The 57671-nt window shown below is 57.1% G+C and carries 49 protein-coding genes, 1 tRNA gene and 2 pseudogenes (2 of these 52 cut by a window edge); 25 read left to right on the forward strand and 27 right to left on the reverse strand.

What is annotated here, in order from left to right; translation table 11 throughout:
- The 4 genes from ABLU50_RS02935 to pncB form a co-directional block, all read right to left on the reverse strand.
- On the reverse strand, positions 1-665 hold the 5' portion of the coding sequence (locus tag ABLU50_RS02935) for an amino acid aminotransferase (protein WP_023320074.1). It extends 526 nt beyond the left edge of the window; the window shows 665 of its 1191 coding nt (coding positions 1-665); its start codon is at positions 663-665; its stop codon lies off the left edge, out of view.
- A 187-nt stretch (positions 666-852) separates the two neighbouring features.
- Positions 853-1935 carry a porin OmpK35 gene (gene ompK35, locus ABLU50_RS02940; protein ID WP_060656395.1) on the reverse strand — a complete coding sequence of 361 codons (1083 nt, stop codon included), beginning with the start codon at positions 1933-1935 and terminating at the stop codon, positions 853-855.
- A gap of 591 nt (positions 1936-2526) precedes the next feature.
- Positions 2527-3927: an asparagine--tRNA ligase gene (gene asnS / locus ABLU50_RS02945; protein ID WP_017899452.1), complete on the reverse strand. Its 1401-nt coding sequence runs from the start codon at positions 3925-3927 to the stop codon at positions 2527-2529.
- Between the two features lie 165 nt (positions 3928-4092).
- Positions 4093-5295: a nicotinate phosphoribosyltransferase gene (pncB, locus tag ABLU50_RS02950; RefSeq protein ID WP_057214191.1), complete on the reverse strand. Its 1203-nt coding sequence runs from the start codon at positions 5293-5295 to the stop codon at positions 4093-4095.
- A 326-nt stretch (positions 5296-5621) separates the two neighbouring features.
- Between pncB and pepN the strand changes: the two genes are divergently transcribed.
- Positions 5622-8237, forward strand: coding sequence for an aminopeptidase N (gene pepN / locus ABLU50_RS02955; RefSeq protein ID WP_087832933.1), 2616 nt, complete (start codon positions 5622-5624; stop codon positions 8235-8237).
- Positions 8238-8607: 370 nt separating this feature from the next.
- Here pepN and ssuB read toward each other — a convergent pair whose 3' ends face one another.
- From ssuB to ssuE, 5 genes and pseudogenes are all read right to left on the reverse strand, one after another.
- Positions 8608-9381: an aliphatic sulfonates ABC transporter ATP-binding protein gene (gene ssuB, locus ABLU50_RS02960; protein WP_004201411.1), complete on the reverse strand. Its 774-nt coding sequence runs from the start codon at positions 9379-9381 to the stop codon at positions 8608-8610.
- Complete coding sequence (gene ssuC, locus ABLU50_RS02965) at positions 9378-10169, reverse strand: aliphatic sulfonate ABC transporter permease SsuC (RefSeq protein ID WP_004201413.1); 792 nt, start codon at positions 10167-10169, stop codon at positions 9378-9380. The genes ssuB and ssuC overlap by 4 nt, the downstream gene beginning before the upstream one ends.
- A gap of 10 nt (positions 10170-10179) precedes the next feature.
- On the reverse strand, positions 10180-11325 hold the full coding sequence (gene ssuD / locus ABLU50_RS02970; protein WP_004201414.1) for an FMNH2-dependent alkanesulfonate monooxygenase: 1146 nt from the start codon (positions 11323-11325) through the stop codon (positions 10180-10182).
- A pseudogene (locus ABLU50_RS02975) lies at positions 11285-12284 on the reverse strand (sulfonate ABC transporter substrate-binding protein). Before ABLU50_RS02975 ends, ssuD begins: the two are co-directional and overlap by 41 nt.
- Positions 12277-12852, reverse strand: a complete 576-nt coding sequence (gene ssuE / locus ABLU50_RS02980; RefSeq protein WP_087832934.1) for an NADPH-dependent FMN reductase — start codon at positions 12850-12852, stop codon at positions 12277-12279. The pseudogene ABLU50_RS02975 and the gene ssuE overlap by 8 nt, the downstream one beginning before the upstream one ends.
- 248 nt (positions 12853-13100) lie before the next feature.
- Between ssuE and pyrD the strand changes: the two genes are divergently transcribed.
- Together pyrD and zapC are read left to right on the forward strand one after the other, a co-directional pair.
- Positions 13101-14111 carry a quinone-dependent dihydroorotate dehydrogenase gene (pyrD, locus tag ABLU50_RS02985; protein WP_004201417.1) on the forward strand — a complete coding sequence of 337 codons (1011 nt, stop codon included), beginning with the start codon at positions 13101-13103 and terminating at the stop codon, positions 14109-14111.
- 168 nt (positions 14112-14279) lie between these two features.
- On the forward strand, positions 14280-14822 hold the full coding sequence (gene zapC, locus ABLU50_RS02990; RefSeq protein WP_002898308.1) for a cell division protein ZapC: 543 nt from the start codon (positions 14280-14282) through the stop codon (positions 14820-14822).
- Here zapC and ABLU50_RS02995 read toward each other — a convergent pair.
- Entirely contained in the window at positions 14819-15928 is a 1110-nt protein-coding gene (locus ABLU50_RS02995; protein ID WP_087832935.1) for a YcbX family protein, read from the reverse strand. The two genes, zapC and ABLU50_RS02995, sit on opposite strands and share 4 nt — an antisense overlap.
- 99 nt (positions 15929-16027) lie before the next feature.
- Between ABLU50_RS02995 and rlmKL the strand changes: the two genes are divergently transcribed.
- The 6 genes from rlmKL (at position 16028) to rmf (ending at position 23946) form a co-directional block, all read left to right on the forward strand.
- The gene (gene rlmKL, locus ABLU50_RS03000) at positions 16028-18133 is read left to right on the forward strand and encodes a bifunctional 23S rRNA (guanine(2069)-N(7))-methyltransferase RlmK/23S rRNA (guanine(2445)-N(2))-methyltransferase RlmL (protein ID WP_057214199.1); all 2106 of its coding nucleotides are present in this window, start codon (positions 16028-16030) and stop codon (positions 18131-18133) included.
- 12 nt (positions 18134-18145) lie between these two features.
- The gene (locus ABLU50_RS03005) at positions 18146-20053 is read left to right on the forward strand and encodes an ABC transporter ATP-binding protein (RefSeq protein ID WP_004201421.1); all 1908 of its coding nucleotides are present in this window, start codon (positions 18146-18148) and stop codon (positions 20051-20053) included.
- A gap of 14 nt (positions 20054-20067) precedes the next feature.
- Positions 20068-21336, forward strand: a complete 1269-nt coding sequence (pqiA, locus tag ABLU50_RS03010) for a membrane integrity-associated transporter subunit PqiA (RefSeq protein WP_004201422.1) — start codon at positions 20068-20070, stop codon at positions 21334-21336.
- The gene (pqiB, locus tag ABLU50_RS03015; RefSeq protein WP_004201423.1) at positions 21326-22963 is read left to right on the forward strand and encodes an intermembrane transport protein PqiB; all 1638 of its coding nucleotides are present in this window, start codon (positions 21326-21328) and stop codon (positions 22961-22963) included. Before pqiA ends, pqiB begins: the two co-directional genes overlap by 11 nt.
- A complete protein-coding gene (gene pqiC, locus ABLU50_RS03020) occupies positions 22963-23526 on the forward strand; it encodes a membrane integrity-associated transporter subunit PqiC (protein ID WP_060656398.1) in 564 nt (187 codons plus the stop codon). The genes pqiB and pqiC overlap by 1 nt, the downstream gene beginning before the upstream one ends.
- A gap of 252 nt (positions 23527-23778) precedes the next feature.
- Positions 23779-23946, forward strand: a complete 168-nt coding sequence (rmf, locus tag ABLU50_RS03025; RefSeq protein ID WP_002898396.1) for a ribosome modulation factor — start codon at positions 23779-23781, stop codon at positions 23944-23946.
- A 68-nt stretch (positions 23947-24014) separates the two neighbouring features.
- Here the strand turns inward: rmf and fabA are convergent, their stop codons facing one another.
- Positions 24015-24533 carry a bifunctional 3-hydroxydecanoyl-ACP dehydratase/trans-2-decenoyl-ACP isomerase gene (gene fabA / locus ABLU50_RS03030; protein ID WP_004201428.1) on the reverse strand — a complete coding sequence of 173 codons (519 nt, stop codon included), beginning with the start codon at positions 24531-24533 and terminating at the stop codon, positions 24015-24017.
- Between the two features lie 69 nt (positions 24534-24602).
- Positions 24603-26360, reverse strand: coding sequence for a Lon protease family protein (locus ABLU50_RS03035; protein WP_048323579.1), 1758 nt, complete (start codon positions 26358-26360; stop codon positions 24603-24605).
- A 185-nt stretch (positions 26361-26545) separates the two neighbouring features.
- Between ABLU50_RS03035 and matP the strand changes: the two genes are divergently transcribed.
- Complete coding sequence (matP, locus tag ABLU50_RS03040; RefSeq protein ID WP_002898404.1) at positions 26546-26998, forward strand: macrodomain Ter protein MatP; 453 nt, start codon at positions 26546-26548, stop codon at positions 26996-26998.
- A 196-nt stretch (positions 26999-27194) separates the two neighbouring features.
- Here matP and ompA read toward each other — a convergent pair whose 3' ends face one another.
- Together ompA and sulA are read right to left on the reverse strand one after the other, a co-directional pair.
- Positions 27195-28265 (reverse strand): porin OmpA, encoded by a 1071-nt coding sequence (gene ompA, locus ABLU50_RS03045; protein ID WP_004201430.1) that lies wholly within the window; start codon positions 28263-28265, stop codon positions 27195-27197.
- 352 nt (positions 28266-28617) lie between these two features.
- Positions 28618-29127: an SOS-induced cell division inhibitor SulA gene (sulA, locus tag ABLU50_RS03050; RefSeq protein WP_017899460.1), complete on the reverse strand. Its 510-nt coding sequence runs from the start codon at positions 29125-29127 to the stop codon at positions 28618-28620.
- 348 nt (positions 29128-29475) lie between these two features.
- Here sulA and ABLU50_RS03055 point away from each other — a divergent pair, with 348 nt between their 5' ends.
- Positions 29476-30072 (forward strand): TfoX/Sxy family DNA transformation protein, encoded by a 597-nt coding sequence (locus tag ABLU50_RS03055; RefSeq protein WP_004201433.1) that lies wholly within the window; start codon positions 29476-29478, stop codon positions 30070-30072.
- Positions 30073-30082: 10 nt separating this feature from the next.
- Here ABLU50_RS03055 and yccS read toward each other — a convergent pair whose 3' ends face one another.
- Both yccS and ABLU50_RS03065 read right to left on the reverse strand, forming a co-directional pair.
- Positions 30083-32218, reverse strand: coding sequence for a YccS family putative transporter (yccS, locus tag ABLU50_RS03060; protein ID WP_004201435.1), 2136 nt, complete (start codon positions 32216-32218; stop codon positions 30083-30085).
- A 17-nt stretch (positions 32219-32235) separates the two neighbouring features.
- Entirely contained in the window at positions 32236-32682 is a 447-nt protein-coding gene (locus tag ABLU50_RS03065; RefSeq protein WP_087832936.1) for a YccF domain-containing protein, read from the reverse strand.
- Between the two features lie 124 nt (positions 32683-32806).
- On the opposite strand from ABLU50_RS03065, the gene helD reads away from it, so the two are divergent.
- A complete protein-coding gene (gene helD / locus ABLU50_RS03070) occupies positions 32807-34861 on the forward strand; it encodes a DNA helicase IV (protein WP_087832937.1) in 2055 nt (684 codons plus the stop codon).
- Positions 34862-34872: 11 nt separating this feature from the next.
- On the opposite strand, the gene mgsA is transcribed toward helD, so the two are convergent.
- Entirely contained in the window at positions 34873-35331 is a 459-nt protein-coding gene (gene mgsA / locus ABLU50_RS03075; protein ID WP_004201439.1) for a methylglyoxal synthase, read from the reverse strand.
- Positions 35332-35485: 154 nt separating this feature from the next.
- On the opposite strand from mgsA, the gene ABLU50_RS03080 reads away from it, so the two are divergent.
- Positions 35486-35899: a CoA-binding protein gene (locus ABLU50_RS03080; RefSeq protein ID WP_004201441.1), complete on the forward strand. Its 414-nt coding sequence runs from the start codon at positions 35486-35488 to the stop codon at positions 35897-35899.
- 28 nt (positions 35900-35927) lie between these two features.
- Here the strand turns inward: ABLU50_RS03080 and hspQ are convergent, their stop codons facing one another.
- Together hspQ and rlmI are read right to left on the reverse strand one after the other, a co-directional pair.
- Complete coding sequence (hspQ, locus tag ABLU50_RS03085) at positions 35928-36245, reverse strand: heat shock protein HspQ (RefSeq protein WP_017899464.1); 318 nt, start codon at positions 36243-36245, stop codon at positions 35928-35930.
- A gap of 59 nt (positions 36246-36304) precedes the next feature.
- Entirely contained in the window at positions 36305-37507 is a 1203-nt protein-coding gene (gene rlmI, locus ABLU50_RS03090; protein ID WP_017899465.1) for a 23S rRNA (cytosine(1962)-C(5))-methyltransferase RlmI, read from the reverse strand.
- A gap of 190 nt (positions 37508-37697) precedes the next feature.
- Between rlmI and ABLU50_RS03095 the strand changes: the two genes are divergently transcribed.
- The 3 genes from ABLU50_RS03095 to yccX are packed head-to-tail and all read left to right on the forward strand — an operon-like array spanning position 37698 to position 39388.
- The gene (locus ABLU50_RS03095; protein WP_017899466.1) at positions 37698-38252 is read left to right on the forward strand and encodes a YbhB/YbcL family Raf kinase inhibitor-like protein; all 555 of its coding nucleotides are present in this window, start codon (positions 37698-37700) and stop codon (positions 38250-38252) included.
- Positions 38253-38269: 17 nt separating this feature from the next.
- Positions 38270-39058, forward strand: coding sequence for an AraC family transcriptional regulator (locus ABLU50_RS03100; RefSeq protein WP_057214208.1), 789 nt, complete (start codon positions 38270-38272; stop codon positions 39056-39058).
- Between the two features lie 48 nt (positions 39059-39106).
- Positions 39107-39388, forward strand: coding sequence for an acylphosphatase (yccX, locus tag ABLU50_RS03105; protein WP_004201446.1), 282 nt, complete (start codon positions 39107-39109; stop codon positions 39386-39388).
- Here yccX and tusE read toward each other — a convergent pair.
- Together tusE and yccA are read right to left on the reverse strand one after the other, a co-directional pair.
- Positions 39385-39714, reverse strand: coding sequence for a sulfurtransferase TusE (gene tusE / locus ABLU50_RS03110; RefSeq protein ID WP_004201447.1), 330 nt, complete (start codon positions 39712-39714; stop codon positions 39385-39387). The two genes, yccX and tusE, sit on opposite strands and share 4 nt — an antisense overlap.
- Before the next feature lie 87 nt (positions 39715-39801).
- On the reverse strand, positions 39802-40461 hold the full coding sequence (yccA, locus tag ABLU50_RS03115; protein ID WP_002898458.1) for an FtsH protease modulator YccA: 660 nt from the start codon (positions 40459-40461) through the stop codon (positions 39802-39804).
- Between the two features lie 268 nt (positions 40462-40729).
- Here yccA and ABLU50_RS03120 point away from each other — a divergent pair, with 268 nt between their 5' ends.
- The 4 genes from ABLU50_RS03120 to ABLU50_RS03135 all read left to right on the forward strand — a co-directional run bounded on the left by ABLU50_RS03120 (position 40730) and on the right by ABLU50_RS03135 (position 45723).
- Positions 40730-42382: an ABC transporter substrate-binding protein gene (locus tag ABLU50_RS03120; RefSeq protein ID WP_023317871.1), complete on the forward strand. Its 1653-nt coding sequence runs from the start codon at positions 40730-40732 to the stop codon at positions 42380-42382.
- A gap of 119 nt (positions 42383-42501) precedes the next feature.
- Positions 42502-42589, forward strand: a tRNA-Ser gene (locus ABLU50_RS03125).
- 301 nt (positions 42590-42890) lie between these two features.
- The gene (locus ABLU50_RS03130; RefSeq protein WP_087832939.1) at positions 42891-45317 is read left to right on the forward strand and encodes a glycogen/starch/alpha-glucan phosphorylase; all 2427 of its coding nucleotides are present in this window, start codon (positions 42891-42893) and stop codon (positions 45315-45317) included.
- Between the two features lie 64 nt (positions 45318-45381).
- The gene (locus ABLU50_RS03135) at positions 45382-45723 is read left to right on the forward strand and encodes an STAS domain-containing protein (RefSeq protein ID WP_004201450.1); all 342 of its coding nucleotides are present in this window, start codon (positions 45382-45384) and stop codon (positions 45721-45723) included.
- A 43-nt stretch (positions 45724-45766) separates the two neighbouring features.
- Here the strand turns inward: ABLU50_RS03135 and ABLU50_RS03140 are convergent, their stop codons facing one another.
- Together ABLU50_RS03140 and ABLU50_RS03145 are read right to left on the reverse strand one after the other, a co-directional pair.
- On the reverse strand, positions 45767-46594 hold the full coding sequence (locus ABLU50_RS03140) for a cyclic diguanylate phosphodiesterase (RefSeq protein ID WP_227665576.1): 828 nt from the start codon (positions 46592-46594) through the stop codon (positions 45767-45769).
- 93 nt (positions 46595-46687) lie between these two features.
- Positions 46688-47302 (reverse strand): annotated as a pseudogene (locus tag ABLU50_RS03145) (CSS-motif domain-containing protein); the annotation flags it as partial.
- Positions 47303-47702: 400 nt separating this feature from the next.
- On the opposite strand from ABLU50_RS03145, the gene ABLU50_RS03150 reads away from it, so the two are divergent.
- The 4 genes from ABLU50_RS03150 to ABLU50_RS03165 all read left to right on the forward strand — a co-directional run bounded on the left by ABLU50_RS03150 (position 47703) and on the right by ABLU50_RS03165 (position 52489).
- On the forward strand, positions 47703-48719 hold the full coding sequence (locus tag ABLU50_RS03150; RefSeq protein ID WP_023317875.1) for an iron ABC transporter substrate-binding protein: 1017 nt from the start codon (positions 47703-47705) through the stop codon (positions 48717-48719).
- A gap of 21 nt (positions 48720-48740) precedes the next feature.
- Positions 48741-50315: an iron ABC transporter permease gene (locus ABLU50_RS03155; RefSeq protein WP_004201454.1), complete on the forward strand. Its 1575-nt coding sequence runs from the start codon at positions 48741-48743 to the stop codon at positions 50313-50315.
- Between the two features lies 1 nt (position 50316).
- A complete protein-coding gene (locus ABLU50_RS03160; RefSeq protein WP_004201455.1) occupies positions 50317-51345 on the forward strand; it encodes an ABC transporter ATP-binding protein in 1029 nt (342 codons plus the stop codon).
- A gap of 244 nt (positions 51346-51589) precedes the next feature.
- Positions 51590-52489: a GGDEF domain-containing protein gene (locus tag ABLU50_RS03165; RefSeq protein ID WP_017899473.1), complete on the forward strand. Its 900-nt coding sequence runs from the start codon at positions 51590-51592 to the stop codon at positions 52487-52489.
- 17 nt (positions 52490-52506) lie between these two features.
- On the opposite strand, the gene ABLU50_RS03170 is transcribed toward ABLU50_RS03165, so the two are convergent.
- Positions 52507-53340: an AraC family transcriptional regulator gene (locus ABLU50_RS03170; RefSeq protein ID WP_032455802.1), complete on the reverse strand. Its 834-nt coding sequence runs from the start codon at positions 53338-53340 to the stop codon at positions 52507-52509.
- Positions 53341-53601: 261 nt separating this feature from the next.
- On the opposite strand from ABLU50_RS03170, the gene ABLU50_RS03175 reads away from it, so the two are divergent.
- On the forward strand, positions 53602-54369 hold the full coding sequence (locus ABLU50_RS03175) for a phytanoyl-CoA dioxygenase family protein (RefSeq protein WP_087832940.1): 768 nt from the start codon (positions 53602-53604) through the stop codon (positions 54367-54369).
- A 13-nt stretch (positions 54370-54382) separates the two neighbouring features.
- Here the strand turns inward: ABLU50_RS03175 and ABLU50_RS03180 are convergent, their stop codons facing one another.
- The 3 genes in view from ABLU50_RS03180 to ABLU50_RS03190 are tightly spaced (at most 15 nt apart) and all read right to left on the reverse strand, a layout consistent with a single transcriptional unit that may run on beyond the window.
- Positions 54383-54724, reverse strand: a complete 342-nt coding sequence (locus ABLU50_RS03180) for a PTS fructose-like transporter subunit IIB (protein WP_087832941.1) — start codon at positions 54722-54724, stop codon at positions 54383-54385.
- Between the two features lie 15 nt (positions 54725-54739).
- A complete protein-coding gene (locus ABLU50_RS03185; RefSeq protein WP_087832942.1) occupies positions 54740-55615 on the reverse strand; it encodes a [formate-C-acetyltransferase]-activating enzyme in 876 nt (291 codons plus the stop codon).
- Positions 55581-57671 carry the 3' portion of a formate C-acetyltransferase gene (locus ABLU50_RS03190; protein WP_048294455.1) on the reverse strand. Its footprint extends 207 nt past the window's final position, so the window shows 2091 of its 2298 coding nt (coding positions 208-2298); its start codon lies beyond the right edge, outside the window; its stop codon occupies positions 55581-55583. Before ABLU50_RS03190 ends, ABLU50_RS03185 begins: the two co-directional genes overlap by 35 nt.

Genomic DNA, 57671 nt, shown 5'->3' on the forward strand with positions numbered 1-57671 from the left:
TCCAGGCCGCGGGCGAAGCCCTGATAGGCGAAATCGAACAGCGGCAGCCAGCCTTTCTCGGCCGACAGCTGCGCCAGCGTCTGCCACTGATCGAGCGTGGGATCGATACCGGTCGGGTTGTGGCAGCAGCCGTGGAACAGTACCACGTCGCCCGCCTGGGCTTCGTTCAGGCTGGCCAGCAGACCATCAAAGTCCAGCGCGTGGTTAGCCGCGTCGTAGTAGGCATATTCACGCACTTCCAGCCCGGCGGAGGTAAACACACTCTTATGGTTTGGCCAGCTCGGATTGCTTACCCACACGCGTTTCACGTCGGTGTTTTTGGCGAGGAAGTCTGCGGCGACGCGCAGCGCACCGGTACCGCCCGGGGTCTGCGCGGTGCGGGCGCGTTTATCGGCGATAATCGCATTGCCTTTACCGAACAGCAGCTCCTGAGTGCAGCGACCAAATTCAGGAATACCATCGATGCCCAGATAGTTTTTAGTCGTTTCATTTTCCAGCAGGTACTGCTCTGCTTTTTTGACGCTGGTCAGAACGGGGGTTTTACCAGTTTCATCCTTGTAAACACCAATTCCGAGGTTAATCTTTTCAGGGCGGTCATCGGCACGAAACAGATCGGCCAGACCTAAAATCGGGTCGGCTGGGGCGGCGGTAATGTTCTCAAACATGACGAGGTTCCATTGTGATTACTGAAGGGAAATCCGCTATCAGGTTAACGGGAGAACAACGAATTGCCAACCGTTTGCGACAAAAAGCGCGAAGGTTTTCGAAAGATACGATCTTTGCCTCACGAATAGAGAAAAGCAGGACCGAAGTCCTGCTCTGAAGGCATATCACGAAGGGGTGTACTGCAAATTAGAACTGGTAAACGATACCCACGGCCGCCTGGTCGTCGGTCGCTACGCCAGCTTCACGCGTATAAGCGTTGTCGTCCAGTTGGTTGAACTTGTACGCCGCATAGACGTTCATGTTCTTGTTGAAGTAGTACCAGGTACCCACTTCGACGTATTTAACCAGATCCGCATCGCCGCCGGAGAAGCCGCCGCGCGCCTGCAGGTCTTTGCCTTTGGTCTGTACGTAGCCGATGGACGGACGCAGGCCGAAGTCGAACTGATACTGTACAACGGCTTCGAAGTTCTGGGTTTTGCCCGCGAAGTAGTTACCCTGGTTTTCCGGGGTCATGTTGTAAGTCTGGGAGTACATGACGGCCGCGTAAACGTTGTTGGCGTCATATTTTGCAGAGGTTGCCCAGGCTTCGGCTTTGTCGCCATTGCCGTCAGCTTTCTGAGCTACGCTACGGTTGGAACCGGAGTAGCCAGCGGACAGCGCGATACCGTTGTCGAACGCGTAGGTCGCCGCGGTGCTGAAGCCGTCGCCATTCTGCTTGTGGATCGAACGGTCGTGGTCGTTTTTACCCTGGTACTGCAGCGCGAAGCTCAGGCCGTCAACCAGACCGAAGAAGTCAGAGTTACGGTAGGTTGCCACGCCGTTGGTACGGCCGGTCATGTAGTTGTCGGTGTAGTTCCAGCCGTCGCCGCCCCATTCAACCAGCATATCGGTTGCTGCTTCGACGTCGTAGATTGCGCCGTAGTTACGGCCGTAGTCGAATGAACCATACTCGCCCGCTTTCAGACCTGCGAACGCCAGACGGGTTTTGGTCGGCTGGGAACCTTCAACGTTGGAGGCGTCCATGTTGTATTCCCACTGACCGTAGCCGGTCAGCTGATCGTTGATCTGGGTTTCGCCTTTCAGGCCGATACGGGCGTAGGTGGTATCGTCGCTGCTGGTGTCGCCATTGGTGGTCCAGACGTGCTCGCCGACCATTTTTCCATAGAAGTCCAGTTTGTTGCCGTTTTTGTTATAGATTTCTGCAGCGTTAGCTGCACCGGCTACCAGCAGGGCAGGGATCACCACTGCCAGAATATTGCGCTTCATCATTATTTATTACCCTCATTAATATTTTTTATATGAACACGTGCCACTGCCGTCAATAAGTTCTGTCAATAAAAACTTACAGAACCATTGATGAGAGTTTGGTGTCTGAAGGCATCTTTCCATCCGCGACAACGTTTCGCTAGCCGGAAAATGCTACTAATATCTCATATGAGTAACAAAACGAAAAAACATGTAACTGAATATGTATTTTTGGGAACTTTGTGAACTTAGTCAAAATTCCGTTCCACATGGTGAGGTAAATCCCCCTTCCATATCTATCTATATGAAATATTTATGATTAATTTGGATAAAGGTAAATTTGCTCATTTTATGTGTTGAATTAGCCTTCTTTTTATTCAGCCTTTGTCTTGGCAAGACGTGCGGCGCATGGTTAAAAAATGAGCAAATTTATCAGGGGTTTTGCTCTCTTATGAACAAAAAGTGCGATCTGTATCACCAGGATGCACCGAAACAGTGCGTAACATAAATGTGAATTCGAGGCCTTGATGTTTAAGTTTGTTGAATTTTGATAACAGTAATTGACATAAAAAAAGGCCAGCTTGCGCTGGCCTTTCAGGTTTATGTCAGAAAAATTTAGAATGTCGCGTTGCGTGGGGTCCGCGGGAACGGAATGACATCGCGGACGTTCTGCACGCCGGTCACGTAGGCGATCAGACGCTCGAAGCCCAGGCCAAAGCCGGAGTGTGGAACGGTGCCATAGCGGCGCAGATCGCGATACCACCAGTAGTCTTCTTTATTCAGGCCCATCTCGGCCATACGCGCGTCAAGCACGTCGAGGCGCTCTTCACGTTGGGAACCACCGATGATCTCGCCAATACCCGGCGCCAGGACGTCCATTGCCGCGACGGTTTTACCGTCTTCGTTAAGGCGCATGTAGAACGCCTTAATATCTTTCGGGTAGTTTTTCACCACCACCGGCGCTTTGAAGTGTTCTTCAGCCAGGTAACGTTCGTGCTCGGAGGAGAGATCCACGCCCCAGTACACCGGGTTCTCGAATTGCTTGCCGCAGTTTTCCAGAATGGTGACGGCGTCGGTATAATCCACCTGCGCAAAATCAGCGGTGATAAAGCGCTGCAGACGGTCGATAGCGTCTTTATCAACGCGCTCGGCGAAGAACTGCATGTCGTCCGCGCGCTCTTCCAGTACCGCTTTAAAGACGTACTTGAGCATCGCTTCCGCCAGGCCGGCAACATCGTTCAGATTGGCGAAGGCCACTTCCGGCTCCAGCATCCAGAACTCCGCCAGGTGGCGGCTGGTGTTGGAGTTTTCCGCGCGGAAGGTCGGGCCGAAGGTGTAAATCTTCGACAGCGCGCAGGCATAGGTCTCGCCGTTCAGCTGGCCGGAAACGGTCAGGAACGACTCTTTACCGAAGAAGTCTTTGTCGAAATCGACTTTGCCCTGATCGTTACGCGGCAGGTTTTCCAGATCCAGCGTCGACACGCGGAACATTTCGCCGGCGCCTTCGGTATCGGAGGCGGTGATCAGCGGGGTGGAGACCCAGAAGAAGCCCTGCTCATCAAAGAAGCGATGCAACGCCTGCGCCAGGGTGTGACGCACGCGGGCAACCGCGCCGATCAGGTTGGTGCGCGGACGCAGGTGGGCCACTTCACGCAGATACTCGATGCTGTGGCGCTTGGCCGCCATCGGGTAAGTGTCCGGGTCTTCCACCCAGCCGGTCACTTCCACGTTGGTCGCCTGGATCTCAAAGCTCTGACCCTGGCCCTGGGAAGCCACGACTTTACCGGTGACAATCACCGAGCAACCGGTGGTCAGACGCAGCACTTCCTGATTGTAATTGGGCAGAGAATTATTAATAACGGCCTGTACAGGATCAAAGCAGGAACCGTCATAGACGGCGAGGAATGAAAAGCCAGCTTTTGAATCTCGGCGGGTACGCACCCATCCGCGGACCGTGACTTCGCTGTCAACGGCAACGCGGCCCTGGAGTACGTCGGCTACAGGCACAACGCTCATAATAATCTCTCTATATAGTCCAATAAAAAAGTCTCTTCCCCCTACAGCGGGGGGATATCTATGTTACCTGTCATCTTCCATCAGACAAGTAGATTTCGCATCATAAGCGGATAATTCGGCAATAAATAATAAAGAAAAAGGAGCCTGAAAGGCTCCTTAAGAAAATTAGCTCGCTTTTTTAATCGGCGGCAGGTCGAACGCTTCGCGCAGGGCGCGGACGAAGGCCTTATCGTGGCAGATGGTTTTCCCCGGGCTGTCGGAGAGTTTCGCCACCGGCTTGCCGTTACATTCCACCAGCTTAATCACGATATTGAGCGGTTTAACCTGCGGCAGATCGCAGGTTAAACGGGTGCCGATCCCAAAGCTGAGTTTCACCCGCGAGGCGAAGTGGCGATACAGGTCGACGGCTTTCGCCAGATCGAGATTATCGGAGAAGACCAGCACTTTGCTCAGCGGATCGATGCCCAGCTTCTGATAATGGGCGATGGCTTTTTCACCCCATTCCACCGGGTCGCCGGAGTCGTGGCGCAAACCCTGATAGCGGGTGGCGAATTCCGGACCGAAATCGCGCAGGAACGCATCCATGGTGATGCAGTCGGTCAGTGCGATGCCCAGTTGGTCAGGATACTCTTCCAGCCAGGCGGCGAGGGCCGCCCGCTGGCTGCTGGCCAGGTTCGGGCTGATCTGCTGATGAGCCTGGAACCACTCATGGGCCTGGGTGCCCATCGGGGTTAAGTTGAGACGGCGCGCCAGATCGTAGTTGCTGGTGCCGACAAACCATGGCTCCTGCTGCAGGCGTTGCACAATAGCTTCCTGCACCTCGCGTGAAAAACGACGGCGGGTGCCGAAATCCATCAGACGGAAGGCGCTCATGTCGAGGCCAGAGGTCATGGTGGCGAAGTCGCCTAGCTTATGTTCCAGCGCGTTTAGCGCTTGTTCCACGCCCGTCTCGGGGGAACGGTAGCGATGGACCAGCTCGCTTATCACCGCCAGCAGCGGGACTTCCCACATGATGGCTTCCCGCCATGGGCCGGTAAGGCGAATGTTCAGCTTGCCATTGTCATTGGTGACCGTGACCTGGCGTGGGTCATAGCGAAAATCGCGCAGCCAGTCGAGGTAATCCTGGCGAAAAAAAGGAAGGGTGGACAGCCAGCGATATTCATCATCCCGCAGCCTCAGGTCGCGCATGGACTCCACCTGCTCGCGGATCGCGTCGGCATAGATGCCGAGCAGGTCGTCTCCGCGGCAGCGAAACTCCGCCGCCACATGTACATCGCCGTAGCGGTGGAAGACAGCCTGCTGCATGTGCAGCTTGTAGGCATCCGTATCAAGCAGCGAGTGCAGTACAGGAGAAGTGAATTGTGTCATGGTGCGCAGTAGCATCCTCTCACTGGAGCGTTCCATCGAAACCAACGCGGAAAAAGGAGGCGGAGTATACCTTTATTACCCGGCTCTGTCCCGCGATGGCGAGCAATGGCGACGCTGACGGTCATTTGCGAGGCCTAGTTTAATATATTGAACATGGATCACACCACAAGCTTTGCGTCGGGTCGAGGGCATTTCGTGCCGCGAGTGTTAACAAAATGTAGCGATTTCCGTGTTTCACGTTGAAAAGATGAAGATTCTGCATAGCGCGATTGACACAACGGGAATAGACTGGGACGACACTTTACCGAAGATGCGAAAGGTTTTTTATGACACAACAGCCCCAAGCCAAATACCGCCACGACTATCGTGCGCCGGAGTATCTGATTAGCGATATCGATTTGACCTTTGACCTGGATGCCGCAAAAACCGTTGTTACGGCCGAGAGCAAGGTCTCCCGCCACGCGGCAGCGTCTGATGTGCCATTGCGCCTGGACGGCGAAGATCTGACCCTGATTTCGCTGCAGGTGAACGGACAGCCGTGGAGCGACTATAAAGAAGAAAACAATCAGCTGGTGATCGGCGGCCTGCCGGAGCATTTCACCCTGACCATCGTCAATGAGATCAGCCCGGCGGCGAACACCGCGCTGGAAGGCCTGTATCAGTCAGGCGAAGCGCTGTGCACCCAGTGTGAAGCGGAAGGTTTCCGCCACATCACCTGGTATCTGGACCGTCCGGACGTGCTGGCGCGCTTTACCACCAAAATTATCGCCGATAAAGCCAAATATCCGTTCCTGCTCTCCAACGGCAACCGTATGGCGGAAGGGGAACTGGAGAACGGTCGTCACTGGGTACAGTGGCAGGATCCATTCCCGAAACCGTGCTACCTGTTTGCGCTGGTGGCCGGTGATTTCGACGTCCTGCGCGACACTTTTACCACCCGCTCCGGGCGTGAAGTGGCGCTGGAGCTGTACGTCGATCGCGGCAATCTCGACCGCGCGCCGTGGGCGATGACGTCGCTGAAAAACTCCATGAAATGGGATGAGGAGCGCTTTGGCCTCGAGTATGACCTCGACATCTATATGATTGTCGCCGTCGACTTCTTTAATATGGGTGCCATGGAGAACAAAGGGCTGAACGTCTTTAACTCCAAATATGTCCTGGCGCGGACCGATACCGCCACCGATAAAGACTACCTTGATATTGAGCGGGTGATTGGTCATGAGTATTTCCATAACTGGACCGGCAACCGCGTTACCTGCCGCGACTGGTTCCAGCTCAGCCTGAAAGAGGGGCTGACCGTGTTCCGCGATCAGGAGTTCAGCTCCGACCTCGGCTCGCGGGCGGTGAACCGCATCAACAACGTGCGCACTATGCGCGGGCTACAGTTTGCCGAAGACGCCAGCCCGATGGCGCACCCGATCCGCCCGGATATGGTTATCGAGATGAACAACTTCTACACCCTGACGGTCTACGAAAAGGGCGCCGAAGTGATCCGCATGCTGCACACTCTGCTGGGTGAAGAAAACTTCCAGAAAGGGATGCAGCTCTATTTTGAACGTCATGACGGCAGCGCCGCCACCTGCGACGATTTCGTCCAGGCGATGGAAGATGCCTCGAACGTCGATCTGTCGCACTTCCGCCGCTGGTACAGCCAGTCCGGTACGCCGATTGTCACCGTCCATGACGACTATAACCCGGAAACCGAGCAGTATACGCTGACCATCAGCCAGCGCACGCCGCCGACCGCCGAGCAGGCCGAGAAGCAGCCGCTGCATATCCCGTTTGCCATCGAGCTGTACGATAACGAAGGTAAGGTGATCCCCCTGCAGAAGGGCGGCCATCCGCTGCACCCGGTGCTTAATGTGACTCAGGCTGAGCAGACCTTCGTCTTTGATAATGTCTATTTCCAGCCGGTACCGGCCCTGCTGTGCGAGTTTTCAGCACCGGTGAAACTGGAATACAAGTGGAGCGATCAGCAGCTCACCTTCCTGATGCGCCATGCGCGGAATGATTTCTCGCGATGGGATGCGGCGCAGAGTCTGCTGGCGACCTACATCAAGCTGAACGTTAACCGTCATCAGCAGGGACAGCCGCTGTCGCTGCCGGTGCACGTGGCGGACGCCTTCCGCGCGATTCTGCTCGACGAGAAGATTGACCCGGCGCTGGCCGCCGAGATCTTAACCCTGCCGTCGGCCAACGAAATCGCCGAGATGTTCGCCATTATCGATCCTATCGCCATCGCCACCGTGCGCGAGGCGCTCACCCGCACCCTGGCGAACGAGCTGGCGGACGAATTCCTCGCGGTATATAACGCCAATAAGCTCGACAGCTACCGGGTGGAGCATGCCGATATCGGTAAGCGCGCCCTGCGCAATACCTGCCTGCGCTATCTGGCGTTCGCAGAACCGACGCTGGGCGATAAGCTGGTGGCGGCGCAGTATCACCAAGCGGATAACATGACCGACGCGCTGGCCGCGCTGTCGGCGGCGGTTGCCGCTGAGCTGCCGTGCCGCGATGCGCTGATGCAGGGGTATGACGACAAATGGCATCAGGACGGCCTGGTGATGGACAAGTGGTTTATCCTGCAGTCCACCAGCCCGGCGGCCAATGTGGTCGAAACGGTACGCGGTCTGCTGAACCATCGTTCGTTCAGCATGAGCAACCCGAACCGCGTGCGGTCGCTCATCGGCGCTTTCGCCAGCAGCAACCCGGCGGCGTTCCATGCGGAAGACGGCAGCGGCTACCAGTTCCTGGTGGAGATGCTGACCGAGCTTAACCAGCGCAACCCGCAGGTCGCATCGCGACTGATTGAGCCGTTGATTCGCCTCAAGCGTTACGATGAGAAACGCCAGGCGCTGATGCGCGCCGCGCTGGAGCAGCTGAAGGGTCTGAAGGATCTCTCAGGCGATCTGTACGAGAAAATCAGTAAGGCGCTGGCGTAAAAGTGGCGTAAACCCGGATTGCGGCGCACATTGCGCCCTGTCCGGGTTACCTGGTGCCGCGGTGATGTTGTCGGGTGGCGCGATGCTTACCCGGCTTATAAAACCTGCAAAACAGCGCCGATTGTCGGCCCGCGCAAGCGGAGCGCCGCCGGGCAGGAGAGGTTTGGGGGCGTATCCGCCTTTGTGCCGGATGGCGGCTTCGCCTTATCCTGCCTACTTTCTATACCTCTATTTTGTCAGGTGGGGCGATGCTTACCCGGTCTGGAATACGCGGCTGACTTGTCGTTGGTCGCCCAACTAAGCAAAGCGCGAGCCGGGGACATGTCGGATGACGATATGCCCCCGTTCTGACAGCAGACCGTTACTACGGTCAGCCATGACTAAATAAACGCGGCACGCTCTCGCTCTTGCCGCGCTTCATCACCCGATCCAGTACCTCCGCCTCCAGCTCGGCCAGCTTCGCCGAACCGGTGCGCCGCGGTCGCGGAATATCCACGTTCAAATCGAGACCGATCTTCTTCTCTTCAATTAACAGCACCCGGTCGGCCATCGCCACCGCTTCGCTGACGTCGTGGGTCACCAGCAGGACCGTAAAGCCATGCTCCTGCCACAGGGAGACGATCAGCTCCTGCATCTCCAGACGGGTGAGGGCGTCCAGCGCCCCCAGCGGCTCGTCCAGCAATAGCAGGCGCGGGCGATGGATCAGGGCGCGGGCCAGCGCAACGCGCTGCTTTTGCCCGCCCGACAGCGCCGCCGGCCACTCCTGCGCGCGACTCTCGAGTCCGACGCTGGCCAGTGCCTGCAGGGCGGCTTCGCGCCAGGCGCCTTTTAACCCCAGCCCCACGTTATCAATCACCGTTTTCCACGGCAGCAGGCGCGCATCCTGAAACATCATCCGGGTGTCGTCCTGGATCGCCGCCAGCGGCGTTGCGCCCGCCAGCAGCTCGCCAGCGTTCGGGGTTTCCAGGCCCGCCAGCAGGCGCAGCAGGGTACTTTTGCCGCCGCCGCTGCGGCCCACCACCGCCACAAACTGGCCGCTGGGGATATGCAGATCCAGCTCGTTAAGAATGGTGTTGTCGCCATAGCGTTTAGTCACCCCGTTCAGCAGCAGCGGGATACCTGGGTTTAGACGGGCAGTGTTCATGCGTTCGCCTCCTGAAGATGATACGCCGGGTTCCAGCGCAGCCAGAGCCGCTCCAGCAGCTGGGCGCTGACGTCGGCCAGTTTGCCAAGAATGGCGTAAAGAATGATGGCGACCACCACCACGTCGGTTTGCAGAAATTCACGCGCATTCATCGCCAGGTAGCCGATACCGGCGTTCGCCGAGATGGTTTCGGCGACAATAAGCGTCAGCCACATCAGACCGAGGGCGAAACGCACGCCGACCATAATCGAGGGTAGGGCGCCGGGCAAAATCACGTGACGGAAAAGAGCAAAGCCGGATAAACCATAGCTGCGCGCCATCTCCACCAGTCCACGGTCGATATTGCGGATCCCGTGCCAGGTGTTGATATAGATCGGGAACAGGGTGCCCAGCGATACGAGGAAGATCTTGGCGGTCTCATCGATGCCGAACCACAAGATCACCAGCGGGATCAGCGCCAGATGCGGCACATTGCGCAGCATCTGGATCGACGTGTCCAGCAGGCGCTCGCCCCAGCGTGACAGACCGCTGATCAGGCCTAGCACCAGCCCTATGGAGCCGCCGATGGCGAAGCCGACCAGCGCCCGCCACGAGCTAATGGCCAGATGCTGCCACAGCTCACCGCTGGCCGAGAGCGTCCAGAACGCTTTCAATACGCCCTCCGGCGAGGGCAGCACCCGCGTCGACAGCCAGCCGACGGACGAGGCCAGCTGCCAGACAATGACCGTTCCCACCGGCAGCAGCCAGGGGGCGAGGCGTAATAACAGGGGATGGGTTGATTTTGCCATCACGACCTCCTCAGCTCTGCGCCACTTTACGCGGGATAAACTCGTTAGCGACGGCTTCTCCCTGCAGGCGCAGGCTTTGCGGCTGCGGGACAGACGGCACCGCGACGTCGAGCAGCGGGAACAGCAGCTCGCCGACCCGATACGCCTCTTCCAGATGCGGATAACCGGAGAAAATAAAGCTATCGATACCCAGCGCGGCGTACTCATTGATCCGTTCGGCCACGGTGGCGGCATCGCCCACCAGCGCGGTCCCGGCGCCGCCGCGCGCTAAACCGACGCCAGCCCACAGGTTGGGGCTGATTTCCAGCTTATCGCGTCGGCCATTGTGCAGGGCCGCCATCCGCTGCTGGCCGACGGAGTCGGTTCTGGCGAAGGCTGCCTGGGCGCGGGCGATAGTCTCATCATCAAGATGAGAGATAAGGCTGTCCGCTGCCTGCCAGGCTTCCTCATTGGTTTCCCGCACGATCACATGCAGGCGGATGCCGAAACGCACCCGGCGACCGTGCCGGGCGGCTTTCTCCCGCACCTGAGCAATTTTCTCTGCCACCTGGGCCGGTGGTTCCCCCCAGGTAAGATAGAGATCGACCTGCTCAGCGGCCAGATCCTGCGCCACCTCAGACGAGCCGCCGAAATAGAGCGGCGGACGCGGCTGCTGGAGCGGCGGAAACAGCAGTTTAGCGTCGCGAACGCGCTGATGCTTACCGTTAAAGGTGACAGTTTCCCCTTCCATCAGCTTGCGCCAGATGTGGGTAAATTCAGCCGAGGCCTCATAGCGCTCGGTGTGGTCGAGGAAGACACCGTCGCCAGCCAGCTCGGCGGGATCGCTGCCGGTGACCAGATTGAACAGCGCCCGGCCGTTTGACAGTCGGTCCAGGGTCGCCGCCTGGCGCGCGGCCACCGTCGGCGACACCACGCTTGGCCTGAGGGCGACAAGAAATTTCAGCCGCTGCGTTACCGGGATCATCGAGGCCGCAACCAGCCAGGCATCTTCACATGAGCGCCCGGTCGGGATCAGCACGCCGGTGAACCCCAGCCGATCCGCCGTCTGCGCGATTTGCTGCAGATAGCCATAATCGACCGGACGGGCTCCCTCTTCGGTACCCAGATAACGACCATCACCATGGGTCGGTAAAAACCAGAACATATTCAGACTCATGATTTCGCTCCTTGTGCGGCGGCGGGCTGCCAGATGCGGGCCCGGATATCAACTTTTTTCGGCACCAGCTTGTTCTCATAGAACAGGTCGGCCGTCTGCTGCTGGCGAGCGGCGGTTTCGGCGCTCACCGGGGTAACCGAGGTGGGGGGACGATGGTCCAGGTAGCTGGCGATCACCGCCTCCGGTAACCCCATCGTTTTCGCCAGCAGCGTAATGCTTTGCGCGCGCTGGCTATGGGTCAGGGCATCGGCCTGCGTAAAGGTATCGAGTACACCCTCAATAAAGGCGCCATTGCGTTCAGCGTAAGGGCGGGAAGCGAGATAGAAGGATCCTGTCTGTTTCAGGTCGGTTCCGTCGGTTAGCACCCGGGCGCCGCCCTGCAGCAGCGCGGCGGAGTAATACGGATCCCAGATCGCCCAGGCGTCGACATTGCCCTGCTGGAAGGCGGCTCGCGCATCGGCGGGGGCGAGATAGACCGGCTGAATGTCGCTAAACTTCAAACCTGCCAGCTGCAGGGCGCGCAGTAGCAGATTGTGGGAGCTGGAGCCTTTCTGAAAAGCGACCTTTTTTCCTTTCAGCTCAGCAACGTTATGAATCGGGCTGCCCTGCGCCACCAGAATCACTTCCGCTTTGGGCTTGGGCGGTTCCGAACCGATATACACCAGATCGGCGCCCGCCGCCTGCGCAAAGATAGGCGGAATGTCGCCAGTGCTGCCGATATCGATGCTGCCAACGTTCAGCGCCTCCAGCATCTGCGGACCGGCCGGGAATTCTATCCACGAGATATGGGTCTTTGGGTAGCGCTGCTCCAGCAGCTGATGGCTTTTCGCCAGCACCATGCTGACGCTGCCTTTCTGATAACCGATGCGCAGGGCGTCAGGCGCCGCCGGGGCGGCGTGGCCCAGGGTGGAAAAGAGTAGCAGTCCGCCGAGGGTCAGAGCGCGGAGAGGATTAAGCATGTTCCACCCCACGCAGAGACGTTAATGACGGCGCGCGGCTGCTGGGGCGGTGCAGCGCCTGCCAGAAGGTCTCGAGGGCTTCATCGAGGCGCCGCTGCAGGTTCGGGGTAAACTGCGGCTTGTGCTGGTAATCGGTCACCTGGCTGTCGTCGGCGAAGACGCCGTGGAGGATCTCCTGAGCCTTGAGGGCATTCAGCACCGGCTTCAGGGCGTAGTCCACCGCCAGCATGTGGGCGATGGTGCCGCCGGTGGCCAGCGGCAGTACGATTTTGCCCTCCAGCGCCCGCTCAGGAAGCAGGTCGAGCAGCGTTTTCAGGGCGCCGGAAAACGAGGCTTTATACACCGGCGTGGCGATGATCAAGCCGTCAGCCCCGACAAGCTGCTCATTGAGCGTCTGCAGCGCCGGGTTGTCAAAGCGAGCGTAGAGAAGGTCTTCCGGGGCAAAGTTCTGCAGATGCCAGTGGCAGACTTCGATATCGGCGGCGGTGAGCGTCTCTCTGGCATATTCCAGCAGGGCGCTGGAACGGGAAGGGTAACGCGGGCTGCCCGCAAGCGTAATGACGCGCATCTCTCTCTCCTTATAACTAAATGTTTGCATTTATCTATAATTGATAACATTTATAGTGAGTGTGACAGAGGGCCATTATTTCCCTAAATGATTTATCCACCGTTAGATAGCCGAAAAGCGCATAACGGCGCGCGGGGAGGTAATCGTTTGCGCTGATGGGGGATTTTTTGTCGCAGGTCAATTCCCTTTCCGCAACAGATCGCACATAATACGCCCCCGGTTTGCACACCGGGAATCCAGGAGAGTTCATGTACTACCCCTTCGTTCGTAAAGCCCTTTTTCAGCTCGATCCTGAGCGCGCTCATGAAGTTACTTTTCAACAATTACGCCGTGTCACCGGGACGCCGCTGGAAATCCTGGTTCGCCAGAAGGTGCCGGCCAGGCCTGTCACCTGCATGGGGCTGACCTTTAAAAACCCGCTGGGTCTGGCGGCCGGGCTGGATAAAAACGGGGAATGCATTGACGCGCTGGGCGCGATGGGTTTTGGCTCCATTGAGATCGGCACCGTGACGCCGCGTCCGCAGCCGGGCAACGATAAGCCAAGGATCTTCCGTCTGGTGGATGCTGAGGGGTTGATCAACCGCATGGGCTTTAATAACCATGGCGTCGATAACCTGGTCGAGAACGTGAAAAAGGCGCATTTTGACGGCGTGCTGGGCATCAATATCGGTAAAAATAAAGATACGCCGGTTGAGCACGGGAAAGATGATTACCTGATTTGTATGGAAAAAGTCTATCCCTACGCTGGCTATATCGCCATTAATATCTCCTCGCCGAACACCCCGGGGCTGCGCACGCTGCAATACGGCGAAGCGCTCGACGATTTACTCTCCGGTATTAAAAATAAGCAGCTTGAGCTGCAGCAGAAGCATCAAAAATATGTTCCGGTCGCCGTGAAGATCGCGCCGGATCTTTTGCCTGAGGAATTGATCCAGGTTGCCGATAGCCTCGTGCGTCATAATATTGATGGGGTGATTGCCACCAATACTACTCTCGATCGTTCTCTGGTCCAGGGAATGAAACATTGCGATGAGACCGGCGGGCTTAGCGGTCGTCCATTACAATTAAAGAGTACCGAAATTATTCGCATGCTCTCCGCAGAGTTGAATGGCCGTTTGCCTATCATTGGCGTGGGCGGTATTGATTCCGTGATTGCCGCGCGGGAAAAGATGGCCGCTGGGGCATCGCTGGTGCAGATTTATTCCGGATTTATTTTTAAAGGTCCGCCGCTGATTAAAGAAATTGTTACCCACATCTAATCTTTTACCCCTTTGAATCCCCCCAGGGCTTTATTTCCGGCCCTGGTTGTTTTATATTCCCTCACTGTTGCTTATTTAAACATTTTAGACTTTTCTTAATTTTAGAAAATATTCTGCGGTAAGTCGCAACAGCTTTGCAGAGGCGTATGAAAGGGGACAGGGGGAAAAATGCGGATTAAACCTGACGATAACTGGCGTTGGTATTACGATGAAGAGCACGACCGCATGATGCTCGATCTGGCCAATGGCATGTTATTTCGCTCGCGCTTCGCCCGGCGCATGCTGACGCCGGACGCCTTTGCCCCATCGGGATTCTGCGTTGATGACGCCGCGCTCTATTTCTCTTTTGAAGAAAAATGTCGCGATCTCGAGCTATCGAAAGAGCAGCGTGCGGAATTAGTCCTTAACGCGCTCACCGCCATCCGTTTTCTCAAACCGCAGATGCCGAAAAGCTGGCACTTTATCGCCCATACCCATCACTGGCAGCCGAGCGGCGGCGACGCGGCCTGCGTCTGGCTGAGCGATACCGGCGAGCAGGTGAATTTACTGGTGGTGGAGCCGGGCGATAATGCCGCGCTCTGTCTGTTGGCTCAGCCGGGTCTTACGCTTGCCGGCCGGGTTATGCAGCTGGGCGATGTCATTAAAATCATGAACGACAGGCTGCAGCCGGCGCAGAGCGCGGTCAGCTACAGCCTGGGGCAGGCGGTTTAAGGCGCCAGGCGCAGCGCCGTTTTCGGCACGCAGCTGCAGGCGAGAATGGTGCCATCTCCGGCGACCGCGTTTTTCTTTAACGGACTCACTTCCCCCTCTTCAAGACGGATGCGGCAGCTGCCGCAGATCCCCGCCCGACACGAGTAGGGTACGCGAATGCCCTGTTGCTCCAGTTGTTCCAGCAGCACCTGCTGGTTATTGCCGGTAAATTGTTGACCCTGCCATTCAATGGCAACCGTGGCCTGCTGCTGCGCCTCGGGAGCCGGGGTATCGTCGCTTTCGCCGGCGCCGTAGGCTTTCGCCGGGCCGCGGGCGAGGATTTCCACTTCATCCCCCACCCGGATCACGCCGCTGTTACGGGCAATCAGGTTCTGACCAAAGTCGACTTCGCCATTATCCTGCGCGGTGCGGAAGCGCTTTAAAGTTTCCAGCGGCTCTCCGCTGGGATGCTTCTGCCCGCGCTCCGGACTGACGGTGGTAAAAATGCAGCGGCTGCACGGTTTGGCGACGTCAAATACCACCTCGCCGACGCGGATCACTTTCCAGCTGTCTTCATCCCAGGCCGCCGCGCCGGTGACCACGAGATTAGGGCGAAACTGTTCTATGCTTACGCTGGCCGGGCAGCGCTGCTGCAGATCGCGCAGGGAGGCCTCGTTCGCCAGCAGGTAAGGGTAGCCGTCGGCGAAGGAGAGCGGTACCGCATCGTGGCGCTTCACCCGGCGGGTTAACTGTGGCCCCAGCCAGCGCAGCTGGACATCGCGATTGAAAAAGCCGCTGAGCCACTGATTAACCGCTTCAGGCGCTATAAGGGCGGTAAAATGGTTGCCCCAGACTTCTGTCGGTTCGGCCTGAGGGGCGAAATCGTTAAAACGCACCACGGCGCTGCTGCCGTCCGGTGCGGTCAGGTGAAGGCCATCATGCAGCGGCGCCGGAATAAATTTCACCATTTGCGGAAACTGACGGGCGGTAATAAAGGTGCCGTCGGTTTCGGTGACCATAAACAGGCGATCGAAGGCCAGGCCGCTGATATCGGCAAAGGCGTGGGTCAGGCCTATGCCGCGCATGGATTTAACGGGATGAATAAAAAGACGCGAGAGCGTTACCATACGCTGCCTCCGGGTTCCAAAAATAAGCCTATAACTTTATGACATAGGGCACATATTGGCTATAATGCGCACCAATTTTCTTTAAGTAAAAGTGACGATATGAATTCTCTGTTTGCCAGTACGGCTCGTGGGCTGGAAGAGCTGTTAAAAACTGAACTGGAAGGGCTTGGCGCGACGGACTGCCAGGTAGTCCAGGGCGGGGTCCATTTTCAGGGGGATACGCGCCTGCTGTATCAGAGCCTGATGTGGAGCCGGCTGGCTTCGCGCATCATGCTGCCGCTGGGCGAGTGTCGCGTATACAGCGATCTGGATCTGTACCTCGGCGTACAGGCCATTCCGTGGACGGAGATGTTCAACCCTGGCGCCACCTTCGCGGTGCATTTTAGCGGTCTCAATGAGGAGATCCGCAACAGCCAGTACGGCGCGCTGAAGGTCAAAGACGCTATTGTCGACAGCTTCACCCGTAAGAATCTGCCGCGCCCGAACGTCGATCGTGAGTCGCCCGATCTGCGGATCAACGTCTGGCTGAACAAAGAGACGGCGCACATCTCGCTGGATCTGAGCGGCGAAGGCCTGCACCTGCGCGGCTACCGCGATGGCACCGGTATGGCGCCGATCAAAGAAAACCTCGCGGCGGCGATCGTGATGCGCTCCGGCTGGGTGCCGGGCACCCCGCTGCTCGATCCGATGTGCGGCTCCGGTACCCTGCTGATTGAGGCGGCGATGCTGGCGACCGACCGCGCGCCGGGCCTGCACCGCGGCCACTGGGGCTTCGGCGGCTGGGCACAGCACGACGACGTCATCTGGAAAGAAGTGAAAGCGGAAGCGCAAACCCGCGCCCGTCAGGGACTGGCTTCATATGGTTCACGCTTCTATGGATCCGATGTCGACGCACGCGTCATTGACCGCGCCCGCCGCAACGCCCGTCGGGCCGGCATCGGCGAGCTGATCGATTTTGAAGTCAAAGACGTCGCCCAGCTGAATAATCCGCTGCCGAAAGGCCCGTACGGCACCGTGATCAGCAACCCGCCGTACGGCGAGCGTCTGGAAAGCGAGCCGGCGCTGATCGCCCTGCACAGCTTGCTGGGCCGGATCATGAAAAGTCAGTTTGGCGGCTGGAACCTGTCGGTGTTCAGCGCCTCGCCGGAGCTGTTAAGCTGCCTGCAGCTGCGCGCCGACAAACAGTTTAAAGCCAAGAACGGCCCGCTGGACTGCGTGCAGAAGAATTATCACCTGGCAGAGAGCGAAGGCGGCAAGCCGGCGATGCTGGCGGAAGATTTTGCTAACCGTCTGCGTAAGAACCTGAAGAAGTTTGAAAAATGGGCCCGTCAGGAAGGCATTGAATGCTATCGCCTGTACGATGCTGACCTGCCGGAATACAACGTGGCCATCGATCGCTACGCCGACTGGGTGGTGGTCCAGGAGTATGCCCCGCCGAAAACCGTCGATGCGCACAAAGCGCGCCAGCGCCTGTTCGATATTATCGCCGCGACTATCGCGGTGTTAGGAATCGCGCCGAACAAGCTGGTGCTGAAGACCCGCGAGCGGCAAAAGGGGAAAAATCAGTATCAGAAGATGGCGGAGAAAGGCGACTTTATCGAGGTGCAGGAGTACAACGCGCGTCTGTGGGTCAACCTCACCGACTACCTGGATACCGGTCTGTTCCTCGACCACCGGATCGCCCGCCGTATGCTTGGCCAGATGAGCAAAGGCAAGGATTTCCTCAACCTGTTCTCCTATACCGGCAGCGCCAGCGTCCACGCCGGCCTCGGCGGCGCTCGCTCCACCACCACGGTGGATATGTCGCGCACCTATCTGGAGTGGGCGGAACGCAACCTGCGTCTCAATGGCCTGACCGGCCGCGCGCATCGCCTGATGCAGGCGGACGTCCTGGGCTGGCTGCGGGAGAGCACCGAGCAGTTCGATCTGATCTTTATCGATCCGCCGACCTTCTCCAACTCCAAACGAATGGAGGATGCTTTCGACGTCCAGCGCGATCACATTCGCCTGATGACCGATCTGAAACGTCTGCTGCGTAAAGGCGGCACCATTATGTTCTCGAATAACAAACGCGGTTTCCGTATGGATCATGACGGGCTGGCGGCGCTTGGCCTGAAGGCGCAAGAGATTTCGCAAAAAACGCTGTCGCAGGATTTTGCCCGCAACCGTCAGATCCACAACTGCTGGCTGATTACCGCAGCCTGAAAGGAATAAAGAATGTCACTGATTAGTATGCACGGCGCCTGGCTTTCCTTCAGCGATGCGCCGCTGCTGGATAATGCCGAGCTGCATATCGAAGATAACGAGCGCGTCTGCCTCGTCGGACGCAACGGCGCCGGTAAATCGACCCTGATGAAGATCCTCAATCGCGAGCAGGGGCTGGATGACGGGCGCATTATTTATGAACAGGATCTGATTGTGGCGCGTCTGCAGCAGGATCCGCCGCGTAATGTCGCTGGTACGGTGTACGATTTTGTCGCGGAAGGCATCGCCGAGCAGGCGGCCTACCTGAAGGCCTACCATGACGTATCACATCAGGTCATGACCGATCCGAGCGACAAAAATTTAAATGAACTGGCGCGCCTGCAGGAGCAGCTCGATAACCTGGGGCTGTGGCAGCTGGACAGCCGCATTAACGAAGTGATTGAGCAGCTTGGCCTTGACGCCAATGCGCAGCTGGCCTCCCTGTCCGGCGGCTGGCTGCGTAAAGCGGCGCTGGGCCGCGCGCTGGTCAGCGGGCCGCGCGTGCTGCTGCTCGATGAACCTACCAACCACCTGGATATCGAAACCATCGACTGGCTGGAAGGGTTCCTGAAAACCTTTAAAGGCACCATTATCTTTATTTCGCACGACCGCTCCTTTATCCGCAATATGGCGACGCGCATCGTCGACCTCGATCGCGGCAAGCTGGTGACCTACCCGGGCGATTACGATCAGTATCTGCTGGATAAAGAAGAAGCCCTGCGGGTTGAAGAACTGCAGAATGCGGAATTCGACCGCAAGCTCGCTCAGGAAGAAGTGTGGATCCGTCAGGGGATCAAAGCGCGCCGCACGCGTAACGAAGGCCGCGTTCGCGCCCTGAAGGCGATGCGTCGTGAGCGCGGCGAGCGCCGGGAAGTGATGGGCAGTGCCAGGATGCAGGTTGAAGAGGCTTCGCGCTCCGGCAAAATCGTTTTCGAAATGGAGAACGTCAACTATCAGGTTGATGGCAAAGTGCTGGTGAAAGATTTCTCCGCGCAGATCCAGCGCGGCGACAAGATTGCCCTGATTGGCCCCAACGGCTGCGGGAAAACCACGCTGCTGAAGCTGATGCTTGGCCAGCTGCAGGCCGACAGCGGGCGGATCCACGTCGGTACCAAACTGGAAGTCGCCTACTTCGACCAGCACCGCGCAGAGCTGGATCCGGACCGGACGGTGATGGATAACCTTGCGGAAGGTAAGCAGGAGGTGATGGTTAACGGTAAGCCGCGCCATGTGCTGGGCTATCTGCAGGACTTCCTGTTCCATCCGAAACGGGCGATGACTCCGGTGCGGGCGCTCTCTGGCGGGGAACGTAACCGCCTGCTGCTGGCGCGGCTGTTTTTGAAACCCAGCAACTTGTTGATTCTCGATGAACCGACAAACGACCTGGATGTCGAAACGCTGGAGCTGCTGGAAGAGCTGATCGATGGCTATCAGGGCACCGTGATGCTGGTGAGCCACGATCGTCAGTTCGTGGATAACACCGTAACCGAATGCTGGATCTTCGAAGGCGGCGGTCGCATCGGCCAGTATATCGGCGGCTATCACGACGCCCGCGGACAGCAGGCCCAGTCGTTGGCGCAGAAGCAGCCGGCAGCGAAAAAAACGTTGGAAGTCGCTCAGCCAAAAGCAGAAACTGTCAAACGCGGCGGGAACAAACTAAGCTATAACCTGCAGCGCGAGCTGGAACAGCTGCCGCAGAAGCTGGAAGCCCTCGAGGCCGAACTGCAGACGCTGCAGGAGCAGGTGGCCGATCCCGACTTCTTTGGACAACCGCACGATCGCACGCAGCAGGTGCTGGCAAAGCTGGCCGAAGCGGAACAGGCGCTGGAAGCGGCCTTTGAACGCTGGGAATATCTCGAAGGATTAAAGAACGGCGCCTGAGCCGAGGAGTTGTCATGTGCGATCATCATCATGCTGCGCGACATATTTTATGTCCCCAATGTGATTTGCTGGTGGCTTTGCCGCAGCTTGAGCATCGCCAGAAAGCCGCTTGTCCGCGCTGCGGTACAACATTAACCACCACGTGGGACGCGCCTCGCCAGCGTCCCACGGCGTATGCGCTGGTTGCGCTGTTTATGCTGCTGTTGGCCAACCTCTTTCCGTTCATCTATATGAAAGTGGGCGGGATCAGCAGCGAAATAGAGCTACTGGAAATTCCCAATGTGTTATTTACCGAGGATTACGCCAGCCTCGGCACTTTCTTTTTACTCTTTGTGCAGCTGGTACCGGCGTTTTGCCTGGTCACCATTCTGCTGCTGGTCAATCGGGTCAGAATGCCCGCTGGTCTCAAGGCGTTCCTTGCGCGTATTCTGTTCCACCTGAAAACCTGGGGCATGGCGGAGATCTTTCTTGCCGGCGTGCTGGTGAGCTTCGTCAAGCTGATGGCCTACGGCGATATCGGCATTGGTCTGAGTTTTGTGCCGTGGTGTATGTTTTGCCTGCTGCAGTTACGTACTTTTCAGTGCGTCGACCGCCGCTGGCTGTGGGATGATATCGCCCCCATGCCGGCCATTACCCAACCGCTGAAGGTCGGTGTGGCCGGTATCCGCCAGGGGCTGCGCTCCTGCGCGTGCTGCACGGCGGTGTTGCCGGCCGATCTGACGATCTGCCCGCGCTGTCACAGTAAAGGAACGGCGCGGCGTAAAAACAGCCTGCAGTGGACGCTGGCGCTGCTGGTGACCTCATTTATCCTTTATCTTCCTGCCAATATTATGCCGATCATGATCACCGATCTGTTGGGCGATAAAATGCCGTCGACCATTATGGCTGGGGTCGTTTTACTGTGGAGCGAAGGTTCTTATCCGGTGGCGCTGGTGATCTTTATCGCCAGTATTATGGTGCCGACGCTGAAGATGATCGCTATTGCCTGGCTGTGCTGGAACGCCAATGGCAACGGTGAGCGCGATTCGGAACGTATGCATCTGATCTATGAAGTGGTGGAATTTGTTGGCCGCTGGTCAATGATTGATGTTTTTGTCATCGCCGTACTCTCTGCGCTGGTGCGCATGGGAGGGTTGATGAATATCTATCCCGCTATCGGCGCGGTGATGTTTGCGCTGGTGGTGGTGATGACCATGTTTTCAGCCATGACGTTTGATCCCCGTTTACTGTGGGATCGTGAGCCAGATTCAAGCCATGAGGAAATACAACAACATGGAAAATAAGAGCGGAGAAGCGAAAGTGCAGAAGGTGAAGAACTGGTCACCGGTGTGGATCTTTCCTATCGTCACTGCGCTGATCGGGGCGTGGATCCTGTTCTATCATTACAGCCATCAGGGCCCTGAGGTCACGCTGATCACCACCAACGCGGAAGGGATTGAAGGGGGAAAAACCCGCATCAAGAGCCGCAGCGTGGACGTTGGGGTAGTGGAGAGCGCGACGCTGACCGACGATTTAACCCACGTGGAAATCAAAGCCCGCCTCAACTCAGGGATGCAGAAATTACTGCACAACGATTCCGTCTTTTGGGTGGTGAAACCGCAGGTAGGTCGCGAGGGGATCAGCGGTCTTGGGACATTGTTGTCCGGGGCCTATATTGAACTGCAGCCGGGGACGAAAGGTTCAGTGCCAGCGCAGTATCCGCTACTGGATTCTCCGCCGCTGGCCTCGCCGGATGCCAAGGGGATCCGTATTCTGCTGGAAAGCAGCAAGGCGGGGCAGCTGTCGCCGGGCGATCCGGTGCTGTTCCGCGGCTATCGCGTGGGGTCGGTGGAAACCAGCACCTTCGACACCCAGAAACGTCGTATCACTTATCAGTTGTTTATCAATGCGCCCAATGACCGCCTGGTGACCACCAATGTCCGCTTCTGGAAGGACAGCGGCATCGCTGTAGATTTGACTTCGGCGGGGATGCGCGTCGAGATGGGTTCGCTGTCGACGCTGTTTGGCGGCGGCGTGAGCTTCGATATTCCTGAAGGATTGGATCTCGGCGAGCCGGTGGCAAATAAAACGGAATACCATTTATTTGACGATCAGAAGAGCATCCAGGATTCGGTCTTTACCGAACATATTGACTATGTGATGTTCTTCAAAGACTCGGTTCGCGGCCTGCAGCCGGGCGCGCCGGTAGAGTTCCGCGGCATCCGTCTGGGAACCGTCGGCAAAGTGCCGTTCTTCATTCCCGGTCTGAAGCAGCGTTTGAACGACGATTATCGCATTCCGGTGGAAGTGCGGGTTGAACCGCAACGTCTGATTAACCAGCTGGGCGGCGATCCGAATATTCGTGCCCATATTGACGATCTGATCAACCGCGGACTGCGCGGCTCGCTGAAAACCGGTAACCTGGTGACCGGCGCGCTGTATATCGATCTCGACTTCTATCCGAAGGCGCCGCCGCGCGGGAAAATTCAGGAGTTTAACGGCTATCCGATTATCCCGACCATCAGCGGTGGTCTGGCGCAGATCCAGCAGCGTCTGATGGATGCGCTGGATAAGATTAATAACCTGCCGCTCAATCCGTTACTGGAGCAGGCGACCAGCACCCTGGCGCAGAGCGAGAAGACCATGCAGCACGTGCAGACCACGCTGGATAGTCTGAATAAGATCACCTCCAGCCAGTCGATGCAGCAGTTACCTGCGGATATGCAGACGACGCTGCGCGAGCTGAACCGCAGCATGCAGGGCTTCCAGCCGGGCTCCGCGGCCTACAATAAGATGGTGGCCGATATGCAGCGTCTGGATCAGGTGCTGCGTGAATTGCAGCCGGTCCTGAAAACGCTCAATGATAAGAGCAATGCGCTGGTATTTGAGGCGAAGGATAAAAAAGACCCACAGCCGAAGGGAGCGAAATAATGAAAAAATGGTTACTGGCGGCAGCCGTATGCGTGCTGACGGCGTGCAGTAGCGGCGGCGAAAGCAAAACGTATTACCAGCTGCCGGTGGCGCAGGGCGGCGCACAGAGCGCCGCCAGCCAGGGGGCGCGTCTGCTGTGGGTTGAGCAGGTCAGCATCCCGGATTACCTGGCGGGTAACGGGGTGGTCTATCAGACCACCGACGTGCAGTATGTGATCGCCAATAATAATCTGTGGGCCAGCCCACTGGACCAGCAGCTGCGCACCACGCTGGTGGCGAACCTGAGCCAACAGCTGCCGGGCTGGGTGGTGTCATCCCAGCCGCTGGGTAGCGAGCAGGATACGCTCAACGTCGCGGTCAATGGCTTTCACGGACGGTACGACGGGCGTGTTATCGTCAGCGGTGAGTGGCTGCTGAAGCATCAGGGACAGCTGATCAAGCGCCCGTTCAACATCGTGCTTAAGCAGGATAACGATGGTTATGACGCGATGGTCAAGACCCTGGCGCAGGCGTGGAGCCAGGAGGCGGCGGCCATTGCCAGCGAGCTTAACCGTCTGCCATAAGTAAAATTCATCACGCTGATCTGCCGTGCGGTTCATCTGAGCCGCACGGCTTTTTTTTGTCAGGTCAGTTCGTTACCGGCCGGTGTGTCAGATGAACAAAAAATGAACTCTTATATAGGTCACAAATATGACAATGGCGTGAATTTTGCGCATTGACGTTGCCTTCATTTCGCGGTATTCGTAACCCGTGGCTGCATAATTTGCGACCACTGTTTTCTTTTCCACCAGATCAAAGAATGAGGGAAACGAGGCATGAAGAGACAAAAACGAGATCGCCTGGAACGGGCACATCAACGCGGATATCAGGCGGGTATCGCAGGAAGATCGAAAGAAATGTGTCCATACCAGAGCCTTAATCAACGCTCATGGTGGCTGGGAGGCTGGCGAGAAGCCATGGAGGACAGGGTACTAACGGCCTGACACTGTCTCTTTAAAAAAGAAGCCTCCGCATAGCGGGGGCTTCGCCTTTTAATCGCTGCTGAACGTTATCAGAAAGCGGAAGTATCCTGGAACAGACCCACTTTCAGATCGCTTGCGGTGTAGATCAGGCGATCGTCAACCAGCACTTCACCATCCGCAAGGCCCATAATCAGACGACGGTTAACGATGCGCTTGAAGTGGATGCGGTAGGTCACTTTTTTCGCGGTCGGCAGAACCTGACCCGTGAATTTCACTTCGCCAACGCCCAGCGCGCGGCCTTTGCCTTCGCCACCGAGCCAGCCGAGATAGAAACCCACCAGCTGCCACATGGCATCCAGGCCCAGGCAGCCCGGCATCACCGGATCGCCGATAAAGTGGCAACCGAAGAACCACAGGTCCGGGTTGATGTCGAGTTCGGCCTCAACATAACCTTTGTCGTAGTTACCACCGGTTTCGGTCATTTTGATGACGCGGTCCATCATCAGCATGTTTGGCGCCGGCAACTGCGGGCCTTTCGCGCCGAACAGTTCACCACGACCAGAGGCAAGAAGATCTTCTTTTGTATAGGATTCGCGTTTATCTACCATGTTTTCAGTAAGCCTTATTTTAAGTTCGGGACGCAGGATAGCTAACACGTGTAAGCTGAACAAGTCCGATCAGTTAGAACTTGTCCCACCTAACCAGCGTAGCGGCCACGGAAAACGATGGCGAGTCTCCTGCTGGGTCGCCTGCGCTATCCGCTCCTGAATGGTTTGTCGCAGCGTCTGTCCTTCACCGTCCCACATCAGCTGGGTCAACATCGGCAGCGCTTCGCTAATATCGTCTATTGCCCAGATAGCAAACTGGTTGTCGGCAACGGCCTGACGTAGCTCGTGGCTCAGGCTAAGATGGCGAACGTTGGCGGCAGGGATAATCACTCCCTGTTTGCCGGTTAAACCGCGCTGCTGGCAGATAGTGAAGAAGCCTTCAATTTTCTCGTTCAGACCGCCGACCGGCTGCACACGACCAAACTGGTCGACAGAGCCGGTGATCGCGATGCTTTGATTAATCGGCACGTTGGCCAGAGCGCTGATTAAGGCGCAGAGTTCAGCCATGGAGGCGCTGTCGCCATCCACTTCACTGTAGGACTGCTCAAAGGTCAGCGAAGCGGAGAAGGGGAGTTGTTGCTCCAGCTCCAGCTCGGACATCAGAAAAGCCTGCATGATCATCATGCCTTTCGCATGAATGTTGCCGCCCAGCTCGGCTTTACGCTCGACGTCGATAAACTCGCCGTCGCCAATGTGCACGACGCAGCTGATGCGCGAAGGTTCGCCGAAGGCGCGTGGATGACCGGGGAATTCAATGACCGAGAGGGCGTTAATCTGCCCGACGCATTCGCCTTCGGTTTCAATCAGGATCTGTTCCTGCAGGATTTCATCCTGCATACGCTCCGCCAGGTAGCCCTCACGCCACTCACGGCGCGCCAGCATCGTCTGCATCGCTTCGCCGGTAATCTCTTCGCCTTCGCAGAAGGCGGCAGACTCACGCAGCTGGCGGGCTATCCATAGCGGGCTGAGCGGCAGGGTCTCCTGGTCGCCGGTGTAGCGCGTCCCTTCATCGATCAGCAGTGGCCAGGCATCGCTCGCCGGGCCCGGTAGTTCCAGCTGCTGTGCATTCTGCCATACCCACTGGCACCAGGCCTTCAGCGTATCGGCGTCTGCAAACTGCAGGGTGTCTTCATACTCACTATAGATGGCCTGGGCAGAGAGCTCTGGCTCCATTTCCTGGAAATCGGCCAGAGATTCGCGTTCGCCCACCAGCATGACTTTCAGGCTCAGCGGCATGGAAGGGATGCTGACCGGCAGCGGCCGTGATTCATCGATGGAGAGCCAGTCAAAGCGTTGACGGGTCACCATATTTTTCAGGCGCACCCACAGTAGCGGTTGTGCCAGTAGTGTGCGTAGTGAAAGCACCAGCACGCCGCCGTTGGCCTGATGGACCAGGCCAGGCTGAAGTGTGATTTCACCGTTAAACTGGCGTACGCAGCCAAACAGCTGTTCCGCCTCCAGCCAATCGGCCGCCACGACCGGAGCGGTACTGGCAAAATTATCTTCAGCGCGTTGCGCCGGCGCGAGCGTCACGTGAGCGCCGTTAACCTCATAGCGGACTCCGTGAAGCGGTGCGGCAGGTTCGTGCAGCGTACGAGTTTCAGCCGCCAGCCATTGCAGATATTCCGGCTCCTCAGGGGCTTTCACCAGCATGAAGGAGGAGACTGCCGGGGTGCACAGCAGCTGCTCAAGCGCATAGAACAAACGCGGCTGAAGATCGCCCGAGAGGGAGGGGGCCGGATGAGAGAGTTCCGCTTGAGCAAACAGCGCCTGGTAAGGTTCCAGATCAGGCGCAAGGTCGGTTCGGGTCAGTTTCGTAATGGTCAAAGTCGCTGTTTTTTAGTTAGATGTAAAGCGCGCAATTATACCTGATGCCGCGTCAGAGCACACGGAGGATTATGAGTACCCCGATGATTACCCGGCCATCCACATCACGAATAATGATTTATATTCAGCACATCAGGAAAAAACTGATATCCTGAAATGAGTTACACGGTCACATTGAGATCGCAATGAAATATCAACAACTGGAAAATCTTGAAAGCGGCTGGAAATGGAAATATCTGGTAAAGAAGCACCGGGAAGGTGAGCTGATTACCCGCTACATTGAGGCCAGCGCTGCGCAAGCTGCGGTAGATGACTTGCTGACGCTCGAGAATGAACCTGTGCTGGTGCATGCCTGGATTGAGCAGCATATGAATCCGGCGCTGATGAACCGCATGAAGCAGACTATCCGCGCGCGACGGAAACGCCATTTTAACGCCGAGCATCAGCATACGCGTAAGAAGTCGATCGACCTTGAGTTTGTCGTCTGGCAGCGCCTTGCCGGTCTGGCGCAGCGGCGGGGGAAAACCTTGTCCGAAACCATTGTTCAGCTGATTGAGGATGCTGAGCATAAAGAGAAATATGCCAGTAAAATGTCGAGCCTGAAGCACGATCTGCAGGTACTGCTGGGTAAAGAGTAACCGGCATGCCCGATTAGCGGTTGCTAAGGCGCAGGTCGCAGCGCACGGTCGACAATGCACAATCCATCGCTCACGGTCTTTAGCTATCAGCTATCAGCTATCAGCTATCAGCTATCAGCTTTCAGCCCTCAGCCGCTAAAGCGAGCGAGAAGGCATAAAAAAACCCGCCGAAGCGGGTTTTTTCATCAGTGATAACTTAAGCCGCAGGCTGAGTTACAACTTCTTTGTAGCCTTTAACTTCGATCTCTACACGACGATCCGGAGCCAGGCAGTCGATCAGGGCAGCGCGAGCTTTCACGTTGTCACAGGTGTTGCCAGTAACCGGATTGGATTTACCCATGCCGCGAGCGGAGATTTTGCCAGCCGGGATGCCTTTAGCAACCAGGTAGTCAACAACGGACTGAGCACGTTTCTCAGACAGCTGCTGGTTGTAAGCTTCGGAACCGATACGGTCGGTGAAGCCCATAACAACTGCGGAACCGTCTTTCGGATCCATGTTGCTCAGCTGGGTGTACAGCTGATCCAGAGCCTGCTGACCTTCCGGTTTCAGGGTCGCTTTGTTGAAGTTGAACAGTACGTCAGACTTCAGGGTGAAGTGCTTGGTAGCCACTTCCGGAGCCGGAGCCGGAGCCGGAGCTACAACCGGTGCAGCATCTTCCTGACCGAAACGGTAGGAAACACCCAGGCTCAGCATGCCGTTATCAGGACGGGTACCAACAGTGCCAGCGTCGCCGATGTTGTTAACCCACTGGTATTCCAGACGGGTAGCGATGTCACGAGTAACAGCCCACTCTACGCCGCCAGCAAATACTGGGGAAACGCCAGTGTCGTGTTCGCTACGGGAAACGCCGGTGGAAGCGTAGTTGCCTTTGGAGTCAGCGCGCCAAACCATGCCGCCCAGACGGGTGTAGATATCCAGATCGTCAGTGATCGGGTAACCCAGTTTAGCGGTCAGCTGAACGCCCTGAGCTTTGAAAGCACCGTTATCAACGCTGCCTTTATATGCCATACGGCCCAGCCAGTCATAACCCATTTCGAAACCGAGGTACGGGTTAACCTGGTAACCACCGAACGCACCAGCACCAAGCTGATCGTTACGGGTCGGACCATTGTTGTTCTGGAAACCGTTACCGTAGAAACCGGTATCGTGATACTGGGACCAACCCAGTTTACCACCTGCATACCAGGTGTTATCTTTCGGAGCGGCCTGCGCTACGGTAGCGAAGCCAGCCAGTGCCACTGCAATCGCGATAGCTGTCTTTTTCATTTTTTGCGCCTCATTATCATCCAAAATTCGCCATGAAGTTACAAAAGACCTCACGGTTAAATCCTTCACCGGGGGCGTGACTTGTTGTTAACTATGCTGATACATGCAGCGTAAGCCGATCACCCCTGGCGATGTAAAGTCTACAACTTAGTTCAAAACTTACAAGTGTGAACTCTGTCAGGCATATGAAAAAAAAGGGTTGTGTACACAATATTTAACAAATATGGTTGATTTTCGTACACGAAAAAAAGGCACAAATCCCCGTGTGGCAGGCATTCCGCGAAAAAGACCCTAAAAAACACAACGCCTTTACCACCGGTAAAAAAAATTCCAGGAATAATCCTAATTTCACTCAATGATACAAATTTGAGTGAATTTTTAGCCCGCTGAGTTGTCTGCCGAGCGTGCCCTGATTTCGGACCGGGCGCATGATGAACCCCATCGCGCAGCCTTCCTGGGCGGCATTGACCAGACGCTCATGTTCGTCAGCGGTTAACTCCTCCGCCAGCCAGCAGATAACCACACTATAATTACCGGTGCGCAGGGCGCGGATCATAGAGTCTACGGTATGGCAAGGAGAGAGCTGGCTAATTTGCATGACTTTAGACAGCGGCAGACCGGCAGACTGAACCCACTCGCGGCTAAGCTTTTGTTGCGGCGTAAGCCACAGCTGCCAGCGAGACTGTTGACCCAGCTGCTGTAATAAAGGTAGCAACAACAACTGTGTCATCATGGGTTGATCTTCACGATAGACAATTTCACTGATCAGCCCATTGGCGGCCTGTTCGCCAGAACGATGAGCGTAGTGGCCTGCCGGAGCAGAAGCCTGTGCTGAACGGTTTGCGTGAGCTGAAGTAAACATAGTCTATCCCGCCTGTAGTTACTGTATGCATATACAGTATATCCACCAGGGGAAAAGATCAACCGCAATTTGTCATTTTGCTGATGGAAATTTAATCACTTTCAGCCACCCTGACTGTCCGGCTTTGCGGCTGACCTCAACACTATCCTTAACGCCGGCTAATCCTTTCTCTCCTGTCTTCCAGTTGCAGCAACAGCTGCAATTTTCTGAAAGCGTCTCGCAAAACCGCACTCTGGTGGCAAAGCAGGCAAAAATCATCTTGCTGCTGCCAGGGAAGTCCCTTATGTTTTCTCTTAGCGGATCCGTTAACAACTTAAGTTTAATTACATGATTCACAAAGGAATGATCATGAAAAAACTTGTATGTCCGCGGCTCCCGCAATTTCAGGCCTGCGTCTCACCGCTGGGTCAACTTCACTCTCGCCCCCTGTTTGGCGGCTACAGCCTGGCTATCGAAGATACCGTGTTTGCGATGGTGGCAGAGGGAAATATTTATCTGAAAGCCTGCGAGCAGAGCGCTGCCTATCGGGTAGAACACCATAATCCTTTATTGATGCTGCGCCGACATGGGCGCATCGTGCCGCTAAAGTATTATCAAATTGACGATGCCTTGTGGCGCGATGAGAAACAGCTTTTCCGCTTATCGCTGATGTCGTGGCAGAGCGCCCAGCGTGAAAAATGTCGCCGCCGGTCGTCGGGACGCCTGAAGGATTTACCTAATATCAGCTTTCATATGGAATTGCAGCTGATTCACTCGGGCATACCAGACGTGTTAGCACTACGGGAGGTGGGCGCCCGCCAGGCTTGGCTAAAGCTGCGTGAGAACAATGCTTCCCTATCACACAACGTCTTGCTGGCGCTGGAGGGGGCTATCGTTGGCGTCCATGCCGCCGCGCTCCCGACGCCACGGCGTCAGGAGCTTCTGGAATGGGCGGCTGCCCGCTAGTGGACAACGGTTATTCCGTTTGAGCGTGTACCCGCTGCTGCAGGCGGCAGATTTCAGGCAACAGCGCCAGCAGCAGGCCAATCTGTTGTAACACAAGGGGCTCTTTACTGTCCGCGCGCGGCTCCAGATGGTGGATCCGGTCTTGCAGGCTGGCCAACGCCTTCTGCACTCGCTGTTCATCCGCTGGGGTATGATGTAAGGCATCATCCACATAGCAGACCGCATCATCCAGCAGGGCGAGGATGTCCGGCGTGGACAGTTTTTCCCGATGCGCGCCGAGGGCGGAGATGTAGCTGGTGAAGGTATGATTGAGACACAGCAGGCGAAAGGCGGTCTCGCGCTGTGCGGCATCCGCCCGTGGTTCCGTCGACAAGTTCGAGACGACGGAAGCCAGCTCAGCATCGCGGTTGTAGGCGTCACGGCGTGCGACACGGTAGGCCAACCGGTTGTCGCGGCCCTGGTGGTACTGCTCCAGGATGGCATCCAGATAACGGCAGTTCGCGTTCATCGCGCGATCCAACACCCGTGGCAGGTTGCGGAATTTCCAGTCCGGCCAGATGAAGCTCACCGCCGCCCAGGCGATGGCGCAGCCGATCAGCGTATCAATGATGCGCGGCAGGGCGACTTCAAAACCTTCGCCAAGCAGGTTAAAGCACAGCAGCACCAGCAGCGTAATAAACATCGTGGCATGGGCGTACTGCACGTTACGGAAGGCAAAGAACAGCACGCCGGTGAGAACGATCAGCAGCAGCTGTCCTTCAACCGACGGTACCAGCAGGAGGACCGGCAGGCCGATCGCCACCCCGACCAGGGTGCCGATGATCCGCAACGCCAGGCGATGGCGGGTGGCGTTATAGTTCGGCTGACAGACGAACAAGCTGGTCAGCAGGATCCAGTAGCCGTGCTGAAGCCCGGTAAACTGGATAAAAGCGTAGCCGGCGCAAAGCACCAGCGACATACGCACCGCGTGGCGAAAGAGGGCTGACTCTGGCGACATATTGCGCTGCAGGCGCAGCCAGATATCGTTCAGCCCGCCGAGCCTGTCGTCGGCCAGCAGCGTCTCGGTATTACTCCCGGCGGGCGCCGTGGTTTGCACCGATTCAATGGTGGCCAGTTGCGCATCAATAGCGCGCAGGTTATTGAGTAAATAGCCGAGGGCGTTGAGCTGCTCGTCGGATGCGCCGCCGGCGCGCACGCGCTCGAGTGCTGCATCGAGATGCATAAACGCCCGTTCGAAATGGGCATCATGCTGATAGGGTTCGCGCAGCAGAATCGCCCGCGAGAGTTTCTGACAGGCCTGCGCCTGCATCGACAGCATGCGCTGGAAACGGAACATCACATCGCTGTAGCGGAATTGATCGCGCAGGGTCTGATATTGGATATGCGATGAGCTGGCGCGTTCATGAATATCCTGGGCCACAAAGTAATACTGCAGCGTGCGACGAGTACCGCGCTGCCCACGGTCGCCTCGTAGACGGGTCAACAGTGAAACCTTGGTTTGGTTAAGGGTCGCCACCAGCTGGCCGTTGGCGAGGGCCAGATCGTACAGCGGCGCCTGGCTCTCATCCTCAAGGTCTGGATCAAACAGCCGTGATTTGAGCTCCAGATAGCGGGCCAGTTGCTCATAGCTACGCGCCAGGTTGTCCTGCAGTGGACGAATCGGAAAGATCAGGTGGCCGGACAGCGTCAGCAGGTTGTACCACACGGCACCCGCCAGCAGGAACAACGGCTGCAGATACCAGTGATCGTACAGCGTAACGCCAAGCATGGTGTAGATGGCGATAAGCAGGGCGCCGAAGGCAATGGTCGCATAGCGCTGGCCGAGGCCGCCGAGCAAAATAAAGCCGATGGTAGACACGGTCAGACCAAGGGCAAACAGCGGCGGCCACGGAAACAGCAGCTCCACAGAGGCGGAGGCGATGAAAAAGCAAACCAGAGTAATGGCGAGGTTGCGCAGACGGCCCGCCAGACGGTCGTCAAGGTCGGTCAGCGCCGCGGCCACGACGCCGAGGGTGAGGGGGATGGTGAGTTTGACTTCGCCGATCCACCAGGGAAACAGCGTCGTGCCGCAGAGCGCGATAAAAATGCGTACGTTATAAAGCCAGGCGCTGTTCCAGGTGTAGCGGCGTAGCAGGGGGCTAATCATGTCCGTGTTCCGTTCGGTTACTGAAAGCGACGACGCGCATTGGCTTCACGCGCGGCGCGCGCGGTTTCCACAGAGACGACCCGGCGCCCCACTGGCCAGAGGGCGATGGCGGCGATTTTAAAATTAGCGATCCCCACCGGGATGCCTATGATAGTCAGGCACTGGGCGATGCCGCTGAAAATATGCATCAGGCACAACCACCAGCCGAAAAAAATAAACCACAAAATGTTCAGGATGGTGCCGCCGGCGTTCAGCAGACTGTTTTGTCGACCAGGCTCGAGCTCATCAACATGAATCGCCTCGTTACCGTAGGGGAATAACGAAAGGAGAGTGATTTCCCAGCAGGAACGAGTCAGCGGCAGCGTGACGATCAGCATAATGCTGACCAGGGTGGCGAGCAGCCAGCCTAAAGTGGTGGCGAAACCGCCAAGGATAAAGTTCAGAATATTCAGAATGGTACGCATAAACCCTCGGTTTTGCCCTGTGGATAAGAAGACCTGACAATTGTAACGTTTTTTTGCGCTGGAGCACCTGGTCCGGGGCGGTTAAACTGAAAAACAATCCACCCTGATTGAAAATCGACATTATATGGAACTTAAAGCGACAACATTGGGCAAACGCATGGCTCAGCATCCTTATGACAGGGTGCAGTTACTGAACGCCGGGGTAAAGGTTTCCGGCGATCGTCATGAGTATCTTATCCCTTTCAATCAGTTATTGTCAGTGCATTGTAAGCGCGGTCTGGTCTGGGGCGAGCTGGAGTTTGTGCTGCCGGACGATAAAGTCGTGCGTTTGCACGGTACCGAATGGAGCGAAACGCAGCGCTTTTATCACCATTTGCATACGCTCTGGCAGCAGTGGAGCACGGAAATGAGCGATATCGCCGCCGGGGTGCTGAAGCAGCAGCTGGCAGCCATCGAACGAACCCGGGCAGAAGGTAAGTGGCTGACGCGTCAGCAGGTAGCGGACGTTCAGGATAATATTCGCCATGCGTTAACCGGGCTGCCGATGCCCACCAGCCGGCTTGACGCCTTTGATAACTGCCGGGAACTGTGGCGGGAGTGTCAGCGCTGGTTAGGGGATATTGAAGCGGCGCGTCAGGCCCATAACCAGGCCTTTACCGAGGCGATGCTGGAGCAGTATCGCGGCTTTTTTGACGGCGTGGAATCCTCCCCGCTCAACCCGTCGCAGGCGCGGGCGGTGGTGAACGGCGAGCGCTCCCTGCTGGTGCTGGCGGGAGCGGGCAGTGGTAAAACTTCGGTGCTGGTGGCGCGAGCGGGCTGGCTGCTGGCGCGGGGAGAAGCGGCGGCAGAGCAAATTCTGCTGCTGGCGTTCGGCCGCCAGGCGGCGCAGGAGATGGATGAGCGGATCCGCGAGCGTCTGGTTTCAGACGATATTACTGCTCGCACTTTCCACTCGCTGGCGCTGCATATTATCCAGCAGGGCAGCAAAAAAGTGCCCACCATCAGTAAGCTGGAAAGCGATACTGCGGCCCGCCACGCATTGCTGCTGAAAAGCTGGCAAAAGCAGTGCCAGGAGAAAAAAGCGCAGGCGAAAGGCTGGCGTCTGTGGCTGGAAGAGGAGATGGGCTGGCAACTGCCGGAGGGGGACTTCTGGCAGGATAAAAAAGTGCAGCGGCGGATGGCCAGCCGGCTTGACCGCTGGATCAGCCTGATGCGCATGCACGGCGGCTCCCAGGCGGAGATGATCGCCGGCGCGCCGGAAACGGTACGCGATCTGTTCAGTAAACGGGTGAAGCTGATGTCGCCGCTACTGAAAGAGTGGAAAGCGTCGCTGAAGGCGGAGAATGCGGTCGATTTTTCCGGCCTGATCCATCAGGCGGTCAATATTCTCGATAAAGGCCGCTTTGTCAGCCCGTGGAAACACATTCTGGTGGATGAATTTCAGGATATTTCGCCGCAGCGAGCCTCGCTGCTGGCCGCGCTACGCCGGCAAAATAGCCAAACTACGCTCTTTGCCGTTGGCGATGACTGGCAGGCGATTTATCGGTTCAGCGGGGCGCAGCTCTCCCTGACCACCGCGTTCAACCACTACTTTGGCGAAGGGGACTGCTGTGCGCTGGATACCACCTATCGTTTTAACGGGCGTATCGGCGAAATAGCCAATGGTTTTATCCAGCAGAATCCGCATCAGTTAAGCAAACCGCTGAACAGCCTGACGGCGGGAGATAAAAAGGCCGTCACGCTGTTAGCCGACGATAAGCTGGACGATCTTCTGGATAAATTGAGCGGTTACGTTAAGCCCGAGCAGCGGATCCTGCTGCTTGCCCGCTACCATCATCTCAAGCCTGAGGCACTTGATAAAGCGGCGACGCGCTGGCCGCACCTGCAGCTTGATTTTATGACCATTCATGCCAGTAAAGGTCAGCAGGCCGACTATGTCATTGTGCTGGGACTGCAGGAGGGCGTGGATGCGTTTCCGGCCCCGGCGCGCGAGTCGATCATCGAGGAGGCGCTCCTGCCGCAGCCGGAAGATTTTCCGGATGCGGAGGAGCGTCGACTGCTGTACGTGGCCATAACCCGCGCCCGTCACCGGGTGTGGCTGTTATTTAACAAGGCGCAACCGTCGCCGTTTGTTGAGATCCTGCAGGCGCTGGATGTGCCTGTGGCCAGGAAGCCGTAATCGCGGCTCGATTATTTCAGGCGCTCGGCAAGATAGCGTGGATAATCCGGGATCAGAATATCGAGCGGTTGAGCGAAGTGCGGCGACTGGATAATAAAGTCAGCGGTGGAGACGTTAGTGGCGACCGGAATGTTCCAGACCGTAGCCAGGCGCAGCAAGGCTTTGACATCCGGGTCGTGAGGAACCGCGTTCAGCGGATCCCAGAAGAAGATCAGTACGTCGATTTTGCCTTCTGAAATGAGGGCGCCCACCTGCTGGTCGCCGCCCATCGGGCCGCTCAGCATGGCATTGACCTCCAGCCCGGTAGCCCGGGAGACCAGGTTGCCGGTAGTGCCGGTGGCGTACAAAACATGTTGCGCCAGCAGCGCCTGATGGCGAGCAACCCATTTCATCAGCATATCTTTGCAGTGATCGTGAGCCACCAGCGCGATATGTTTTTGCGCGGGCAGGGTACGTGTTGTCAGTTCCATATTTTCATTCCACATTTTGACCTGTTGACAGATTACTGAATGTGGCTGTCGCTGCAAGCATCGCGGATGAAAATTTTGCTGGATCTGTGGGTTAGCCTGGATGGCCCCCTGCTGCGGATTAGCATACACTTAGGTGAAATAGCAGGAGGAAACCATGAAAGAGAATGATATTGCTGACATCCTGACCTCGACACGGACGATTGCGCTGGTCGGAGCCAGCGACAAACCTGACCGTCCGAGCTACCGGGTCATGAAGTATCTGCTGGATCAGGGGTATCACGTTATCCCGGTTTCGCCGAAGGTGGCGGGCAAGACGCTGCTGGGGCAGCAGGGATATGGAACGCTTGCCGATGTTCCGGAAAAGGTCGACATGGTTGATGTCTTCCGTAATTCAGAAGCGGCATGGGGCGTGGCGCAGGAGGCGATTGCTATCGGCGCGAAAACGCTGTGGCTGCAGCTGGGGGTGATCAATGAGCAGGCCGCAGTGCTGGCCAGAGAAGCCGGGTTAAACGTGGTGATGGATCGCTGCCCGGCCATAGAGCTGCCGAGACTGGGATTAGCAAAATAACAAAAAACCCCGCCAGGCGGGGTTTTGTTTAGTTGCGAAGGCGCGGAGCCTGCAGCTGCTGGCGAATCGTTTTGGCCAGCTCGTCGAGGGACGGCTGCTCCGGGTGTTCGTCGCGGAGTTCGCTGCTCAGTTGCGCTTCAGCCAGATAGGTGTGGATCGGCTGACCGTCATCATCTTCCATCACTACATGGTACCAGGGCGCCGCACGCAGTTCGTCATTAGCGGCAATTTCATCCTCTTCCGGCTCCGCGAGCGAGTACTCGGGATCGACATCGACGATGACGCCCAGGTAGCCCAAGAGCGTATGGCGGACCTGTTGGCCGATACCGAATTTGCTGGCTATCATAGGCACCTCCTGGGAAACATGAATACTCCCTATATGAGGCTCATGTTTCGTTTTTCAAGTTACATGACGCGACAGGCAAACCCCTTCAGATACAGCCCTTCCGGGTAGGTTGCGATCACCGGGTGGTCGGCAGCCTGACGGAACTGTTCTATAAATTGTACATCACGCCCGGCATCAATTGCGGCATCTGCGATGATTTTCTGAAATAAATCGGTGGTCATCAGGCCGGAACAGGAGAAGGTCAGCAGCACGCCGCCGGGGTTCAGCAGCTGGATCGCCAGCATATTGATGTCTTTATAGCCGCGGCATGCGCCCATCAGCTGGCTTTTGTTTTCCACGAACTTCGGCGGATCCATCACGATGACGTCGAATTTCTCTCCCTGATCCCGGTACTTACGCAGCAGTTTGAATACGTCGTCGCGCACAAACTCCGCTTTGGACAGATCCAGCCCGTTGAGCTCCACGTTCTGGCGCGCAACGTCGAGCGCCTCCTGCGAGGTATCCACGCTGGTGACCTTGCGGCAGCCGCCCATCAGCGCCGACACCGCAAAGCCGCCGGTGTAGGAGAAGCAGTTCAATACCCGTTTGTCCGCCACGTAGCGACGGGTCGCCAGGCGACTGTCGCGCTGGTCGAGGTAGTAGCCGGTTTTGTGCCCGCCCTGAATATCAACCAACAGCTTCATACCGTGCTCGGTAATCGGCAGCAGCGCTGGCGGCAGTTCTCCCACCACCGGCCCCTGGGCCAGCTCCAGACCCTCTTTTTTACGCACCGCGACATCGCTGCGGTCGTAAATGGCGCAGTCCGGGAACAGGGTCTGCAGGGCGCTGATGATGGCGGCGCGCTGGTATTCGGCGCCTGCGCTGAGGAGCTGCAGCACGAAAAAGTTGCCAAAGCGGTCGATCGTCACGCCCGGCAGCCCATCGGACTCGCCGGCGATCAGACGGTAGCTGTCGAGGCCATCGCGCTCGGCCAGCCAGGCACGCCAGGTTTGCGCTTGCTGCAGGCGGCGTTCAAAGAAGGCGTTATCGATGGCTTCGTTGCGGTCGAATGTCCACACGCGGGCACGGATCTGTGACGAGGGCGAGTAAGCGCCGCGGGCCAGCCATTTTCCCTGATGGTCAACGATATCGATGGTTTCACCGCTGCGGGCTTTACCTTCCATACGGGCGACGCCGCCGGAGAAAATCCACGGATGGCGACGCAGCAGGGATTTCTCGCGTCCTTTGGCTAACACTAAGCGGGGGAATAGGGAATCTGTCATGGAGCTACCTTTAAGCAACGGGAATGTCGGCACCGAAAAATGGCGCGTAGATTAGCACACCTGGCGCACGCAAGCATCTTTCCTCCGGCAGGCGCAGGTGAGCGTTTCGGCACAAAACGCAGGCGCATCGGCACATTCACCGTGCATGGACTGTCATACCCTGTCTTCTCACCCCCAGGAGGAGAAGACGATGAAAACAGGAATGCGGATGACTGTGGCGATGGTCGCGGCAGTGAGCAGTGGCGCGATGGCAGCGCCGTTTAGCGTAAGCAGCGATGATATGCATGACGGGCAAGCGCTGGCCCAGCAGCACTGGTTTGCCGGTTTCGGCTGTACCGGAGGCAATGTCTCTCCGCAGCTGGCATGGAAAAATGCCCCGGCGGGGACGCGCAGCTTCGCGGTCACCGTCCGGGATCCTGATGCGCCTACCGGCAGCGGCTGGTGGCACTGGACGGTGGTCAATATCGCCAGCAGCGTCTTTTCGTTACCCGCTGGTGCGGGAGATAAAAACAGCGCTACACTGCCGGACGGAGCGGTGCAGGGGCGCAATGATTTTGGCTATGCCGGCTTCGGCGGCGCCTGCCCGCCGGCGGGAGATAAACCGCACCGCTACCGTTTTACGGTGTGGGCGCTGGATGTCCCCACGCTGCCGGTGAATGCCGAGGCCAGCGGGGCGCTGGTCGGGTATCTGTTACACAGCCATGCTCTCGCCAGCGCGCAATTGACGGCGACGGCCGGGCGCTAAAACAAAAGGTCGGTCTGATGGAGAGTATCCATTTTCAGCATAACGCCCTGACCGCCGCGGAGATTACCACCCGACGGCTGTGCAGGCTGCACCGCGTGCGTCTGTTTTCCCCGGCGCTCTGTCGGGTGAAACGCGGCAGCAAAGTGATTGTGCAAGGGGAGAGCCGTGTGCTGGCGACACCGCAACAGCTGATTGTGTTGCCGGCTGACGTTGAGCTGGAAGTGATTAACCAGCCGGACAACGGCCTCTTTTGCTCCGATCTGCTGTCGCTGACGCCTGAGCTGCTGACGGCGTTTAAGACCCGCTATCTCAGCGAAAAACCACCGGGGCGTCTGACTTCGCTCTGCGCCCCGGTGAACAGTGAGCTGGCTTTTATGTGGCAAAGCGTTCTCCAGGCGGTGCGGGAAGGATTATCCACCGCTTTGCAGCAGCACCAGACCATGGGCCTGCTGCTGGCGCTCCACGAGGCGGGGTATGCCGGCCCGCTGCTCGTCGAGCGGCAGCAGGATCTGTCGGCGCAGGTTCGGCAGCTGGTCATGCTATCGCCGGCGCAGGCATGGAGCGTGTCGCGGGTGGCGAAAATGCTTTTTCTCGGAGAGTCCACGCTGCGCCGTCGGCTGCAGCAGGAATCGCAGAGCTTTCGCCAGATCGTCGAGGAGGTGCGGATGGCCCACGCCCTGGGACAGCTGCAGACCACCTCGCGGCCAATAGGCGAAATCGCGCAGAACAGCGGATATCAGTCGGGATCGCGCTTTACCGCGCGCTTTCGCCAGCACTATGGTTTACTACCAAAGCACGTACGCTGAGCGAATTTGCTATCCTCAGCGTAAAGGGTAAGTCAAAAGGAGAGGTTAATGGCCAGTATCTGCACCATGGCATGGGTATACGGTTCCGTTCAGGGCGTAGGGTTTCGCTATTCCACGCAGCGGGAAGCGCTGCAGCTGGGGTTGACCGGCTATGCCCGTAATCTGGACGATGGCGGCGTAGAAGTCCTTGCCTGCGGCGAGGCGGAGCAGGTGGAGAAACTCATCGCCTGGCTGAAAGCCGGCGGGCCGCGCAGCGCGCGGGTTGACCGGGTGTTGACTGAACCCCATCAACCCACCCGCAGCTGGGACAAATTCGCGATCCTCTATTAGATGCACTTCACCGGCTTCGGCAGCCCGGCGATTTTGGTCGCCTGTTTGGCGGGGCCTTTCGGGAACAGGCGATAGAGATAGCGGCTGTTGCCTTTCTCTTCACCAAACTTGTTGGCCATCGCCTTGACCAGCATGCGGATCGCCGGTGAGGTGTTGAATTCAAGGTAAAACTCGCGCACAAAGCGCACCACTTCCCAGTGCTCAACGGCGAGCGTTATCCCTTCCTGCGCGGCGATAACGTCGGCCATCGCCTCGCTCCACTGGGTAGTATCCTTCAGATAACCTTCGCTATCCGTCTCAATTTCGTTGCCTTCAAAAATAAACATAATTTTTCACATACCGCCTGAAACTGGCCGCAGTGTAGCAAAAAAAAAGGCCCCGCATAAGCGAGGCCTCTGGTAGCAGGGGAGCGGTTAGTCTCGGCTGGCGAAGCCCAGGATGCTCAGCAGGCTGACAAAGATGTTGTACAGCGAGACATACAGGCTGACCGTGGCGCGAATGTAGTTGGTTTCACCACCGCGGATGATGTTGCTGGTCTCGAACAGGATGGCGCCCGAAGAGATCAGGATGAACACCGCGCTAATCGCCAGGTGCAGCGCCGGCAGCTGCAGGAACAGGTTAGCGACCATACCAATCAGCACCACCACGACGCCGGCCATCAGCATCCCGCCGAGGAAAGACATGTCTTTGCGCGTCGTCAGCACGTAGGCCGAGCAGCAGAAGAAGACCAGCGCCGTACCGCCCAGCGCCAGGCCGATTAAATCGCCCATGCCGGCAGAAAGGTACGCGTTCAGCATCGGCCCAAGGATATAGCCGAGGAACCCGGTGAAGGCGAAAGCGGAAATAATCCCGGTGGGCTTATTCGCCGTTTTATAGGTCAGGAACATCAGACCGTACATCCCCACGAGGGTCAAAATCAGCCCCGGGGAAGGCAGCATCAGCACCGTGCTGGCGGTAGCGGTGATGGCGGAAAACGCCAGCGTCAGGCTGAGCAGGAAGTAAGTGTTACGCAGAACCTTGTGCGTGCTGAGCAGCGAGGAACGGTCACGCGATGATGTAATTATGCGATCCATGAGTCACTCTCTTATGACAGATGTAATTAGGGATAAAGAATAAGAAAAACAAGCGTGAAGCCCTAATGCTTTTACCCATCTTTACTTAGTTTTTGCCGCGTTTGACTAGCATAAAATTCTACATGGATTGGAAAAAGCGATATGTTTTCGCGTTTCGCTTCGGTGAGCCGATCGAAATCTTATAGGTTGCTGAAAAATATTGCTTTATTGTAATTCTGCGACTAAGTGTGGAAGGGGGAATAACTCCGTACGTTAAAGGCAAAGGGAAATGACATTACATAAAAACAATCACATCACGCGAACGCTCCTGGCCGTAAGTATGATAGCAATGTTCGGCGGGGCGCAGGCGGCGCAGGTGCCGCCGGGGACTCAGCTGGCAGAAAAGCAGGAACTGGTCAGAAATAACGGCAGTGAACCTGCCTCACTCGATCCGCATAAAGTCGAGAGCGACATTGAATTCAACATCATTAGCGATCTCTTTGAAGGGCTGGTCAGCGTGACGCCTGCGGGGGCGATCCAGCCCCGGCTGGCGGAACGCTGGGAAAACAAGGACAACCTGTTATGGACCTTCCATTTACGCCCTGGTCTGACCTGGTCCGACGGCACGGCCATCACGGCGCAGGATATCGTCTGGAGCTGGCAACGGCTGGTCTCGCCAACCACCGCCTCCCCCTATGCGAGCTATCCCGGCAATATGCATATCGCCAACGCCCGTGAAATTGCCCTGGGGCAAAAGGGACCGGAGACGCTGGGGGTGAAAGCGCTGAACGACACCACGCTGCAGGTCACTCTGAACCAGCCGAATGCCGCCTTCCTGGCGATGCTGGCGCACCCTTCGCTGGTACCGATCGACAAAGTGCTGGTGGAGCGTTTTGCCGATAAATGGACGCGACCAGAGCATATCGTCACCAGCGGCCCGTATAAGCTGACCCAATGGGTGGTGAATGAGCGGTTGGTGGCTGAACGTAATGCGAAGTACTGGGATAATGCGCACACCGTTATTAATAAAGTGACTTACCTGCCCATCTCTTCGGAGGCTGCCGATGTCAACCGCTACAAAGCGGGGGAGATCGATATTGTTTATACGGTGCCGATCAATCAGTTTGCGCAGTTGCAGAAAACCATGGGCGACCAGCTGGACGTTTCGCCGCAGCTGGCGACCTATTACTACGAATTCAATACTACCCGGCCGCCGTTTAACGACGCCCGCGTGCGTCGCGCGCTGAATATGGCGCTTGATAAAGATATCATTGCCGGAAAAGTTCTTGGCCAGGGGCAGCGCCCGGCCTGGGTGATCAGCCAGCCGGATATCGGCGGCGTGACGCTACACAACCCGGACTACGCCAGCTGGCCGCGCGAGAAGCGGATTGCCGAGGCGAAAAAACTGCTGGCGCAGGCGGGGTATGATGACAGTCACCCATTGGTCTTTACCCTGCTGTATAACACCTATGAGTCGCACCAGCGTATCGCCATCGCCGCCAGCTCTATGTGGAAGAAAAACCTCGGCGTCGAGGTGAAGCTGCAGAACCAGGAGTGGAAGACGATGCTGGATACCATGCATACGCATAACTTTGATGCTGTCCGCTATGCCTGGACCGCCGACTACGACGATGCCGCCACCTTCCTCAACACTTTCCGTACCGGGGATAGCGAGAACACCAGTCAGTACAGCAACCCGGCTTACGATGAGGCGCTACGCAATGCGGCGAAAGCCTCCGACGTGGCGAGCCGGGGCAAATACTATCAACAGGCGGAAGATCTGCTGGCGCAGGATGTTCCCGCCATTCCGGTCTATCACTATGTGCGTACCCATTTAGTGAAACCCTGGGTGGGAGGCTTCACGCCGGATAAGCTGGGGTATTACTACACCAAAGACATGTACATTAAAAAACACCCATCCGCTAGCGGCGACGGGCGCTGATTTTCTGCGCGAACTGCCTGAAATTCAGACGAATAACACAAAATTGTTTGTTTTTAAGGCAGTTGAACAAAATGGTGCTTTACAGCATCCGCCGAGGTGTTTATAGTGCGCCTCACACCGGAAGTGTGGCCGAGCGGTTGAAGGCACCGGTCTTGAAAACCGGCGACCCGAAAGGGTTCCAGAGTTCGAATCTCTGCGCTTCCGCCATATAAAAGAAGGGGTTACCGAAAGGTAACCCCTTTTTACTTTTCCCCTGGTCTTTCTGACGGCGCGTCATCTTCACGTCACAATTGCGCAAACCCACCCTGCCTGCAGCGTTATCGCTGGTGAAAATGTGACGATTAATCCATTTCAAATTGTTGTTATTTTAATTATTCAGTCTCACATTATAAACGGAAATGGTGCTCAGGAATAAAATACCTGGTGCAAAATATCTTCGTCTATACTTGGAAAACGATGATTTACCTGCCATGGTGCTTTCGCAGAAACAGAGACCAGTGAGGTCAGCATGCCTGTCATTAACCCGCAAGATATCAAAGCATTACGGGCGTTGGTTGAACAGAAATTAAAATACACGCTGTGTGTTAACTTAAATAAAGCGACAAATGGCGATATTTTTAACGCGGTGGCGCTAGCCATTCGTCATTTTCAGCAGGACCATTTTCTGACGAGCCAGGCGCGGCAGCGCGAAGAGCGAAAAAAGCGCGTTTACTACCTGTCGATGGAATTTTTACTCGGCCAGTCGCTGCGTAATAACCTGGTGAATATGAATTTACTGGACGAGATGCGCCAGGTGGTCAATGACCTGGGCTTTGATCTTGAACTGATCCTTGACGAGGAGCCTGACGCCGCGCTGGGTAACGGCGGGTTAGGCCGTTTAGCCGCTTGCTTTATCGACTCGATGGCCACCCTTGATATTGCCGCATCCGGGCATGGCATCAAATACGAATATGGGCTTTTTCGCCAGTCCTTTCAAAACGATCAGCAGGTCGAGCATCCTGATGACTGGCACTCCATGCATTCCCCATGGCTGGTGGAGCATCACGCTCAGCAAATTCTGATCCCGCTGGGGGGATATATCGAGCACAGCGAAGATATTGATGGCAACTACAATCCGATGTGGCTCGGTTGGAAAACCATCATCGGTATTCCCCATGATTATTTTGTTTCCGGCTACCGGGATACGTCAACTAACACGCTGCGCCTTTACAGCGCGGTGGCCTCTGACTCCTTCAATATCCATATTTTTAATCGCGGGGATTATATTAAGGCAGTAAGTGAGAAAATCGCCTCGGAGAATATTTCAAAAATACTCTATCCTTCCGATGAGGTCCTGACCGGAAAAGAGCTGCGTCTGACGCAGGAGTATTTTTTGGTGGCCTGTACGCTACGGGATATTTTTCGTGACTATGCCGAGGTTAATGACGACATTACTTTGCTAGCACAGCATGTGGCTATACAGCTTAATGACACCCATCCGGCATTAGCGGTGGTGGAGCTGATGCGGATCCTGGTCGATGAATACCGACTGCCATGGGAGCAGGCGTGGGAGATAACGCAAAATACCTGCGCCTATACCAATCATACGCTGATGCCGGAAGCGCTGGAGACCTGGCCGGTGTCGTTGTTTGAGAAACTACTGCCGCGTCATTTGCAGATTATCTTTGAGATTAACCATCGTTTCCTTGAAGAAGTAGCCCGGCGCTGGCCGGATAAACCTCATCTGTTATCTTCACTGTCTTTAATTGACGAGCATCACGATAAGCAAATTCGCATGGCTAATCTGGCCATTGTCGGTAGCCACCGCGTCAACGGAGTGGCGTGGCTGCATTCAGAACTGGTCAAAAAACAGTTGGTGCCCGACTTCTATTTTATGACCCCGGAGAAATTCATTAATCAGACCAACGGCGTCACGCCGCGTCGTTGGGTGCAGCAGGCTAACCCAGGCCTGGCAGAATTTTTACAGCAACAACTGGGGGAAGGGTGGCCAACTGATTTACCCCTGCTTTCCCGCCTGGAGGATCTGGCCAGCGAGCCAGCCGTGATTGATCGTATCAGGGCCATAAAATTTGCCAATAAAACCGCACTCAGCGAGCTGGTGGCTCAACGCTACGGCATCGCGCTGGATCCGCTGGCGATGTTTGACTGTCAGGTCAAACGTATTCATGAATACAAGCGCCAGTTGCTCAATATTCTGCACGTGATCGCGCTGTATCTGGATATCAAAGAGAACGGGCGTACTATCGCGCCAAAGGTGCATCTGTTTGCGGGTAAAGCGGCGCCGGGCTATCGGATGGCAAAGCTGATTATTCAGTTGATTAATACCGTTGCCCGTAAAATTAACAGTGACCCGCAGGTTGCCGGGCAGCTTAAAGTGGTTTTCCTCGAAGATTATAAAGTCTCGCTGGCGGAGAAAATCATTCCCGCCACGGATCTCTCTGAGCAAATTTCCACCGCCGGCACCGAGGCGTCCGGCACCAGCAATATGAAGTTTGCCATGAACGGGGCGTTAACTATTGGCACCTATGATGGGGCGAACATCGAAATCCGCGAGGCGGTGGGGAGCGAGAATTTTTATCTGTTTGGCGCGGTGGCGGAAGAGATTGAAGAGAGCCGACGCCTTGGGCGGCATCATGGGTTCTATCATGACAACCCGGCTATCGCGCGTGTTGTCGATAGCCTGGTGTCCGGGCTGTTTTCAGCCGATCGCGAGCTGTTTGCGCCGCTGCATCAGATGCTGACAGGGGCCGATCATTATTGCCATCTGCTGGATTTCGACAGTTATTGTCTGGTGCAACGGCAGGCAATGGCCGATTTTGAACAGCCGGATCAGTGGCACCGCCGGGCCTTGCTCAATATTTGCCGGATGGGGGAATTTTCCAGCGACCGAACCATCCGCGGCTACGCCAGGGATATTTGGGGTATCAGGTGCTAAAGAGAGCACATGCCGAACAGAGCAGGGACGCGTCGACGGTTATCAGCCAACATTGAGGATGAACATGAACGTTGAATTACATACTGAGCAGGGCGTCAAGGTCATTGTCCCCCTGGTTCGCCGGCTGGATGCTTCCGTCGCATCAGCGTTTAAGCAGCAGGTTCTTGAGGCCCTTGACGGTCAGACGAAAAACCTGGTGCTGGACCTGAGCCACGTCGATTTCATCGACAGTAGCTGCCTGGGCGCCCTGGTATCCATTCTCAAGAGCGTCAGTGGGCAGGGAGAGCTGGTGCTCTGCTCGGTCAATGGGACAATCCAAAACCTGTTCAAGCTCACCCGCATGGATCGCGTCTTTTCGATTAAAGAGACTCGTCAGGATGCACTGAACCTGTTGACTGCGAAATGACGCTCAGGCAGGCCTGGAAGGCCGCGGATTATCGATCGCTCGTTCATTTTTCGATAATCCGCGCCTTTGGTTTGCTCAGCAGAAGCATCACCAGCGCGACGTAGGGCATCGGCTTCCAGAAAAAGTAGCCCTGCAGTAGATGAATATTCTGGCGATTGAGATACTCAAGCTGAGCCTGAGTTTCGACGCCCTCGGCAATGATGCGCAGTGACAGCGTCCGCGCCATCTCTATCACGCAGTCCAGCAGTTTGCTTGACGGCGCCTCGTCAGTCACCCGGCCGACAAAACTCTGATCGATTTTGATATAGTCGAAAACCAGCTCATGCAGATAGGAAAGCCCGGAATAGCCCGTGCCAAAGTCGTCCAGCGCGATGGAAAACCCGCGGGAGTGTAATGCGTTGAGCTTGTCGACAACCGCCTCGTTGAGCAACAGCGGCTCCTGTTCGGTGATCTCCAGCATCAGCTTCACCGCTGTGCCCTCAAAGCCGCGCTGAAAGTGCAGGCAGTCATCGATAAACGACGGAGCGTTGATATGTGATGCGCTGATATTGACGCCGATATGAAACCCGTCCGGCAGCTTACTGAAGATCGGCCTCATCTGGGCGGCGACCTGCGCCATCAGGCTACAAGTGAGTGGGATAATCAACCCAGTACGCTCGGCCAGCGGAATAAATTCAGCGGGCGAACGCCACTGCGCCGTGGTGTTTGGCCAGCGGGCGAGGATTTCCACGCCATAGATCTCTCCGGTTTTCCCGTTCACCAGCGGTTGATAGTAGGGAACGATAGCGCCCTGAGCGATGGCGTAGCGCAGCCTCTCCTCTTCTGAGGTATAGACATTGAGGTATTTGCGCAACAGAAAATAAAACAGCAACGAAACAGAGAAAATAAAAATCAGCAGCCCGGACCCATTATGAAATAAGCGGCCGGGGCTAAAAAAAGGCGACTCAGGATAGGCAATATGAAATGGATAGTCTGGTGAGCTAAAAATATCCTGGTTCGGACCAGCGTTGAGTGGCTTCACATCGCCATATCTGGCAATCATTTGATTGTGAACCAAAAGCGCCAGCCCGCCGTTATCCTCATCGCTATACAAGGCATCGCGCAAATGGATATCGCTGATGCTGACAATGACTCTTACCTGCGCCGAACGAGTGTGATAGATCAGCACTGGCCGCTTATTCACCATCATTCTGGCGGGCAGCAGCTGCAGTGGCTCATCGGGTAAAGACTCAGGATGGAGCGTCAGTACCCGATTGCCCGGCAGCGACGAGCACCACACCTTGCCATCTTTTACCAGCACGATCGTGCGCAGATGCGGCTGCAGGGCGGCCTCGGTCCCGAGCTGAAACTGGCCCTGCACGGAGCAACCGCGGCGGCTAACGTTCATCGCCGTCATCGTTGCTGCGCGGGCCTCATCCAGAATAACGGCGATTTTCTTTGCCGCCTGACGGGCGGTGGCGACATGCGAGGCCTGATCGGAATGCCACAGTTGCCAGTTTATTACGAACACGCCAGCCAGAAATACCACCAGCGCCAGGGAAAAGGCAATCCATGCGTTTCGTCGCTTTATCTCTTTCATTTGTTGGGCATGCAATGGTGTTTGTGCATAAAGTGAACCATCTCTCTGGCAGTAAAGGCTTTTCTATGATCGTAGAAGGGAGATAACTTCCGCGATGACGGCGCATCATAAAAATATGATCGCTATCACAATACCTGCCGACAAAGGCCGGTTATATCGCGTTGACGCTACGTACCTCTTCTGCCGGTAATAAAAATAAAAAATTAATGTTTTCTTAATATATTTTTCTGGGCCGGCTGGTTATTAGCATTTTCCAGTCCGTAGTGGCGTGCTTGCGCTATTTTTTGCTTTTTTAAGTTTATGATAATTGTTTTCATTATCATTCTTTTTTTGCTGTGATTTAATCCTCTCCGCTCAGGCTATTTACCATTAATTTCCCTGGTTCATTAAGGATGCGTTCATGAAATCTCGCTTATCGCCCCTCTGTACGGCAGCGCTGGTTGCCGCTTCTCTGTTTCTGGCGCCGCAGGGGATGGCGGCTGACGGTCAGGACGGGATTGTGGTCTACAACGCCCAACACGAAAATCTGGTGAAGTCGTGGGTGGATGGATTTACGAAAGAGACTGGTATTAAAGTCACGCTGCGCAATGGCGATGACAGCGAGCTGGGTAATCAGCTGGTTCAGGAAGGCGCCGCGTCGCCAGCTGATGTGTTTCTGACCGAGAACTCACCGTCGATGGTGCTGGTTGATAACGCCAAACTTTTTGCCCCGCTGGATGCGGCCACCCTGCAGCAGGTTCCGGCACAATATCGCCCTCAGCACGGTCGCTGGATTGGCATCGCCGCGCGTAGTACCGTGTTCGTCTATAACCCGGCAAAAATCAGCGAGGCGCAGCTGCCGCACTCGCTGATGGATCTGGCAAAACCGGAGTGGAAGGGCCGCTGGGCGGCTTCGCCATCGGGGGCTGATTTCCAGGCTATCGTCAGCGCGATGCTGGCGCTGAAGGGTGAGCAGGCGACCCTCGACTGGCTGAAGGCGATGAAAACCAACTTTGTCGCCTATAAAGGCAACAGCACGGTGATGAAAGCGGTCAACGCCGGGCAGATCGACGGCGGAGTGATCTACCATTACTATCGCTTCGTTGACCAGTCAAAAACCGGCGAGAACAGCAAAAACACCCAACTGTATTACTTCAAACACCAGGATCCGGGCGCCTTCGTCAGCATTTCCGGCGGCGGCGTGCTGGCCTCCAGCAAACATAAAGCACAGGCGCAGGCCTTTATTAAATGGATCACCGGTAAGCAGGGACAGGATGCGCTGCGCACCAATAACGCCTTCGAATATGCGGTGGGGGTAGACGCGGCCTCTAACCCGAAACTGACCCCGCTGAAAGATCTGGATGCCCCGAAGGTGGAACCTTCCTCGCTGAACAGTAAAAAGGTCATTGAACTGATGACGCAGGCTGGCCTGCTCTGATCCTGAGGAAGTGATGTTGCTATGTCTGTTCTGAGTCTGTCGCTCGGAAAGAAAACAGGACGCCTGCCTGAGCGCAGGCGTCCTGCATTTCCGATGGTTGCCTTAGCGCTCCTGTTTTCATTGCTGGCGCTGTTGCCGTTAGGGTTTGTGGTGGCGGTCGGATTCGATACCGGCTGGCCGACAATCAAAGCGCTGGTCTTTCGCCCGCGGGTAGGCGAACTGCTCAGCAATACCCTGTGGCTGACGGTGCTGACTGTCCCCATCAGCATTGTGCTTGGCGTGACGCTGGCCTGGCTGACGGAACGTACCGCGCTTGCCGGGCGGCAGCTGTGGTCGGCGCTGGCGGTGGCCCCGCTGGCCATTCCGGCCTTTGTCCAGAGCTACGCCTGGATCAGCGCTGTACCCTCGCTACATGGCCTGGGCGCTGGGGTGTTTCTCTCGGTGCTGGCCTACTATCCGTTTATCTATATGCCGGTGGCGGCCGTGCTGCGCCGACTCGATCCCACCCTTGAGGATGTCGCCGCGTCGCTGGGCACGCCGCCGTGGAAAGTGTTTTTCCGGGTGGTGCTTCCGCAGCTGCGGCTTGCCGTCTGCGGCGGTGCGCTGCTGGTGGCCCTGCATCTGCTGGCGGAATATGGTCTGTATGTGATGATCCGCTTCGATACTTTCACTACCGCCATTTACGATCAGTTCCAGTCGACCTTCAGCGGTCCGGCCGCCAATATGCTGGCGGGCGTGCTGGCTCTGTGCTGTCTGGCGATCCTGCTGCTGGAGAGCGCTTCGCGTGGTAAAGCGCGCTATGCGCGTATCGGCGCCGGGGCGGCGCGCGAGCAGAAGCGCCTGGTGCTGGGTAAAGGGGCCGCCTTCAGCGCGCAGCTGCTGCTTCTGCTGCTGGTGCTGCTGGCGATGGGGGTGCCGTTGCTGGTCCTGGGGCGCTGGCTGTGGCTGGGCGGTATCGATAACTGGCTACATGCCGATCTGTGGCATTCCCTGCGCCAGACTCTGTTGCTGGGGGCTGGCGGGGCGCTGCTGACGACGGTCTGCGCGATCCCCATCGCCTGGCTCGGCGTGCGCTATCCGCGTCCGCTGTTCCGCCTGCTGGAGGGGTGTAATTACATCACCAGCTCGCTGCCCGGCATTGTGACCGCGCTGGCGCTGGTCACCGTCACCATCCACTATGCCCGTCCGGTGTACCAGACCGAAGTGACGCTGTTTCTGGCCTATTTGTTAATGTTTATGCCGCGGGCGCTGATTAACCTGCGCGCCGGTATCGCCCAGGCGCCGGTGGAGCTGGAAAACGTCGCCCGCAGTCTCGGACGCAGCCCGGCCCGCGCCCTGTGGAGTATCACCATGCGACTTGCCGCCCCGGGGGCGGCCGCCGGCGCCGCGCTGGTGTTCCTTGGCGTCAGCAATGAGCTTACCGCCACGCTGCTGCTCTCGCCGTTAGGCACCCGCACGTTGTCGACCGGCTTCTGGGCGTTAACCAGCGAGATCGACTATGTGGCGGCGGCGCCCTACGCGCTGTTGATGATCATCATTTCGCTGCCGCTGACGGCGGTTCTCTATATGCAGTCGAAAAAAATGGCAGGGTTGTAACATGCTGGAATTGTCTTCTGTTTCGAAATCCTTCGCCGATGCGCAGGTCCTCGATAATATTCATCTTCAGGTGGCTCCGGGTAGCCGGACGGCAATTGTGGGTCCGTCGGGTTCGGGAAAAACCACGCTGCTGCGCATCCTTGCCGGTTTCGAAACGCCCGACAGCGGACGCATCGTGATGCACGGCGCGCCTCTGTTTGCCGAGGGCGTGTTTGTTCCTGCCCACCAGCGACGGATCGGCTACGTTCCGCAGGAGGGGGCGCTATTTCCTCACCTCAATGTCGCGGACAATATCGCCTGGGGGCTGGACGCCAGCCGCGAGGAAAAACGTCGTCGGGTGGGCGCACTGATGGAGATGGTCGCCCTTGACCATAGCCTGGCGCGCCACTGGCCGCATGAGATCTCCGGCGGCCAGCAGCAGCGTGTGGCCCTGGCTCGCGCCCTGGCCCAGCAGCCGGCGCTGATGCTGCTCGATGAGCCCTTTTCTGCCCTGGACACCGGACTGCGCGCCAGCACACGCAAAGCGACCGCCGATCTGCTGGCGGAGACCGGCATCGCCTCGATTCTGGTGACTCATGACCAGACCGAAGCGCTGTCGTTCGCCACACAGGTGGCGGTGATGCGCCAGGGACGTTTCGCCCAGGTGGGTACCCCGCTGGCGGTTTACTCGCAGCCGGTGGACGAAGAGACAGCGTTGTTTCTCGGCGATGCCCTGATCCTCCCCGCACGGCTGAGCCCCGGGCGGGCCAGCTGCGCGCTGGGCGACCTGGCGACAGACGCAGCGCATCCTGCTGGTGAAGGTAAGGTGATGTTGCGTCCGGAGCAGCTGAGCGTCAGCGTGAGCGGACCACAGGAAAGTACTGCCACCATCCGCGATGTTGATTTCTCCGGCCAGCTCTCCACGCTGACGCTGTCGATGTCCGGGCACGATCGGCCGATTGTTCTGCGAACCGTAAGCCAGCCGGCGTGGCAGCCAGGCGCGACGGTGCGACTGACGGTCAGCGGCAAGGCGCGCGTGTTCAGCGGCTAATCTCTGAGCAGGCGCCGCCGGATATCGGTGGCGCCGCACGGAAAGCTAATCAACTGACGGATTAAGCCGATAGTATCCGCGCCACTGACCTCGTCGCCATGGAGTGGTAGTACGTTGGAACAATTCCGCGGGGTCAGTCTACCTCACCGCCGTTTTGTCGGCGCGTCGCTTTTTCATTCGTCCCGCTGCGCTTAACTGCTATCCTGTCCCGCGATCGGCCCTGTTGTTACCGTGAGACATCGTTATGCCTGAATGCCATACTCCTGCGAATCGCTCCATTCCGTCCGCTTTGGCGCGGGGTACGTTGCTGCCTGCGCTGCTGGTCATCGTCGCCGTCGCTGTCGGCTGTGCGCTGGTGTCGCCGCCGATCGGCACGTGGCGTGAGATCCTGGCCAACCCCGGGCTCTATATCGATTTGCTGGCGCTGCTGTTTCTGGTGTTTATGCTGTGGAGCTCAGCAAAGGTGCGGATGAGCCATATCGCCGTCAACTGGGTGCGCTATGGGCTGCTGCTGTGGATTGCTGGCGGCACGTTCGATGTGATGGATGAGATAGTGGTTCAGCCGCGCTGGATGGGTTATTACTGCGAAGATCTGCTGCGCCTCTCCGGGATGCTGCTGACCGTGGTGGGCGTCTACAAAATTATTGAGCGCATCAACCTATTGTACGTTGATGCGCGCTCGCAATCACTGAAGGACGAGCTCACTCAGTTGCCCAATCGCCGTTTTTTCATCGATACCATTCGCGAAAAGTCCGGGCATGCGCTGGGGCTCATGATTCTGGATATCGATTTTTTCAAGAAAATCAATGATACCTGGGGCCACCTGGTGGGGGATGAAGTGTTATTTTCCCTGGGGAAACAGCTGGCGAAACTGACCAGCGAGCAGGTCCTGCCGGCGCGTATTGGTGGGGAAGAGTTTGCCATTATCGTCGATGGCCTGTCGGAGCCTGAACTGCACGCCCTGGCGCAGTCGATCCTCGACAATGCCCGCACCATCCTGATCAATCATCAGGCGCCGCTGTCGATCAGCATTGGCGTGGGAACCTGGCGGCCGGGTGAAGCGCAGGAGACGTTTATCCGCAAAGTCGACGAGGCACTGTACAAGGCCAAGCACAACGGGCGTGGGCGCGTGGAGTGGGCGTAATATTCCGACACGGCAGGTTAGGTCTGCTGCGTGCTGCGGCAGTGTCGCCGATACTCTGACGGCGAACGCTCGGTGTAGCGTTTGAAGACCCGGCAAAAATAGTTGCTGTCGACAAAGCCGCAGTTATGGGCGATCTCTTTCACCTTCAGGTCGTAGCCGCGCAGCAGCTGTTTTGCCTTTTCCAGACGCACCCGGGTCAGATATTCGTTAAATCCCACCGAGCCTGATTTCTGAAAAATATGCGAAAGATAGTTGGGCGTGATGTGAAAACGTCTGGCCACCGATTCCCGCGTCAGCGGCAGGCTAAGATTTTCCTCGAGGTAGTCCTGAACGGCGAGAAACAGATCCCGGCTGCGACTGACGCGCATTTCCAGCCCAACCAGCTGTTCGCGACAGTGACTCAGCAGCGCGGCGACCACCAACCGCGCGGTCAGCGGATCGGGCTGCAGGCTGACTTCGTTCAGGCTCAGCAACAGGTAAGAGCCCACGCGCGGTCCAAGGCGGGCAACGCTTTGCTTTTCCGTGTGCAGGCTTTTCCCGTCCCAGCGCTGAATACTGAACCCCAGCTTCTGTCGACCAAACAGAATACTCAGGGTGGTGGCCGGGCCGGTCCACTGCGGCAGCGTCCATTTTCCCGCCTGCACGTACAGCACCTGTAACGTGGTTAACGTCGAGGCGGCCAGTGGCAGCCCCTGTTCACTGAGCTGGCCCTCCAGCACTATTTCCAGACGCGGAAACGGCACGTTGAGGGCGAGGGCAGGGACGGAGATATCCGGCTCAGGAAATCTCACCTGTAAATGATCTTTTTGACTGATTAACCGATGCAGAATATCTGGCAGATCTTCAATCATTCTTTGCCCTCAGCATGCGCATTATCCTGTTGATGGTAATCTATTTTTTATCCCCAGACAGCGTTTGTTTCGTCAATTTGCGCAGCGAATTCCCTGCCAGGCGCCGCGCATGCATCGCCGGAGAGGAGATTGTTGATGCCCATCACACTTCGGTGGCTCGCGTACGTATGTCCAGTTTTTCGTAGCGCTCGCCTCCTGTCATGCCGCGGATGGACCAGTAGAGTTTGTTTGTGTTATCGGAACGTTAAAAAGGAACGCAAAATGAACTCACCATCGGCTAGTTTTCTCGATGCGTTAGGCGCCAGTCAGGCGCTTAGTGCGCAAATGAAACATGAACTCGACACCCTCGGCTACACCGTCGTGCATAACGTCGTTGACGCCCAGTGGCTGAGCGAAATGCGCCGGCTAATTGATACCCTGGTTGAGCGTGAAGGCGACAATCTGGCGATGGAACACCATCAGGAAGCGACTGCGACGCGGATCGCCAACCTGGTGAATAAGGGGGTTATCTGGGAGAAAGTCTGGTCCCACCCGCTGATCCTCTCCGCCTGCCGCTATATCTTCAACGGTGATTTTAAAGTCTCCAGCCTTAATGCGCGTGAGGCGCTGTATAACGGCGGTCACCAGCCGCTGCACGCCGACTGGAAAAAGCCGCGCCCGGATTTTCCCAAAGTCCACCTGGTGAATACCATCTGGGCGATAGACGATTTAAGCGCCGCTAACGGCGCGCCGCGGATTATCCCTGGAACCCACCTGCGGCCGGAGTTGCCGGAAGAAGTCTTGGAAGACCCGGAACAGGCCCACCCAGACGAGATTGTGTTTGCTGCGCCGGCCGGCAGCGTGATGATCTACAACGCCCACGCCTGGCACGGCGGTACCCGTAATCGTGAGGGTAGCCGACGACGCGTGCTGCATGGGTTATATATCGATCGCGCGGATACGCCGCAGCAGGACCAGCGGCGCTGGCTGACGCCGGAAACGGCAAGCCGCCTGACGCCAGCGCAAAAGTGGCTGCTGGATGTAGAGTAAGACTCGTCGCCGGTCAGGGAAGTTCTACATAGACGACCGGCTTTTTCATGATGCTTTTCACGGCCTCGACGATCTGCTGCGGCTGCAGCAGGAAGCTCTTGATGCTGGTTTTAATCGTCCGCAGGCCGCTAAAGCGCTGGGCGTCGTCAATTTCGATACCCGTCACCAGCAGCACCACTTCGGCGCGGGCGATATCTTCTGCGGTAATGCGATTTTCAACGCCGAGCGCGCCCTGGGTTTCCACCTTCAGGTGCCATTTTTCATGATGACCGACCTTTTCCAGTCGTTCGGCAGCCATATAGGTGTGCGCCACCCCGCTGACGCAGGCGGTGACGGCGACAATATTGAAGTCCATAACATCCTCCTGGCGTTAACCGCCGATAGTGACGTTGAATCCGGCCGCTTCGGCCATTATCCGATAAGGTTGAATGTCCGCTTCGCCAGGCGCTTTCACGCTGGCCAGCGTCCAGGGTTTGCCCAGCAGACGGTATTTTGGCTCGCCATATTGATGAAACGGCAACAGGTGCATTTCTTTTAGCGCGAACGGCGCGAGAAACGCCAGTATCTGGCGAAAATTATCCACGCTCATGGTGTAACCCGGGATCAGCGGCACCCGCGGGATCAGATTGATGTTTCTTGTCGCCAGCTGGCGAAAATTGTCCAGTACCCGCGGCTGATTCATTCGCAGCAGCGACCGCGCCAGCTCAGGATCCATGATTTTAAAATCAAACAGCACTTCGTCGCTGGATTCAGCCACCGGCAGCAAACGGTCAAAGGCGCCGTCGCCGGCGGTCTCGATGGCGGTGCGGATCCCCCACTGGCGCAGGCGCTGAAGAAAACGGGCGGCAAACCCGGCCTGCATGAGCACCTCCCCGCCGGAGAGGGTGACACCGCCGCCGGAGGCGCGGAAGAAGACTTCATCTTTGAGCACCTCCTGAAGGAGGTTCTCCAGCGTCACGTCGCGACCGATCTGCTCCCATGCCCCGGAGGGACACTCGGCGACGTCCTGCAGACAGCGGGTGCAGCCCAGACATTTGCTCTGCCGGCGCAGGGGCTGGATCTTCGGCGACATTGACTCCGGGTTGGCGCACCACGGGCAGGTGTGGGGGCAGCCTTTGAAAAAGACCACCGTACGGATCCCCTGGCCATCGTTGAGCGAGTAGCGCTGCAGGTTAAAAATACGCGCCCGATCGGCGCGCGTCTCGATTACCTCACAGCTGATGCGCGGTGCGGCGGATGATGTCATCCTGAATCTCCTTCGACAGCTCAACAAAGAAGGCGCTGTAGCCCGCGACGCGCACCACCAGGCCGGCAAAGTCCTGCGGCCGCTGCTGCGCTTCACGCAGAGTGTCGGCATTGACCACGTTAAACTGAATATGCTGCAGCTTGAGCTTGCAGAAAGCCTGTAAAAAGTCTGCCAGCTTGTTCAGCCCGCCGTCGCCGGCCAGCGTTGCCGGGGTGAATTTGACGTTAAGCAGCGTACCGTTCGACAGCAGATAGTTATCCAGCTTGCTGACCGATTTCAGCACCGCCGTCGGCCCCTGAGCATCCTGGCCGACCATCGGCGACAGGCCGCCGTCCGCCAGTTGTTCGCCGGCCAGCCGCCCGTCCGGGGTAGCCCCCACTACCGAGCCCAGCGGCACATGCGCCGAGACGGTATAGGAGCCGGGAGTAAAATGGCCGCCGCGCGGGTTCAGGTACTGCTCCACCTCTTTGCAATAAAAGCGCAGCAGATCGGCGCTAATATTATCGACTTCGTCGATGTCGTTACCGTACTTCTCAAAACGGTTAATCAACCGGGCGCGGATCTTTTCCCCCTCCGGCGTGCGGAAGTTGGCCTTCAGGACCGCCATCAGTTGGTCAAAACTGAGACGCTGCTGATCGAAAACCATCCCCTTCAGGGCGTGCAGTGAATCGCTCAGGTTGGCGATCCCGATGCCCTGGACGCCGGAAAAGTTATAGCGCGCGCCGCCGGCGGTGATATCTTTGCCGTGCCGGACGCAATCTTCAATGAACGAGGAGAGCAGGGGGACCGGCGCCCAGTCGCGATGGCCGATATCGCAGATATTGCTGCCCTCGACCATCAGCTTGATGTAATAACGAATTTTGTCACGGATCTGACTGATAAGTCCTTCCCAGCTGACATCAGGTTGCCCTTCATTTTCCTGCAGGACCAGTTCCATAACCTTCAGCAAGTTGAACATGGCGATATCATGCAGGCCGTAGGTGCGGCCAGGGATCGACAACTCGACGCAGCCGACCACCGCGTAGTCGCGGGCGTCTTCCAGCGACACGCCGCGATTGAGGAAGGCGGGGACCACCACCTCGTCGTTGAAAATCTGTGGAATGCCGGTGCCCAGGCGGATGGTTTCAGCGGTTTTACGCAGGAACGGGCGGTCAATCAGCTCGTTGACCCGCACGCCAAGATTCGGCTGCGGCAATTGCACGTTCTGATAGGCATCAAGGCATAAAAACGACAGCGCATTGACCGCGCTGCGCCCGGTTTCCGTCAGTCCGCCGAGCAGGGCAGTGTAGCCGGTGGGAAAACCAGCGAAATAGCGCGCGCTGCTCGAGGAGCGCAGCAGCACGATATCGTTGCATTTCACCCACAGCGACTCCAGGAGCTCCCTGAGATACGCCGGATCCTGACCCTCATTCAGCGACGCCTGATAAAACGGCAGCATATACTGATCAAAACGCCCCAGTGAAATTGAGCTGGCGTTGGATTCGTACTGCAGAATGATGTTCATATACCAGAACAGCTGGCAGGCCTGGGGGAAGTCCGTTGGCCGGTGCTCCGCGTTGTGGCGCGAAATAGCGGCGATGGTTAACAGCTCCTGCTGACGCTGCGGGTCCTGACAGTGCCCAGCCATCTCCTCGGCCAGCGCGGCGTAGCGCAGAATATGGCGCCGGGAGGCTTCCAGCAGGATCAGCACCGCCTGATAAAAGTGATTCCCGGGTTGCTGCTCGCAGTGGGCTTTTAGCTCCGCCACCAGCGCCCCGAGGCCATGATTGAGCAGACGCGGATAGTCGATGATGATATGGCCCTGGCCCTTATCGGTCTGGTTCACGCTGAATATCTGGGTGCTGACGGCGGCCTTGACCTCGTCGGTCATCTGGCCGTTGATAAAATCCTTCATTGAGCGCTTTTCCCAGTAGGGGAACAGCGTTTCGCGGTATATTTGCTTATCTTCTTCGCTTATCGCGAAGCGGTCCTGCGGCCGGGTCGGAAAGGCGTCGAGTTCGTTGAGCAGCCAGTAGGGATCCATCTCCGGCGACATAATGCCTGCCCGCGGTTTGAT

The sequence above is a fragment of the Klebsiella sp. GG_Kp173 genome (assembly GCF_040062415.1).
Taxonomy (GTDB): Bacteria; Pseudomonadota; Gammaproteobacteria; order Enterobacterales; family Enterobacteriaceae; genus Klebsiella; species Klebsiella quasipneumoniae.

Coding starts and splice junctions, on each gene's coding strand:
- ABLU50_RS03155 (WP_004201454.1), top strand. CDS start 48,741: ATGTCTGTTCTGAGTCTGTCGCTCGGAAAGAAAACAGGACGCCTGCCT.
- ssuC (WP_004201413.1), bottom strand. CDS start 10,169: ATGGCAAAATCAACCCATCCCCTGTTATTACGCCTCGCCCCCTGGCTG.
- sulA (WP_017899460.1), bottom strand. CDS start 29,127: ATGTTTACTTCAGCTCACGCAAACCGTTCAGCACAGGCTTCTGCTCCG.
- pyrD (WP_004201417.1), top strand. CDS start 13,101: ATGTACTACCCCTTCGTTCGTAAAGCCCTTTTTCAGCTCGATCCTGAG.
- yccS (WP_004201435.1), bottom strand. CDS start 32,218: ATGATTAGCCCCCTGCTACGCCGCTACACCTGGAACAGCGCCTGGCTT.
- ABLU50_RS03160 (WP_004201455.1), top strand. CDS start 50,317: ATGCTGGAATTGTCTTCTGTTTCGAAATCCTTCGCCGATGCGCAGGTC.
- ABLU50_RS03175 (WP_087832940.1), top strand. CDS start 53,602: ATGAACTCACCATCGGCTAGTTTTCTCGATGCGTTAGGCGCCAGTCAG.
- ABLU50_RS03065 (WP_087832936.1), bottom strand. CDS start 32,682: ATGCGTACCATTCTGAATATTCTGAACTTTATCCTTGGCGGTTTCGCC.
- hspQ (WP_017899464.1), bottom strand. CDS start 36,245: ATGATAGCCAGCAAATTCGGTATCGGCCAACAGGTCCGCCATACGCTC.
- yccA (WP_002898458.1), bottom strand. CDS start 40,461: ATGGATCGCATAATTACATCATCGCGTGACCGTTCCTCGCTGCTCAGC.
- ABLU50_RS03185 (WP_087832942.1), bottom strand. CDS start 55,615: ATGACATCATCCGCCGCACCGCGCATCAGCTGTGAGGTAATCGAGACG.
- ABLU50_RS03130 (WP_087832939.1), top strand. CDS start 42,891: ATGCCTGTCATTAACCCGCAAGATATCAAAGCATTACGGGCGTTGGTT.
- zapC (WP_002898308.1), top strand. CDS start 14,280: ATGCGGATTAAACCTGACGATAACTGGCGTTGGTATTACGATGAAGAG.
- ABLU50_RS03150 (WP_023317875.1), top strand. CDS start 47,703: ATGAAATCTCGCTTATCGCCCCTCTGTACGGCAGCGCTGGTTGCCGCT.
- helD (WP_087832937.1), top strand. CDS start 32,807: ATGGAACTTAAAGCGACAACATTGGGCAAACGCATGGCTCAGCATCCT.
- pqiC (WP_060656398.1), top strand. CDS start 22,963: ATGAAAAAATGGTTACTGGCGGCAGCCGTATGCGTGCTGACGGCGTGC.
- rmf (WP_002898396.1), top strand. CDS start 23,779: ATGAAGAGACAAAAACGAGATCGCCTGGAACGGGCACATCAACGCGGA.
- ABLU50_RS02995 (WP_087832935.1), bottom strand. CDS start 15,928: ATGGTAACGCTCTCGCGTCTTTTTATTCATCCCGTTAAATCCATGCGC.
- ABLU50_RS03055 (WP_004201433.1), top strand. CDS start 29,476: ATGAAAAAACTTGTATGTCCGCGGCTCCCGCAATTTCAGGCCTGCGTC.
- ABLU50_RS03005 (WP_004201421.1), top strand. CDS start 18,146: ATGTCACTGATTAGTATGCACGGCGCCTGGCTTTCCTTCAGCGATGCG.
- ssuD (WP_004201414.1), bottom strand. CDS start 11,325: ATGAGTCTGAATATGTTCTGGTTTTTACCGACCCATGGTGATGGTCGT.
- ABLU50_RS03120 (WP_023317871.1), top strand. CDS start 40,730: ATGACATTACATAAAAACAATCACATCACGCGAACGCTCCTGGCCGTA.
- mgsA (WP_004201439.1), bottom strand. CDS start 35,331: ATGGAACTGACAACACGTACCCTGCCCGCGCAAAAACATATCGCGCTG.
- ABLU50_RS03165 (WP_017899473.1), top strand. CDS start 51,590: ATGCCTGAATGCCATACTCCTGCGAATCGCTCCATTCCGTCCGCTTTG.
- ssuE (WP_087832934.1), bottom strand. CDS start 12,852: ATGCGCGTCATTACGCTTGCGGGCAGCCCGCGTTACCCTTCCCGTTCC.
- ABLU50_RS03135 (WP_004201450.1), top strand. CDS start 45,382: ATGAACGTTGAATTACATACTGAGCAGGGCGTCAAGGTCATTGTCCCC.
- fabA (WP_004201428.1), bottom strand. CDS start 24,533: ATGGTAGATAAACGCGAATCCTATACAAAAGAAGATCTTCTTGCCTCT.
- pqiA (WP_004201422.1), top strand. CDS start 20,068: ATGTGCGATCATCATCATGCTGCGCGACATATTTTATGTCCCCAATGT.
- ABLU50_RS03170 (WP_032455802.1), bottom strand. CDS start 53,340: ATGATTGAAGATCTGCCAGATATTCTGCATCGGTTAATCAGTCAAAAA.
- ABLU50_RS03100 (WP_057214208.1), top strand. CDS start 38,270: ATGGAGAGTATCCATTTTCAGCATAACGCCCTGACCGCCGCGGAGATT.
- ABLU50_RS03095 (WP_017899466.1), top strand. CDS start 37,698: ATGAAAACAGGAATGCGGATGACTGTGGCGATGGTCGCGGCAGTGAGC.
- pqiB (WP_004201423.1), top strand. CDS start 21,326: ATGGAAAATAAGAGCGGAGAAGCGAAAGTGCAGAAGGTGAAGAACTGG.
- matP (WP_002898404.1), top strand. CDS start 26,546: ATGAAATATCAACAACTGGAAAATCTTGAAAGCGGCTGGAAATGGAAA.
- ABLU50_RS03180 (WP_087832941.1), bottom strand. CDS start 54,724: ATGGACTTCAATATTGTCGCCGTCACCGCCTGCGTCAGCGGGGTGGCG.
- rlmKL (WP_057214199.1), top strand. CDS start 16,028: ATGAATTCTCTGTTTGCCAGTACGGCTCGTGGGCTGGAAGAGCTGTTA.
- pncB (WP_057214191.1), bottom strand. CDS start 5,295: ATGACACAATTCACTTCTCCTGTACTGCACTCGCTGCTTGATACGGAT.
- ompA (WP_004201430.1), bottom strand. CDS start 28,265: ATGAAAAAGACAGCTATCGCGATTGCAGTGGCACTGGCTGGCTTCGCT.
- ompK35 (WP_060656395.1), bottom strand. CDS start 1,935: ATGATGAAGCGCAATATTCTGGCAGTGGTGATCCCTGCCCTGCTGGTA.
- rlmI (WP_017899465.1), bottom strand. CDS start 37,507: ATGACAGATTCCCTATTCCCCCGCTTAGTGTTAGCCAAAGGACGCGAG.
- pepN (WP_087832933.1), top strand. CDS start 5,622: ATGACACAACAGCCCCAAGCCAAATACCGCCACGACTATCGTGCGCCG.
- ssuB (WP_004201411.1), bottom strand. CDS start 9,381: ATGAACACTGCCCGTCTAAACCCAGGTATCCCGCTGCTGCTGAACGGG.
- asnS (WP_017899452.1), bottom strand. CDS start 3,927: ATGAGCGTTGTGCCTGTAGCCGACGTACTCCAGGGCCGCGTTGCCGTT.
- tusE (WP_004201447.1), bottom strand. CDS start 39,714: ATGTTTATTTTTGAAGGCAACGAAATTGAGACGGATAGCGAAGGTTAT.
- yccX (WP_004201446.1), top strand. CDS start 39,107: ATGGCCAGTATCTGCACCATGGCATGGGTATACGGTTCCGTTCAGGGC.
- ABLU50_RS03080 (WP_004201441.1), top strand. CDS start 35,486: ATGAAAGAGAATGATATTGCTGACATCCTGACCTCGACACGGACGATT.